General features: G+C 70.8%; 51 protein-coding genes. 24 read left to right on the forward strand and 27 right to left on the reverse strand.

Going from position 1 to position 56,649, the window contains the following annotated elements:
- Positions 1 to 1,437: IucA/IucC family siderophore biosynthesis protein (locus DEJ01_RS15870; protein ID WP_309147067.1), on the forward strand; the 1,437-nt coding region annotated here is incomplete at its 5' end.
- Positions 1,438 to 1,448: 11 nt separating this feature from the next.
- The gene (locus tag DEJ01_RS15875) at positions 1,449 to 2,045 is read left to right on the forward strand and encodes a hypothetical protein (RefSeq protein WP_146247647.1); all 597 of its coding nucleotides are present in this window, start codon (positions 1,449 to 1,451) and stop codon (positions 2,043 to 2,045) included.
- A gap of 16 nt (positions 2,046 to 2,061) precedes the next feature.
- On the opposite strand, the gene DEJ01_RS15880 is transcribed toward DEJ01_RS15875, so the two are convergent.
- The 14 genes from DEJ01_RS15880 to DEJ01_RS15945 form a co-directional block, all read right to left on the reverse strand.
- Positions 2,062 to 2,700 (reverse strand): pyridoxal 5'-phosphate synthase, encoded by a 639-nt coding sequence (locus DEJ01_RS15880; RefSeq protein WP_111024807.1) that lies wholly within the window; start codon positions 2,698 to 2,700, stop codon positions 2,062 to 2,064.
- A 68-nt stretch (positions 2,701 to 2,768) separates the two neighbouring features.
- Positions 2,769 to 3,179, reverse strand: coding sequence for a hypothetical protein (locus DEJ01_RS15885; protein ID WP_111093544.1), 411 nt, complete (start codon positions 3,177 to 3,179; stop codon positions 2,769 to 2,771).
- 22 nt (positions 3,180 to 3,201) lie between these two features.
- On the reverse strand, positions 3,202 to 7,572 hold the full coding sequence (locus DEJ01_RS15890; RefSeq protein ID WP_111093545.1) for an FtsK/SpoIIIE domain-containing protein: 4,371 nt from the start codon (positions 7,570 to 7,572) through the stop codon (positions 3,202 to 3,204).
- 593 nt (positions 7,573 to 8,165) lie between these two features.
- Positions 8,166 to 8,750 (reverse strand): hypothetical protein, encoded by a 585-nt coding sequence (locus tag DEJ01_RS15900; protein WP_111093547.1) that lies wholly within the window; start codon positions 8,748 to 8,750, stop codon positions 8,166 to 8,168.
- 28 nt (positions 8,751 to 8,778) lie between these two features.
- Positions 8,779 to 9,234 carry a hypothetical protein gene (locus DEJ01_RS15905; RefSeq protein ID WP_111093548.1) on the reverse strand — a complete coding sequence of 152 codons (456 nt, stop codon included), beginning with the start codon at positions 9,232 to 9,234 and terminating at the stop codon, positions 8,779 to 8,781.
- Positions 9,231 to 9,821, reverse strand: a complete 591-nt coding sequence (locus tag DEJ01_RS15910; RefSeq protein WP_111093549.1) for a hypothetical protein — start codon at positions 9,819 to 9,821, stop codon at positions 9,231 to 9,233. Before DEJ01_RS15910 ends, DEJ01_RS15905 begins: the two co-directional genes overlap by 4 nt.
- Positions 9,818 to 11,290 (reverse strand): hypothetical protein, encoded by a 1,473-nt coding sequence (locus DEJ01_RS15915; RefSeq protein ID WP_111093550.1) that lies wholly within the window; start codon positions 11,288 to 11,290, stop codon positions 9,818 to 9,820. Before DEJ01_RS15915 ends, DEJ01_RS15910 begins: the two co-directional genes overlap by 4 nt.
- A complete protein-coding gene (locus tag DEJ01_RS17960) occupies positions 11,287 to 11,862 on the reverse strand; it encodes a hypothetical protein (protein WP_146247648.1) in 576 nt (191 codons plus the stop codon). The genes DEJ01_RS15915 and DEJ01_RS17960 overlap by 4 nt, the downstream gene beginning before the upstream one ends.
- Positions 11,859 to 13,328, reverse strand: a complete 1,470-nt coding sequence (locus DEJ01_RS15925; protein WP_111093552.1) for a hypothetical protein — start codon at positions 13,326 to 13,328, stop codon at positions 11,859 to 11,861. Before DEJ01_RS15925 ends, DEJ01_RS17960 begins: the two co-directional genes overlap by 4 nt.
- The gene (locus DEJ01_RS17965) at positions 13,321 to 13,794 is read right to left on the reverse strand and encodes a hypothetical protein (RefSeq protein WP_146247649.1); all 474 of its coding nucleotides are present in this window, start codon (positions 13,792 to 13,794) and stop codon (positions 13,321 to 13,323) included. The genes DEJ01_RS15925 and DEJ01_RS17965 overlap by 8 nt, the downstream gene beginning before the upstream one ends.
- Positions 13,791 to 14,399, reverse strand: a complete 609-nt coding sequence (locus DEJ01_RS15930) for a hypothetical protein (RefSeq protein ID WP_146247650.1) — start codon at positions 14,397 to 14,399, stop codon at positions 13,791 to 13,793. The genes DEJ01_RS17965 and DEJ01_RS15930 overlap by 4 nt, the downstream gene beginning before the upstream one ends.
- 17 nt (positions 14,400 to 14,416) lie before the next feature.
- Positions 14,417 to 15,700: a putative T7SS-secreted protein gene (locus DEJ01_RS15935; RefSeq protein WP_111093554.1), complete on the reverse strand. Its 1,284-nt coding sequence runs from the start codon at positions 15,698 to 15,700 to the stop codon at positions 14,417 to 14,419.
- Positions 15,700 to 15,993, reverse strand: a complete 294-nt coding sequence (locus DEJ01_RS15940) for a hypothetical protein (protein WP_111093555.1) — start codon at positions 15,991 to 15,993, stop codon at positions 15,700 to 15,702. Before DEJ01_RS15940 ends, DEJ01_RS15935 begins: the two co-directional genes overlap by 1 nt.
- 104 nt (positions 15,994 to 16,097) lie before the next feature.
- Entirely contained in the window at positions 16,098 to 16,391 is a 294-nt protein-coding gene (locus tag DEJ01_RS15945) for a WXG100 family type VII secretion target (RefSeq protein ID WP_111089241.1), read from the reverse strand.
- Positions 16,392 to 16,511: 120 nt separating this feature from the next.
- Here DEJ01_RS15945 and DEJ01_RS15950 point away from each other — a divergent pair, with 120 nt between their 5' ends.
- Entirely contained in the window at positions 16,512 to 17,021 is a 510-nt protein-coding gene (locus tag DEJ01_RS15950; protein ID WP_181438479.1) for an FHA domain-containing protein, read from the forward strand.
- On the opposite strand, the gene DEJ01_RS15955 is transcribed toward DEJ01_RS15950, so the two are convergent.
- The 4 genes from DEJ01_RS15955 to DEJ01_RS15970 form a co-directional block, all read right to left on the reverse strand.
- Positions 16,994 to 17,812, reverse strand: coding sequence for an oxygenase MpaB family protein (locus DEJ01_RS15955; RefSeq protein WP_181438480.1), 819 nt, complete (start codon positions 17,810 to 17,812; stop codon positions 16,994 to 16,996). The two genes, DEJ01_RS15950 and DEJ01_RS15955, sit on opposite strands and share 28 nt — an antisense overlap.
- Before the next feature lie 65 nt (positions 17,813 to 17,877).
- Positions 17,878 to 18,243, reverse strand: a complete 366-nt coding sequence (locus tag DEJ01_RS15960; RefSeq protein ID WP_146247651.1) for a hypothetical protein — start codon at positions 18,241 to 18,243, stop codon at positions 17,878 to 17,880.
- Between the two features lie 50 nt (positions 18,244 to 18,293).
- Positions 18,294 to 18,593 carry a hypothetical protein gene (locus DEJ01_RS15965; RefSeq protein ID WP_035809242.1) on the reverse strand — a complete coding sequence of 100 codons (300 nt, stop codon included), beginning with the start codon at positions 18,591 to 18,593 and terminating at the stop codon, positions 18,294 to 18,296.
- Positions 18,594 to 18,835: 242 nt separating this feature from the next.
- Positions 18,836 to 20,467: a RecQ family ATP-dependent DNA helicase gene (locus DEJ01_RS15970; protein WP_111093558.1), complete on the reverse strand. Its 1,632-nt coding sequence runs from the start codon at positions 20,465 to 20,467 to the stop codon at positions 18,836 to 18,838.
- Between the two features lie 223 nt (positions 20,468 to 20,690).
- Here DEJ01_RS15970 and sucC point away from each other — a divergent pair, with 223 nt between their 5' ends.
- The 8 genes from sucC (at position 20,691) to DEJ01_RS16010 (ending at position 31,979) form a co-directional block, all read left to right on the forward strand.
- Positions 20,691 to 21,860, forward strand: a complete 1,170-nt coding sequence (gene sucC, locus DEJ01_RS15975) for an ADP-forming succinate--CoA ligase subunit beta (protein WP_111024796.1) — start codon at positions 20,691 to 20,693, stop codon at positions 21,858 to 21,860.
- An 11-nt stretch (positions 21,861 to 21,871) separates the two neighbouring features.
- Complete coding sequence (gene sucD, locus DEJ01_RS15980; RefSeq protein WP_111093559.1) at positions 21,872 to 22,759, forward strand: succinate--CoA ligase subunit alpha; 888 nt, start codon at positions 21,872 to 21,874, stop codon at positions 22,757 to 22,759.
- 141 nt (positions 22,760 to 22,900) lie between these two features.
- Entirely contained in the window at positions 22,901 to 24,946 is a 2,046-nt protein-coding gene (locus DEJ01_RS15985) for a DUF6350 family protein (RefSeq protein WP_111093560.1), read from the forward strand.
- A gap of 41 nt (positions 24,947 to 24,987) precedes the next feature.
- A complete protein-coding gene (purN, locus tag DEJ01_RS15990) occupies positions 24,988 to 25,581 on the forward strand; it encodes a phosphoribosylglycinamide formyltransferase (protein WP_071404669.1) in 594 nt (197 codons plus the stop codon).
- A complete protein-coding gene (gene purH / locus DEJ01_RS15995) occupies positions 25,578 to 27,212 on the forward strand; it encodes a bifunctional phosphoribosylaminoimidazolecarboxamide formyltransferase/IMP cyclohydrolase (protein WP_111093561.1) in 1,635 nt (544 codons plus the stop codon). The genes purN and purH overlap by 4 nt, the downstream gene beginning before the upstream one ends.
- Positions 27,213 to 27,803: 591 nt before the next feature.
- Positions 27,804 to 29,612, forward strand: coding sequence for an ABC transporter ATP-binding protein (locus DEJ01_RS16000; RefSeq protein ID WP_027466673.1), 1,809 nt, complete (start codon positions 27,804 to 27,806; stop codon positions 29,610 to 29,612).
- 101 nt (positions 29,613 to 29,713) lie between these two features.
- Positions 29,714 to 31,513: an ABC transporter ATP-binding protein gene (locus DEJ01_RS16005; RefSeq protein ID WP_110863292.1), complete on the forward strand. Its 1,800-nt coding sequence runs from the start codon at positions 29,714 to 29,716 to the stop codon at positions 31,511 to 31,513.
- Between the two features lie 37 nt (positions 31,514 to 31,550).
- Positions 31,551 to 31,979 carry a DUF805 domain-containing protein gene (locus DEJ01_RS16010; RefSeq protein WP_110863162.1) on the forward strand — a complete coding sequence of 143 codons (429 nt, stop codon included), beginning with the start codon at positions 31,551 to 31,553 and terminating at the stop codon, positions 31,977 to 31,979.
- 50 nt (positions 31,980 to 32,029) lie between these two features.
- On the opposite strand, the gene DEJ01_RS16015 is transcribed toward DEJ01_RS16010, so the two are convergent.
- From DEJ01_RS16015 to DEJ01_RS16050, 8 genes are all read right to left on the reverse strand, one after another.
- Positions 32,030 to 32,383, reverse strand: a complete 354-nt coding sequence (locus tag DEJ01_RS16015) for an MGMT family protein (protein ID WP_111093562.1) — start codon at positions 32,381 to 32,383, stop codon at positions 32,030 to 32,032.
- 29 nt (positions 32,384 to 32,412) lie between these two features.
- Positions 32,413 to 32,868, reverse strand: a complete 456-nt coding sequence (locus tag DEJ01_RS16020) for a GNAT family N-acetyltransferase (protein ID WP_027466669.1) — start codon at positions 32,866 to 32,868, stop codon at positions 32,413 to 32,415.
- A gap of 104 nt (positions 32,869 to 32,972) precedes the next feature.
- Positions 32,973 to 33,722, reverse strand: a complete 750-nt coding sequence (locus tag DEJ01_RS16025; RefSeq protein ID WP_111093563.1) for an SDR family NAD(P)-dependent oxidoreductase — start codon at positions 33,720 to 33,722, stop codon at positions 32,973 to 32,975.
- Positions 33,722 to 34,519 carry an SDR family NAD(P)-dependent oxidoreductase gene (locus DEJ01_RS16030; protein ID WP_217499762.1) on the reverse strand — a complete coding sequence of 266 codons (798 nt, stop codon included), beginning with the start codon at positions 34,517 to 34,519 and terminating at the stop codon, positions 33,722 to 33,724. The genes DEJ01_RS16025 and DEJ01_RS16030 overlap by 1 nt, the downstream gene beginning before the upstream one ends.
- Positions 34,516 to 35,865 (reverse strand): MFS transporter, encoded by a 1,350-nt coding sequence (locus tag DEJ01_RS16035; RefSeq protein ID WP_175330793.1) that lies wholly within the window; start codon positions 35,863 to 35,865, stop codon positions 34,516 to 34,518. The genes DEJ01_RS16030 and DEJ01_RS16035 overlap by 4 nt, the downstream gene beginning before the upstream one ends.
- An 82-nt stretch (positions 35,866 to 35,947) precedes the next feature.
- The gene (locus DEJ01_RS16040) at positions 35,948 to 36,976 is read right to left on the reverse strand and encodes an asparaginase (protein WP_111093564.1); all 1,029 of its coding nucleotides are present in this window, start codon (positions 36,974 to 36,976) and stop codon (positions 35,948 to 35,950) included.
- Positions 36,973 to 37,347, reverse strand: coding sequence for a hypothetical protein (locus DEJ01_RS16045; RefSeq protein ID WP_071404676.1), 375 nt, complete (start codon positions 37,345 to 37,347; stop codon positions 36,973 to 36,975). The genes DEJ01_RS16040 and DEJ01_RS16045 overlap by 4 nt, the downstream gene beginning before the upstream one ends.
- Complete coding sequence (locus tag DEJ01_RS16050) at positions 37,347 to 38,249, reverse strand: polysaccharide deacetylase (RefSeq protein ID WP_111093565.1); 903 nt, start codon at positions 38,247 to 38,249, stop codon at positions 37,347 to 37,349. Before DEJ01_RS16050 ends, DEJ01_RS16045 begins: the two co-directional genes overlap by 1 nt.
- Before the next feature lie 195 nt (positions 38,250 to 38,444).
- Here DEJ01_RS16050 and DEJ01_RS16055 point away from each other — a divergent pair, with 195 nt between their 5' ends.
- From DEJ01_RS16055 to DEJ01_RS16070, 4 genes are all read left to right on the forward strand, one after another.
- Positions 38,445 to 39,497 carry a LacI family DNA-binding transcriptional regulator gene (locus DEJ01_RS16055; RefSeq protein WP_084740744.1) on the forward strand — a complete coding sequence of 351 codons (1,053 nt, stop codon included), beginning with the start codon at positions 38,445 to 38,447 and terminating at the stop codon, positions 39,495 to 39,497.
- 69 nt (positions 39,498 to 39,566) lie between these two features.
- Positions 39,567 to 40,889, forward strand: coding sequence for an ROK family transcriptional regulator (locus tag DEJ01_RS16060; RefSeq protein WP_111093566.1), 1,323 nt, complete (start codon positions 39,567 to 39,569; stop codon positions 40,887 to 40,889).
- A 109-nt stretch (positions 40,890 to 40,998) separates the two neighbouring features.
- Entirely contained in the window at positions 40,999 to 41,952 is a 954-nt protein-coding gene (locus tag DEJ01_RS16065) for a hypothetical protein (protein ID WP_146247652.1), read from the forward strand.
- A gap of 268 nt (positions 41,953 to 42,220) precedes the next feature.
- Positions 42,221 to 44,632 carry a lamin tail domain-containing protein gene (locus DEJ01_RS16070; RefSeq protein WP_111093568.1) on the forward strand — a complete coding sequence of 804 codons (2,412 nt, stop codon included), beginning with the start codon at positions 42,221 to 42,223 and terminating at the stop codon, positions 44,630 to 44,632.
- 163 nt (positions 44,633 to 44,795) lie between these two features.
- On the opposite strand, the gene DEJ01_RS16075 is transcribed toward DEJ01_RS16070, so the two are convergent.
- Complete coding sequence (locus DEJ01_RS16075; RefSeq protein ID WP_071245384.1) at positions 44,796 to 45,308, reverse strand: hypothetical protein; 513 nt, start codon at positions 45,306 to 45,308, stop codon at positions 44,796 to 44,798.
- Positions 45,309 to 45,455: 147 nt separating this feature from the next.
- Here DEJ01_RS16075 and DEJ01_RS16085 point away from each other — a divergent pair, with 147 nt between their 5' ends.
- The 9 genes from DEJ01_RS16085 (at position 45,456) to DEJ01_RS16125 (ending at position 56,507) form a co-directional block, all read left to right on the forward strand.
- On the forward strand, positions 45,456 to 46,010 hold the full coding sequence (locus DEJ01_RS16085) for a DUF805 domain-containing protein (RefSeq protein WP_111093569.1): 555 nt from the start codon (positions 45,456 to 45,458) through the stop codon (positions 46,008 to 46,010).
- A 9-nt stretch (positions 46,011 to 46,019) separates the two neighbouring features.
- Positions 46,020 to 46,862, forward strand: a complete 843-nt coding sequence (locus DEJ01_RS16090) for a PhzF family phenazine biosynthesis protein (RefSeq protein ID WP_111093570.1) — start codon at positions 46,020 to 46,022, stop codon at positions 46,860 to 46,862.
- A gap of 221 nt (positions 46,863 to 47,083) precedes the next feature.
- Entirely contained in the window at positions 47,084 to 48,442 is a 1,359-nt protein-coding gene (locus DEJ01_RS16095; RefSeq protein WP_071404684.1) for an extracellular solute-binding protein, read from the forward strand.
- 107 nt (positions 48,443 to 48,549) lie between these two features.
- Positions 48,550 to 49,500, forward strand: coding sequence for a carbohydrate ABC transporter permease (locus tag DEJ01_RS16100; protein WP_110894824.1), 951 nt, complete (start codon positions 48,550 to 48,552; stop codon positions 49,498 to 49,500).
- A gap of 5 nt (positions 49,501 to 49,505) precedes the next feature.
- Positions 49,506 to 50,399 carry a carbohydrate ABC transporter permease gene (locus tag DEJ01_RS16105; RefSeq protein WP_371830315.1) on the forward strand — a complete coding sequence of 298 codons (894 nt, stop codon included), beginning with the start codon at positions 49,506 to 49,508 and terminating at the stop codon, positions 50,397 to 50,399.
- A 105-nt stretch (positions 50,400 to 50,504) separates the two neighbouring features.
- Entirely contained in the window at positions 50,505 to 53,552 is a 3,048-nt protein-coding gene (locus DEJ01_RS16110) for a glycoside hydrolase family 38 C-terminal domain-containing protein (protein WP_111093571.1), read from the forward strand.
- Between the two features lie 305 nt (positions 53,553 to 53,857).
- A complete protein-coding gene (locus DEJ01_RS16115; protein WP_111093572.1) occupies positions 53,858 to 54,817 on the forward strand; it encodes a hypothetical protein in 960 nt (319 codons plus the stop codon).
- Between the two features lie 96 nt (positions 54,818 to 54,913).
- Positions 54,914 to 55,654, forward strand: coding sequence for a histidine phosphatase family protein (locus DEJ01_RS16120; RefSeq protein WP_111093573.1), 741 nt, complete (start codon positions 54,914 to 54,916; stop codon positions 55,652 to 55,654).
- Positions 55,644 to 56,507, forward strand: coding sequence for an NAD(P)H-hydrate dehydratase (locus DEJ01_RS16125; RefSeq protein WP_111029028.1), 864 nt, complete (start codon positions 55,644 to 55,646; stop codon positions 56,505 to 56,507). Before DEJ01_RS16120 ends, DEJ01_RS16125 begins: the two co-directional genes overlap by 11 nt.
- The last annotated feature ends 142 nt before the right edge of the window (positions 56,508 to 56,649 follow it).

Raw genomic sequence — 56,649 nt, forward strand, 5'->3', positions numbered from 1 at the left:
GGCGGGGCCGGGGCGTTCGGGTCCGCCGGGGCGTCCGGGTCGTCCGAGGCGGCCGGTTCGGCCGAGTCCGTGGAGGACGTCGTTGCGTCGTTCCAGGACGTCGAGGCGGCGATGACCGAGGGGCACCCGGCGTTCGTCGCCGCCAACGGCCGGATCGGGTTCGGGCTCGACGAGTACCGGGCGTTCGCGCCCGAGTCCGGCGGCCGGTTCCGGTACCGGTGGCTCGCCGCCCGACGCGAGCACACGCACCTGGCGCTCGCCGCGGACCGGACCGAGCAGGCGCACTGGGAGTCGGAGCTGTCGGCGGCGGTCGTGGCCGGGTTCCGTGCCACGTTGGAGCGTCGCGGGCTCGACCCCGACGACTACGTGTGGCTGCCCGTGCACCCGTGGCAGTGGCAGCACCGGATCGCCGTGACCTTCGCGCCCGATCTGGGCCGACAGGACCTGGTCGACCTGGGCGAGGGACCCGACGAGTACCAGCCGCAGCAGTCCATCCGGACCGCGTTCAACCGCACCGAGCCGGCACGCTCGTACGTGAAGACGGCGCTCGCCGTGCAGAACATGGGGTTCCTGCGAGGGATGTCGCCCGCCTACATGCGGAACACCCCGGCCGTGAACGACTGGGTCGAGTCGATCGTCTCCGCCGACCCCACGCTCGCCGCCGCCGGGTTCTCGGTGCTCCGGGAGCACGCCGCCATCGGCTACACGGGCGACGCCTACCACCGGGTCGACGTGTCCTCGCCGCAGCGCAAGATGCTCGCGGCCCTGTGGCGGGAGAGTCCTCTGCCGCGGGTGGCGGACGGCGAGCGATTTCTGACGATGGCGGCGCTGCTGCACCGGGACGCCGCGGGGAACGCTGTGGTCTCGGCGCTGATCGAGGTATCCGGTCTGCCCGCCGACGTCTGGGTCCGGCGCTGGCTCGACGCCTACCTGCTGCCCGTCGTGCACTGCCTGACCGTGCACGACCTGGTGTTCATGCCGCACGGCGAGAACCTGGTGCTCGTCGTGCGCGACGGCGTCGTGGTCCGCGCCGTGATGAAGGACATCGGCGAGGAGGCCGCGGTGCTCGGTCGGCACGACGACCGCCCCGTACCCGCCGACATCGACCGGATCGTGCACCCGGTGTCCGATGACGAGGCCGCGCTCGCGGTGTTCACCGACGTGTTCGACGGGGTGCTCCGGTTCGTCGCCGCGATCCTCGACGACGACGCGGTGCTGCCGGAGTCCCGCTTCTGGCAGGTCGTGGGGGAGTGCATCGACGCCCACGCCGCCGCGCACCCGGACCGCCGTCGTCCCCTGGACCTGCGGGTGCCGACGTTCGAGCACTCGTGCCTGAACCGGTTGCAGCTGCGGAACACCCTGTCGATGGTCGACCTGGCGGACCAGTCGGCGTCGCTGATCCGGGCGGGGGCGATGGCGAACCCGATCGGCCGGTAGGGGCACGCCGCGTGAGCGAGACTGGTCCGATGGAGACCGGTGCGGGCGCAGGTGTGGGTGTGGGGGCGATCTCGGTTGCGATCGAGGACGTCGCCGAGGCACGCTGCGTCCTCGCTCGAGCGTCGCAACGTGCCGAACGCGTCGCGGGCATCGGATGGGTGCTCGGCGTCCTGGGGTTCATCGTCGGGGTCTCCGGCATCGATCGCATCCCCACGGTCGATCCCGACGCTGGACCGTGGGTCGTGACCCTTGCGGCGATCGGCCTCGTGGTGATCGGGTACCTCGCTGCGTACTGGATCACCCGGAACCCACGGGCGGAACGGTCCGCCGCCGTCGATGCCGCAGCAGAGCGCATGATCGCGGCAGCGCGCGCCGGGGGATTTCCGGAGCTCGATCCGAAGAGCGTCCGGCGCGCGTTGCGCGAGGACGACAACGGGCCCGCGCCGTGGTTCGATCACAAACTCGGGCCGCACTCATGGCCGGTGTGGCGGATCGGTACCGTCGAACCAGCGGAGAGCCACTTCGTCATCGCGGAACGATCGAACGATGCTCGATCGTTCACGGTCCGAGTCGAACCCGCTCAGCCGGGGTGGTGGTCCAGGGACTGAACGCCGACCGTCGGCCTCAGGGCTGGAGGCGTGTGGCCGTCCAGGCGCCCTCGGCGAGTGCGTACTGCAGTCGTCGGTGCATCCGGTCACGGCTACCGTGCCAGAACTCCACGATGTCGGGCTCGAGACGCCAGGCAACCCATCGTGCAGGTCGGGGGACGTCGTCGCCGGAGTCGTCGAGCAGGTCGTTCGCGTCGTCGATCAGGTCCTGCAGGGTGCGGGGCTCGAGCACGGCGGACTGGTCGGCGATGGCCGTCGCGGCGCGTGACTTCGGGGAGCGGTCCGCGAACAGGGCGTCCGACTCGGCATCCGACAGCCGGACGACGTGACCCTCGAACCGGAGCTGCTGCATCGTCTCGCGCCAGTACGCCTGCAGGGCTGCGTGCGGGTTCTCGGCGAGCTGCCGGCCCTTCGGGCTGTCCTCCGACGTGCCGAAGACCAGTCCGTTCGTCGCAATCCGCTTCACGTCGACGGTGCGAGCAGACACGCGGCCGTCGGCACCGGCCGTGGCGAGGGTCATCGAGAGCGGCTCGGAGACCTGTCGGTCCTTCGCCGCGGACAGCCACTCGCGAGCGAGGTCGAGCGGAGACGCTGGCGGGTTGTCGAACTCGGGCAGGTGCAGGGAGTCGTCACCGGAGAGCGGGGCAGAGGACATGTACCCACCCAACCGTGCGCGGGGGCTCGGTGTTCAGGGAGTCACGGACGGTCGTCGCCGGCACCCGGTTAGGCGTCGGGGAACTTCGCTTCGACGAACGCGCGTTGCGCCTGCACGGTGCCGAGGTGTTCGTCGGCCGGGGCGAACACATCGACGAGGTCCTTGAACCGAGGCCGACGACCGCGGCGGAGTCGGTACGCCCGCATGCCACCGCCCTGCTGTCGCGCCATCCCACTCGGCCACACGTCGACGCGCGCCCCCTGCACGCCCAGGAGCCAGCCCTCGTCGTCGAGCGCCTCGCGCACCAGGCTCAGTGCCTCGAAGGCGTCGTACGCCGTGGCCGTGTGCTCTGCGCCCAGCAGCAACACGGTCACGGTGTAGCGCACCTGATGATCGGGGTTCGTCAGGTCCATCTCGACGATCACGGTCGCCGGCGCGCTCGTGCCGTTCCGGTACGCGATCCGGTCGTACGTCGTCATCGCCGTTTGCCGTGTCGACGTGTCACGGCGTCGGGACCTGCACCGACACGAGCTCACCGTTGCCGAGGTGCACGATCGCGGAACCGACCTGGACGCGCTCGACGATGCTGCTCCGCGGCAGACGCATGCCGAGCAGGTCGCCCTCGGTGATCGCCTGGGGGCTCAGCAGCGCTCCCGAGCGGTTGCGCTTCATGTCGACCTGCCAGCCGGTGAACCCGACACCGAACTCGGCGGTCAGTCCGGCTGCGACGATCGCCTGACCGTTGTCGGCCGCACGCTTGACGAACCCCTGCAGCCAGCTCTTCGCCGGGGCGTCCTTGACGAGCTCGGCGTCGTCGATCACCAGGACGCGTCGACCGGGCTGCCCGTCGAACAGGGGTGCGAGGTCGTCCTCGGTCAGATCGGCACCCTCGTGTGCCGCCAGGACACCCGGTTCCGCGGCCAGCGCACGGAGCGGGGACTGCCGCGGGGTCACGAGCACGACCTCGCCACCCTCGCGCAGGACCGAACGGGTCATCGAGAGCAGGACGGCGCTGCGTCCGGACTTCGCGGGTCCACCGACGACGAACGAACCGGCCGCGGCCAGGTCAGGCCCGATCGCGGTGAGGTCGTCTCCGCCGATGCCGACCAGACCGAACAGGCCGGCGTCGTCATCGCGCATCTCCCATGCCCGCTCGAACGGCACCGGGCCGGACAGCTGGTCGACGCGGAAGGGACGTCGGCTGCGTTCGACGGCCCGGTCGCGTTCCGTCGCGAAGGTGGCGAGGGCCGTGATGGCGGCGGCCTGCGACTGCCCGGTGCCGGCTGCGGCGAGCAGCGCGATCTGTGTCTCCGTCGCGGACTCGGAGGCGAACGCGCGTCCGTCGGGGACCTGCTCCGGCAGCTTCCGCGGGTTGAGCGACGCCAGCCCGTAGTCGCCCCGGTCCGACAGCCGGAGGACGAGCTTGTCCTCCACCAGGGTGGCCATCCGACTTGAGAGCAGCTGTCGGTCTCCGGTGACGACCAGGTGGATGCCGACGCTGGCGCCTTCGCGGAGCAACGTCATCACCTGGTCGGTCGGAGCGCCGTGGTCGAGCTCGCCGAGTGAGCCGACGAAGCCCTCCCAGCGGTCGAGCATGAAGACGATGTGCGGCAGACGTTCCGCCGGCACGACGGCCGCGGCACGCTGCTCGACGATGCTGGCGAAACCGCCGTCAGCCAGCACCTGCTGGCGCCGGGCGAGCTCCTGGGCCAGCTTGGTCAGCAGCCGCTGCGCTCGTTCGGTCTGGACACGCTGGACGACGGCGCCGGCGTGCGGGAGCGCCTGGATCGGCAGCAGCGCGCCGTTGCCGCAGTCGAGCGCGTACACGTGGACGTCGGCCGCCGAGGTGTTCCGGGCGATGGCTGCCGCGAGGGTCCGGAGCACCTGCGACCGGCCGCTCCGCGGGGCACCCACGACGTAGAGGTGCCCGTCGGAGTCGAGGTCGAGGCTGCGCACACGCTGCGCCTGCTCACCGGGGAAGTCCTGCAGCGCGAACGGCAGCGGACCCACCCGTGCATCCGTGGCGGTGCTGTCGTCGAGTTCCCACGCGCGGTCGTTGAGGTCAGTGAAGAGCAGCGTCTCCGGCAGGGCATCGAGCCAGGGACGGTACGGAGCCGGACCGCCGAGCTCCACCGCGGCCTCGGTCACGGCGCCGACGAGCTCCTGCAGGTCGGTTCGCTCGTCGGTGTGCTGCACCTCGGACTTCGGTGGTGCGGGCGGTGCGGTACCGAGCGCCGACCACGAGACCGCACCTGCCCAGACCTGCTTGCGCTGGGTCGACTGTCCGGGGCGACGGCCACCGACGCGACCCGACTGGAACGGCAGCAGCGCCCCGGCGCCCAGACGGATGTACCCGCGGCCGGGGGTGCTCTTCTGGATCTGGGCCGCGTCGCCGGCGTCGATCACGTCGGTGCTCTCGCTCGAGTCGGTGACCCGCAGTGCGATCCGCAGGTTCGTGTTCGCGCGGATGTCGTTCGAGACGACACCGGTCGGACGCTGCGTGGCGAGGATCAGGTGGATGCCGAGGGATCGACCGCGCTGGGCGATGTTCACCAGGCCGGTCACGAAGTCGGGCAGCTCCCGCACCAGGCTCGCGAACTCGTCGATGACGATGAGCAGCCGCGGCATCGGCGGCAGCGGTTCACCACGACCGAGGCGGTCGAGGTAGTCCTCGATGTCCTTCGCTGCCGCATCGGCCAACAGGTGCTCACGACGACGGAGTTCGGCACCCAGGGACTCGAGCGCTCGCTCCACCAGGTGCGTGTCGAGGTCGGTCACCATGCCGACGGTGTGCGGCAGCGGCGCGAAGTCGCGGAAGGCAGCCCCGCCCTTGTAGTCGATGAGAACGAAGTTCATGCCCTCTGGAGTGTTGGTCGCCGCGAGCGACGCGACGATCGTCTGCAGGAGCTCGGACTTGCCCGAACCCGTCGTGCCGGCGACGAGGCCGTGGGGGCCGTCCTTCCGCAGGTCGAACGCGAACGGTCCGTCGAGGCTCTCGCCCACGACGACCTCGGTGGTGCGTGGGCGCACGGACCACTTCCCGGTGATCGCCCGGGCCGTCGGCGGTTCGAGCAGCATGACGTCGAGCAACCGCGACGACGTGGGCAGTCCGCCGCCGTCGCTCTCGTCATCGGCGTCGACCATCGGCGCCACCGCTCGGGCGACCGTCTCGAACCAGCCGTCCGGGATCCGGTCGGGCCGCACGTCGGTGACCGTCGCCTGGCGCTGCGCGGCGACCCGGATGCGTTCCGGCCCGACGGTGACGACGACGGAGCACTCCTCGGGCAGCAGCCGTGCCTCTTCCTCGATGCAGATCGCTCGGACGCCGACAGCCGGCCCTTCCTTGAGGATGCGGATCAGACCGGGCAGCGCTCGGAGCCGCCGGGCGCCGTCGAGCACGACGACGATGTCCGGACCGGGGATCCCGCGCATGTTCGACTCACGCATCGCCCGCTGTCGCGCGTCGATCAGCTGACCGACTTCGGCAACCCGGGCGCCGAGCGTCTCGGCGTCGTTGCCGATCGCGATCACGGCGTCCTGTCCGAAGCCCGGCCGGGCCTGCGGGATCCACCGCAACCACGCCCACTCATCGGCCGATCGGGCGTCCGTCAGCACGACGAACTGCGTGTCACGCGGACTCTGGAGCACCGCGAGTTGCGCCACGAACCACGACGTCAGGTGCCGCGTGTGCTCGTCTCGGCCAGCGACGCCGACGACGCCCTGCACGCCGAGGTCGACGATCACCGGCACGTCCTCTGCCAGCTTGTCGACCGCGCGACGGTGCTCGAGCGCCGACGGGTCCTCGAGCACGACGCCGGACGGGACGTCAGCGGTCCCGACGCGGAGCGTCAGGTAGTCGGGATCGGTCCGGCGGCGCTCCCACAGGCGAGCGCGACGCCGCAACGCGACGTCGAGGACGGTCGCGGGGTCTGGTGCGCTCGTCCGCAGCTCGCGCTGGTACCGGACCACTGCCTCCAGGGCGTCGGCCTCGACCGCCTTCTTGGTCTCTTCGTACTCGGCAACGCGCTGCTTGTGGGTCTTCTTGCCGTTCCGACGGTCCCACCAGGCGTTGCCGAACATGATGATCGGCGACATCAGACCGAACGCGAGGTACGCGACGTTGTGGAAGATCGAGATCATCACGGCGGCCATGCCGAGCGGCGCGAGCGCCGCGATGATCGGAATGGACCGACGTGACTGCTGCGCCGGCACGGCTGGCAGCTTGAACACGGACGGGTGGTCCTCGGGCAGGAGCCGCGGCGGCCGGGTGTAGTCGAGCGAGCCGCCACCGGCGGTCAGGGTGATCGCCGCTCGGTCGGCGTCCGGCACCGCGACCGACAGCAGGGTGTCGCCGATCGTGACGATGCTGCCCGGCTCGACCGGGGTCTCGTCGTCGACCTCGGTGCGGTCCACCAGCACCGTGGATCCTTCGGTCGGCGTGATCGTGAACCGACGGTTGAGGTCGAGCCGCAGGATCGCGGCGTACTCCGGTGCGCTCCGGTCCGGCAGGGGCACCGTCGCGTCGGGCGCCGAACCGACGTGGGCGATGCCCGCATCGAGCACCACCACGGTGCCGGCACCCGGTCCGCCGACGATCCGCACGCTCGGCAGGTCACCGGGCAGGGGCAGGACCGGAGCCGGGGCCCCGAACGTCAGCCGAGCGCCCTCGAGCAGCACACCGTCACCGATGCGTGCGTGCGGGGTGGTCGGGACGGAGTCGACCGCGACGTCGACGATCGACGTGGCCCCTTGCCCGAGCCGCTTGGCGACGATCTCGACGATCTCGCCGAGCAGGGTGTCCTCGTCGCACTCCACCACGAAGTCGGCGGAGGCGCTCGACGGAAGGTGGCTCGCGGTGAACGTCAGGCGCACGTGTGGCGCCCCGCACCGGAGATCGTGGTCGTCGTGGTCGCAGCGCGGTGGTCGGACGAGGCCCCCCGCAGCGTCATGCTGCCGCTCATGGCCTGATTCTCGCAGGTTCCCCGGTCGGGCAGGTCGTGTTGCGTCCGGATTGTGGATGGGCGCTCGGCCTGGAGGCGCGGTGTGGGGGAGCGGGTCGGTTCACCTCGACGCGGGCTCAGTGCAGTCCCCATCGGTCACGTCGCGCCGTGGATGCGTCGGACACGAACGGCCAGGTCGTGCGCTGCACGTGCGCGGGGCGGTGCGCCGCCGCCAGCGGGCGTCGTCATCGTCCGCCCCTCGATGGACGGGATGCCTTCAGGTGACGACTTCCGATGACGACGCCGACGACCAACGCGAATGCCCACACGACGTACCGGATGAGCCACGCGGTCGGTCCGTCCCAGGGACCCGTGTCGTACTTGCCACCTGGGAGGAAGGAGACGCCGACACCGATGGCCAGCACGATCACCGTGTCGCGGGCGAATGCGGCCCAGCGGCGTCCGGGTGTGCGGGGGAGCCGTCGTGTCATCGCTTCCTTCGCGGGTCGGTGGTCGTGGTCGTTCTCACTCGGCATCTGGAGTGAGCACCAGCCCGAGGGCGAACTGGTCGACCAAGGGCGCAGCGAACGACTCGTCAGCCCGCTTCGGGATGAACGTGGTCAGGACGGCGGTCAGCGGATCGGGCAGCTGTCCGATGGGCTGCACCCATCGGATCGTCGTGGACGGAACCGCGCGGCGCAGGAGTGAGCGAGCCGGTGTCTCCGTCCGGTCGAGGATCCTCGTGGCGGGACCGAGTGCCGTCGTGACGGTGGACACATCGGCATCGGCTGTCCGTTCGGCGAGCGGGAGGAGTACGTCGTCGACCGCCTGGGCTGCAGCATCGAGTCCTGGGAAGTACTGGATGACCGTGTAGGCGAGTATCTCGATGGTCGGGGCGTCGGTCGTCAGGACGAAGAAGTCGTGGGCATCGACGTCGTTCCGCAGTCGTGCCAGTTCAGTCATCGCCGACTCGAGCGATCCTGCGACACGCTTCGGAACAGGCCGGTGGATGTGGCTGATCACGTTCGCTGTTGCGGCGCGCCCGGCGGTGGCCGGGTCGCCCTCGATGAACCTCGTCCAGGCGTTGACGTAATCGAATTCGAGTCCCATCAGGAGTTCTCCCTTCTCGGCTGTCCGGTCAATTCCTGCATCCCGTTGCGAGCCAGCGCCCGATGCTCGTCACTCCACGACGGGACTGGGCGGCCAGGTCTCCGCCGTCCCCTCCCACGCCGTGGCGGTGCCCGCCCGGAGGCTTTCGACCGGGGGGCCCTGGACCGACCAGCGTTCCGTCCGTCGTGGTGACGAAGACGGTCGTCGTGTTCATCGGGGAAGTGATCTGCGGGGGGAAGAACCCGAACCGAAGGCCGGGCGTACTCATCTCGCAGGAGTTCTGGAGCGTCCCCGCGGTCATGATCACGTCGACGGACTTGAACGGACGGACGTACCCGGGGAAGAGGCGGTAGGTGGTCGAGTTCGCCCAGCGCTTCGGCTTGCCGCGGACCTCCTCGGGCAGCGGGACGATGAGCCAGACTGCTCCAGCGAGGCCATCGAGGTCGAGCACCGCGCCCGGCATCGAGTCCGGGGCGCCCGTCACGACGCATCCCGGAGTCGGAGGCCCAACGCGAGGCGGTCGACGTGCGGAAGCGCGATATCGACGTTGGACTCGTGCGGGATGATCGAGGTGAGGATGGCCGAGCTGGACCGGACGTCGTCGGAGAACGGTTGGACCCAGCGAACCGAGGTCTTGCGTGTTCGACCCCGGAGGAACCCAGCCCGTTCGGGCGCATGACGGAGCGCGATCCGAGTCGCTGTGCCCAGGGGAGTCTCCGTCCGGCTGATGTCCGGGTCGGCGACGACACCTCCGTTCCGACGTTCCTCCCACGCGTCGTCGACGACGAACTGTTCCGCTCCGTCACCGTCGAAGTAGTGCACCGACGTGTAGGCGATGACCATCACACTGGGCGTGCTGGTGGTTAGGACTGCGAAGTCCGTCGTTGCGAACGTGTCACGGTACCGAGCAAGATCGCCGAACTCGCGCACGAGGCGAGCGTGATCCTTCGATGAGATCGGTCGTTCCGCGAAGCTCGCCGCACGAGTTGCCGCCGCTGCCCCGACCTCGTCCGGTACTCCGGGATCGATGAACGTCCAGGCGTCGATCGGCTGGAAGCACAGCGTCTTCACGGTTCGTCTCCTCTCGGCGCGCCGCTGGCCCACCACGCGGCCATCGGGAGCGCACCGTGCTCGCTGATCAAGGCTCTGCGCCGGTAGGCGACCCAGGACAGGGCAGGGAATGCCACAGCGACCAAGACGGCTGCGCCGACGAGGCCCCAGCTCCCGGCCGGGATGGTCCAGATCATGGTCAGCAGGCCGGCGATCGGGACGGTTGCCAGCGTCGCTGACCGTGCGCTCATCCGCTTCCGCAAGTCCGCTGCCTGCTTCGTCGGATCTCCGACGCGCACGGAGGTCTCGTGCCAGCCCAGCCAAAAGCTGAGCACGAGGTTCGTCGCGGCGGCGGTGAGACAGAGGGCGCCAGCCCAGGGCGCTCCCGCTGCGAACGGCATGACCGCGGCCGAGACCGGCAGGAACGTGCCGAAGAGCACCGGCGTCACCCGTGGCACTCCGAGCTGGTTGAACGACGACAGGGACTCCTTTGCGGTGTCCAGGTTCGAGTGTGTGTCGAGGCGCTGTCCCGGGGAGGACCGGATGTCGGCCTGATGGGACGTGACGATGCCGAGCGCGTTGCAGAACTTCTCGAGCTCGTCGGGTCCGGAGGGGTACCAGGTGGCGGCGTGGAGTTCTGCTCGCACCGTACCGGTGCCGTCAACGAGCAACGCAGCGTGATGGTCACCGACTGTGAACACCACACGGCTCACGGCCATCGGAAAGAGCGTGGACGACGGCGTCTCCAACCTGCGCCACAGCCCCTGACCGTCGGTGAGCAGCAATCGGTGTCCACTGTCGATCGCGAACGAGGCCGCCTCCGTGAACCAGGACGGACCGTGTGGACGGATCGCGTTCGACGGTTCCTGCCGGACGTGCCGTCTACCGGCCATGACCTGGACGGCAGCGACGAGGACGGCAAGCGATGCCGCGATCGGTGGGAGGCACCACAACTCGAAGGGGAGTCCATGCCCTGCCAAGGCCACGACGACCGCAGCGATCGCGGAGATCGGGATGAGTGAACCACCACCGAGGAGCGCAACACGAGCGATGATCTCCGCTCGGGTGAACAGGGACGGAAGCCGTGGCACGATCACTGTCGGTCGTATTGCATCACTGAGCACCGTCGAGGCCCCGTAGCGCCGGATGAGCAGCGCGAGACCGCTGGAGTCGAGTGCCGTGACCAACTGCGTCGGTGTCGGGGGACTCATCCACCAGTCATCGATCGGCAGGACGAACTCTCGCCCGTGTTCGTCACGGATCGCGACGGCTCCGTTCCCCGGTCTCGCGACGACCGAGCGCGGAACATCTGACCAATCGACCGCCCAAGCAGCGGTGATCCGCCCGGTGAGGGCGATGTCGTCCTTCGCCCGCACGCCGTGCAGACGGCCCGCTACGAGAGCGAGGGCTTCGAACTGTCCCTGTGCGGCAAGTCGGTCGCTCAGGATGGCCGCATGCGCGACCAGCTCTGCGGCCTCGATGACGGTCATCGCCAGTCGACGCGCATGTCGCGGAGGAGCTCGTCGAGCATGGGCCGCGCGAGGGTGCTGTCGTTCTCGTCGGGGACGAAGAAGGAGACGACGACAGTCATGTCGTTCGCATCTTCGACGATCGGGACGATGGCCCGAACGACGAGTTTCACCGACTGCGCTCGCCTACCGGAGGTCCGTTCCCGCATCTCCACGAGCGTTGCTCGGCCGACGGGCAGATCGAGCATCGTGACGCCGGCGTCGCCGATGCCGGACGGACGCGGTGCACGAGCGTCCTCGACGAAGGTGTCCGCTCGGTCGATGCCGGCGATGCTGTGCACCACTGCGTAGCCGATGACACGGACCTCCGGCGACGTCGTCGAGAGCACGAAGCAGCTCTCCGCTTTCGCCGCCGCTTGAAAGGCAACGACTTCGCGCATCACCGAGCGGAGCGTCGTGCGTTCCCGGCGTTTCGGCCGGTGCTTTGCCTGGGCGAGAGCCTGCTCCACCGCCGCATCGGTCACTTGGTCCGGGTCCCCGTCCTCATCGAGCAGCGTCCAGGCGCGGTTGTAATTCCACAGTAGGCGGGTCATTCGTCTCCTCTCGGGGCTCCGATCACGAACCAACGTCCGAGCCCTGCCGGGACTCTTCCTCGCTCGGCTCGACGCCGACGGAACGAGAGCCACGAAATGAACGGGACGGCGAGGACCAGGAACAGGATGCTGAATGCCGGGAACACATTGCCCTGCAAGAGGTACCAGATTGCGACCGCTGTCCCGATGAGCGGCACTCCCGCCGTGATGAGGTGACGCCGAGTGGCCATGGGGCGGTCGGGTCGCCCGTGCTGTTCTGGGCGGATGGGCGCAACGGGGAGCCGCGAACTCGACTCGACGACGAAGACCGCCGTGACCACGGTCACCGCGATGGCCGCGAACAGGGCGGTGACGAACGTTGCAGCCGCACCCGGATTCGCGGAGCGGGCTCCCGCGAGCACGACCGTCGTGAAGGCAGACGACGCGAGGAACGGGTAGGCGGGCACCGCACCGACAGCGTTGGGCAGCATCAGCGACGACGGCCCGATGCGGCTGTTGCGCATCTCGTCGAGGGCGATCGCGGGCTGATTGCGCAGATCCTCGGATGTGTCCGTGATCACGCCGAGTCCCTGCAGGAGTTCTGCGAGGACGAGGACGGCATCCGGTGATGGTGCCCACAGACGCAGCGGGAGCTGCGCGCGCACGGTGTTCGTCCCGTCGATCAGCAGGACTCGTGGACTTTCGTCGTGGACGAACACCGCCCGGACGACTGCGTCTTGACCGAGCTGACGATCCGCCGTCGCCAGTCGCTGGGTGACGCCCTGCCCATCGGTGAGGACCAACCCTTGATCGTCGGTTCCGATGAACGCCGAGTCGCGGAACCAAGAGGGGCCGTCAACGGGCCGCAGCTTCGGTCCGCTCGACAACGCCGGCCGATGCTTCCGAGCCACCGCGAGAGCGAACACCGCGATCGCGTTCGCAGCAGCCGCACCGGCTGCGATCCATCCGAAGACATCAGCGGGCACTGCGGTCACGATCGGGCCGAACACATCTGACAGGAAGGCGCTCAGGCCGATCAGGATGACGATGATGAGCAGGTTCTGCCCCCTCGTGCGGCGTCGTTCGTCCGTCGTGATCAGGACGTCGGCGGAGGCGAAGTTGCCCGGGGGCGGCGCAACGGTGCCGAAACGGTCGAGCAGCGTCTGGAAACCGCTCGAACGGAGCGCGACGTCCGCCGGTGCGACCGAGACCGGCGACATCCACCAAACGTCGATCGGGATGAGGAAGAGCCAGCCGCTCACGTCCTCGAGCAGCACAGCGCCGTTGTTGGCTGTCCGAGCAACACGAGGCGGGAGCACGGCCCCGTCCAGGAACCAGGCGCGTACGACGCGATCCGTCACGATCCGTTCACCACTGCGGTGCGTCAGCACGATCCGGTCGTGGTCGTCGAGTGTGACGCTGGTCGCGGCGGTCGAGGCGGCGATGCGGTCGCTCCAGGCGGCAGCACGAGCAAGGATCTCAGGCATCGATGACGATCTTCGCAGCGAGCGCGTCGATCCGCACGATCAAGCGCTCGGCGAGTGCGGGGTGGACGCTGCTCGATGAGAGCACCAGGAGTTCGTCGCGCACCACCCATGACCACGATGCTTGGACTGCCACGAGCGCTGGTCCTTCTGGTCGCTCCACGGCAAGACGTTGGACCAGCCGCAGAGCGCGGCCGCTGGTCGTGGTGATCATCGACTCGTCGATCGTGCCGATCGGATCGGGCACACGAAGCTCGGCTCGCACGACTCCGGCGGGACGACCGGCAAGCGGGGTCGTTCGTGCAGCGAGCCAGCCGAGGGGGCGCGCATCATCCACAACCGTCCAGGCGGCTGCTGCGTCCGTCTCGTTGAGCAGCCTGATGAGCGTCGGCGCGCTCGAGGGATCGTGACGGTGATCGTCCAAGCCGAGCGGAAGGAGGGCGTCGTTCGATGGCCAGGTGACCTTCACCGCGGCCGCTCCCACTCGAAGCCGGTCATGAGGATGTCGAAGTGCACGACGCGCTCGTCCGTGAAGGGGGCACCAGCGCACTGGAACGAGATCAATGCGAAGGAGCCGGGCTCGTGCGGGACCGGCAGGAGGTAATCGACACGGGTCGTCCTCGCAGGCCCGCTCGCTTCTGAACCGGCCAGGAACGCTGCTGCCACATTGGTGGGGATCCGCGGTGGCAGTCGTTCTGCGCCGATCTCTCCGTGCGACAGGGCACGAAGCGCCAGCCCCGTAGGCAACTCCGTGGTCGTCGTCGATGCTCCGAGCACCGGAGCGACATCGCCGAGATCGAGTTCGGCGATGGCGGGTCCGAGGTACGCGACACCGACCGTGAACAGCATGTTCATCGGCACTCCGCCGAACTGGCCGTCGAAGAAGTAGAGGTCGGTTGTACCAGCGTCTGACATCGTCGTGAAAGCTGACCCGATGTCGTCGCGCGCGCGACGCCGAGCCTCGACTGCGGTCGGGTCATCACCACCAAGCAAGACGAGATGGCGGTCAGCGAAGGTGCGCGAAGCGCGCCGTGGGTCGCCGTCGATCGGGTACCGGTACCACCCGTCGGGCAAGAGGAGACGGTACTGCGTCACAGCGACCCGACGTGGATTTCGCTCTTCGTCTTCCAGTACCCGTTCCAGTCGGTGGCGGCGGTGATGACCGTCTCCACCGGCTTGGGCAGATCGGGCAGGCCGGGGAGACCGGAGCCAGCCACGACTCCGTTCGCCAGCGCTGCGCGGGTTGCGGCCTCTCGTGCGAGCGCGGAGTCGGGAGCGAGCTTCAAGACCTGTGTGGTCTCCATGAGCCCTCCGGCCACGTACGTGTCCAGCAGCGCCGTGAGGGGCTTCCGGCCGACGGCTTCAGCCTCACGGACGCCCTCGCCTGCTCCCCGGAGGAAGGCGCTCATCTCCCCGCCGACACCGGCGTTCGCGGTCCGCGCCGCTGCTGCGGCCGACGCGGCTCGCGTCTCACCGACTGCTCCGCGGAGCATGCCCATGGCAGAGCCCGCGTACTTGGCGGCTCCGAAACCGACTGCCGCCAGGGCGAACCCGATGGCATCGTCGCCGACGTCCTTTGCTGTCGCGTCGCCAGCCATCGACTGCGTCGCCGTGATCAACAGCTTCGCACCCGCCACGGCGAGCCCGATGAGAGCGATCACCGGGAGGGCGGCGGGGAAGAAGATCGCTGCGATGACCGTCACGACGAGGAGCACCGACCCGACGGCGTCGAGCGCGTCCTTGATGACGTTGAGCACCCCTCGCGCATCGTGGATCGCCTGCTTCACGTGGTCGAACCAGCCGTCCTTCAGCCCGTCGTCCGCGCCGGAACGGATGCGATCGGCGACCCGGCTAGCGAGGTCCCCGTACTCGCCTTCCTCGCCAAACCGCCCCGCGAGACGGAAGATGATCGCCTTCGCCGCGTCGATGTCGCTCTGCGCAGCGTCCACCGCCCGGTCCTGCGCGTCGACCTGGTCCTGGTGCTCCGGCGTGTCCGGCGCGGCGGTCAGGGTCTGGCCGGCGGCGGCTCGGTGCGCGTCCTGAGCCTCTTGCGCACGGGCGAGGGCAGCATCGGCTTCCTGCTGGATGCCCTCGAGCCCGTTCGCCCAGTCGTCGAGCGCCGCGGCGAGTTGGGTGTAGCGACCCTTCGCCTTCTCGATGGCGCCGGCGAGGTCACCGGCCGAGTCGCGGAACTTGGTACCCGACTCGCTCTCCCAACCCTCGCCGTCCTTGAGGGAATTGAGGCGGTTGACCTGCTCGGTGATGGCTCGTTCGATCGAACGAGCGCCCGATGCGGACTGGCGGATCTCCGTGGGATCGCCGGGCACCGGGTCGATCGGCAGGTCGACGGCGCTCCAGTCGGTGGGACGCGCCATCAGCTGTCCTTCCGGAGGATCTTGTTGGCGAGTTCGACCTCGGTCTGCGTGAAACCGTCGTGTGCGCTCTCAGCCATCTCGGCGACCGCCTTGATCGACTCCTGGAGCCGCCCCCGGCGGATGTCCCAGTTGCTGGCGAACTCGTCGATCGCACTGACGATGGTCGACGAGCCGACTCCGGACTTGTAGTCAGCAGCGGTCGAGGCGACGTGTTCGAAGTCGCCGTGTAGCCGCGAGAGATCAGCTGCCAGGCCGCCGATCATGTCGAGATCGAGTTTGAGCGTGCCGCCCACGGTCCCCCCGTTGGTCAAGTCGTCGTTCGAAGTGTGTGCTGCCGGAGCAGCGAGAGCGGTGGCCGACGCCCGAAGACGCCGGCCACCACCGTTCCGAGCCGGTCTCAGCCGATGCTGGACGCGAGCTGCTCGTCGGTCGACTCGAGGGTGTTCGCCGCGCTCTCGAGGAACCCGGCCATGCCGTCGATGGCCTGGATCGTCTGCGTCGCGCCGGAGTTGAACTCCGAGTACGTCGAGTCGAAGGCCTTCGAGGACTTGTCGGTGACGTAGCCCGACGAGACGAGGTTGTCGATCTGGCTCTTGAGCTGGCTCAGCTGGTCTTCGATGGCCTTCTGGCCGTTGCGAAGCTGCGAAGCCTGGTTGCGAAGATCGTCGTAGGTGACGTTGACATTGGCCATGGCGCATGCCCTCCCGATGCGGATGTGAAGTACCGGGCGACCCCCGGCGCGGTTCGACCATACTTGATCGCGTTGCATCTCGCACCACTTCTGAACAATCACCAGAACGAGGGGTACACGGTGGCTCGACGCCGGAAGGACGACGACACTCCGAAGCGCCCGGCGGTCACGCGTGCCGACGTCGAGCGCGACCGGCAGGCCGGGTACCTGTCTCGCGCCTGGGTGCTGCCCGCGGCTCCGGTGTCGGACGACGAGCCGGACGCCGTAGTCCGGACGGAGCAGCCGCTGCCGACGATCGGCATCGTGCCGCGACTCGTGCTCGAGGTCGCGCCGGGCACCGTCGTGCCGCTCGACCAGCCGGTCGTCGTGGGGCGACGCGTCCCGACCGCGCCGGGGCGACGAGCCGTGTTGCTCGACGACCCGGGGAAGTCGGTGTCGCGCGAGCACGCCGCGATGCGGCCGACCGGGGACGGCGGCCTGGTGGTCGAGGACCTCGGCTCCTCGAACGGCACGGTGGTCGTCCGTGCATCCGGCGCGCAGGAACCCAGCGTGGGCGGCGCACAGGTCATCGCCCGGCCCGGTGACGTCGTGATGGTGGGGGACTACGCCGTGCGGGTACTCGCAGGCTGACCAGCACCAGCACCAGCACCAGCACCAGCCGTCGCGTACCGCCCAGCGGTCCGCCGCATCGCCCGCAGCAGCAGCGGCCCCGGCAGCCGCAGCAGGGCCCCCGGCACGAGCGCCCGCACCCCGGCCACCACCCGGACGGTGCGCCGGAAGCGCCGTTCCTCCCGCGGCCCCCAGGCGAAGCCGTACGCCGTGCGCACCCGTTCCGGCAGCAGCCCCACGGTCACGATGCGGACGAGGGGCATCGCCGCCCGCACCCACAGCGGCGCGAACCGCGGGTGCAGCAGGTCGCGGACGACCCCGCGGGCGTCGTCGGTGACCTCGAGTCCGTCGAGCGTCTGCTGCCAGTACCGGTCGAACGCCGCCACCGAGGTTGGCCAACGCTCCGGCGGCACCCGTAGCGCCGTGGCGATCGGGGCGTAGGCGGCGAGGACCTGCTCGGCGCGGGCCGCGGAGACGCGTGTGCCGAACAGGTCGTGCGCCCGCCGGGCGGAGTCGAACAGGGTCGCGGCCACCCAGAGTTGCCGGTCGACGTCGTCGGCGCCGGCGACGGGCCGGTGCGCACGGTTGACGAAGCCCGCTGCGGTCGCCGAGTCGGTGTCGGTGCCGATGACGACGGCGTAGACGAACATCAGGGTGTGGGCGAGCCGCTGCTGGGGTCGCCTGGCGAAGTCCGAGTGCCGTCGGACACCGGCCGCGACGACCGGGTCGGCGATCTGCAGCAGGATGGCGCGGCCTCCCGCGGCCACGGGCGTGCTGTCGGCGAGGAACCGCCGCAGGTGACGGTCGTGCACGCGACCAGCAGTCGGACGGGAGGCACGGTGCGGGTCGTGTGTCGCGCCTCCAGGCCGTGGGGTGGTCACGCCGCACCCCGTCGGCGTCGCGCCCACAGGACGGGCCACAGGTCCGCGGCGATCGCCGCCAGGAGCGCGACCGCGCCCACGACCAGGGCGACCAGTGCGGACGAGGCACCGACGGGCGCGTCACCGGTCAGGGCGAGGAGCGTCGCGACGAGCCAGATCGCGGGGAGCGGCCAGAGGCGGGTCGGTGATCCGGTGACGACCGCACCGACGACGCCGACGACGAGGAGCGGGACCCAGCGGCCACCGGGCTCCGAGCGGGCGGCGAGGTGTGCCGCGGCGGCGACCAGCAGCATCGCCGCGACCGCCAGCAGCCGCGCTGCCGAGGGCATGCTGCGGACGCTGGCACGGACTCGTCGGAACACGGCCCGATGCTACCGAGCCGTGTTCCGGGGGAGCCTGATCAGGTCAGCGCTCAGAGCGGCTTCGTGCCGAGGTCGTTGCCGAGGTCGGCGCGGTCCTCGTCCTGCTCGTTCTCGTGCTCCCACAGGTCGGGCGAGCCCTCGCGCGGGGACCCGCCGGTCGGACCGTCGTCGGAGCCGTCACCGGGCTGCGGCTCCACCGTCTCACCGGCGACCGCGTCGTTCGTCACCGTCTCGAGGGACTCCTCGGCCTCGTCCACCTCGTACGGGCCGACGTGCTCACGGTCGATGTCGTCGTCGCGACGCTGCTGGGACTCGAAGTCGTCGACGGGGCTGATGCCGGGGTCGCTCATGGTGGTTCCTTTCCGTTGCGGGCTTCCTGCCTACCCGCCGGCGCTTGGCGGCCGTCCGGTTTCGTGTCGTGTTCACCCGGGCGTCACCTTCCGGTCACACCGCCACGGCAGCATCGCCGATGCTCGGGGGAGTGGAGCGCGGTCGCCGACGGGTGGTCGAGCGACCGCGCCTTCCCCGCCCGGGCCGGCCGGGCCGTCCGGGCCCGTGCGCCGGCCGCCGGTGCGCTTCGTCCGTGCCGCTGTCAGACGCGTTCGAGCAGGTCGCGTTCCTCGACGTCGGCGAGTGCGAGGGTGCGGTAGCCGGCGGACTCGAAGAACACCGTGATGCGGTCCTCTTCCGTGCTCATCACCACGCCCGTGCCCCACTCGGCGTGCTCGACGCGGGCATCCGGCGGCCAGGCGGCGTCGTTCGCACCGTCGGCGACGTGGGCGGAGGCCTCACGGGCGGTGCCGGACGAGCAGGTGTCGCAGTTGCCGCACGGCTCCGGTAGCTCGTCGCCGAAGTAGCCGAGCAGGAACTGCCGGCGGCACCCGGTCGTCTCGGCGAGCTGGCGCATCATCGCGATGCGGGACTCCTCGACCCGTTCCCGTTCGGCGGCACGGTCGGCTGTCGCACGTGCGGCACGGTCGGCGTCCTGCGGGCCGTCCGGCACCCGGGAGACACCGTCCACGTCGTCGCGCAGGGCGCCGGCGTCGAGCAGGGCGTTGAGTGCTCGACCGGCGGTGCGGGCCGACAGGCCGGAGGCTTCCACCAGCGCGGAGCGGGCGATCGAGCCGGTCGCCGGGACGGCGTCGAACACGGCCCGGACCGAGGCGGGCCGCGGCGAGCCGGACGCGAAGAACGTGCGCAGGCCGAAGTCCTCGGCGCGGTAGTGCAGGGTGGCGCCGGCCGGTTCCGCGTCCCGCCCGGCCCGCCCGATCTCCTGGTAGTAGGCGTCGATCGACTCGGGGACGTCGGCGTGCACGACGTACCGGACGTCGGGCTTGTCGATGCCCATGCCGAAGGCACTCGTCGCGACCACCACGTCGACGTCGCCGTCCAGGAACCCGGTGTGCACGGCCTCGCGCTCCGCCACCCGCATGCCGGCGTGGTACGGCTGCGCACGACGACCGCGGGCGGCGAGGGCGTCGGCGTACTCCGTCGTCGCCGCGCGGGTGGCGACGTAGACGACCGTGGGACCGTCGAGCTCGGCGACCTGGTCGACCACGGCCTGGCGCTTCTCGGCGTCCTCGGCGTGCCGAACCACCTCGAGCCGGATGCCGGGACGGTCGAACCCTGAGGCGAGCACGAACGGGTCGCGCATGCCGAGCCGCTCGACGATGTCGTCCCGGACCGGAGCGGACCCCGTCGCGGTCAGGGCGAGCACCGGCGGGCGGCCCAGGCGCTCCGCGACCTCGCCGAGCGCCAGGTAGTCGGGTCGGAAGTCATGGCCCCACGACGAGATGCAGTGCGCCTCGTCGACGGCGACCAGTGCGACCCCGGCGTCGCGGAGGCGCTCGAGCACGTCGTCCTTCACCAGCTGTTCGGGGGCCAGGAACACGTAGCCGACCTCGCCCGCGGTGACGGCGTCCCATGCATCGGCGACGTCCCGTGCCTTCTTCGTGGCGTTCAGGGCGACGGCTCGGGGGGCGTCGGGATGGTGCTCGAGCCCGACCACCTGGTCCTCCTGCAGCGCCACGAGCGGGGAGACGACCACGACGAGGCCGTCCAGTCCGAGGCCGGCGACCTGGTAGATCGCGGATTTCCCCGATCCGGTGGGCATGACCGCCAGGGCGTCGCGGTGTTCGAGCACCGCGTCGATGACGGACTCCTGGTCGGGGCGGAGCTTCCAGCCGAAGACCTCGGTGGCGCGGGTACGGAGTTCGGGTTGCACCGATCCACAGTGCCGAGCGCCAGCTCGGGCCGGTCCCAGCGGTGCGCGCAGCGGCTCATGCGCGTCGGGGCGGACCGGGGCCTGGCATCCGTGCACCGGCCGTCCACCGAGCAGCGCTAGGCTGCGTGGCGGCCGTTGTCTCGACATCGAGCGACCCTCGATGTGGAGTGCGCGACCGGGAAACCGATGCCGATCGCACGAACCGTGCGGGAAGAAGAACAGCGTGGATCTTTTCGAGTATCAGGCCAGGGACCTCTTCGAGTCCTACGGCGTCCCCGTGTTGCAGGGGATCATCGCCGACACCCCCGAGCAGGCGAAGGCGGCGGCCGAGAAGATCGGTGGCGTCGTGGTCGTCAAGGCGCAGGTGAAGGTCGGCGGTCGCGGCAAGGCCGGCGGCGTGAAGGTCGCGAAGACCCCGGACGAGGCGTTCGAGCACGCGCAGGCCATCCTCGGCCTCGACATCAAGGGCCACACCGTCCAGCGCGTCATGGTCGCCCAGGGTGCGGACATCGCCGAGGAGTTCTACTTCTCCGTGCTGCTCGACCGGGCCAACCGCTCCTACCTCTCGCTCACCAGCGTCGAGGGCGGCATGGAGATCGAGCAGCTCGCCGTCGAGAAGCCCGAGGCGCTCGCCCGGGTCGAGGTCGACCCGCTGACGGGCATCGACAAGGCCGCCGCGCTCGAGATCGCTCGGCAGGCGAACTTCCCATCGGAGCTGCAGGACGCCGTCGCCGACGTCTTCGTCAAGCTCTACGACGTCTACAAGGGCGAGGACGCGACCCTCGTCGAGGTGAACCCCCTCGTCCGCACCGGCGACGGCCAGATCCTGGCACTCGACGGCAAGGTCTCGCTCGACGAGAACGCCGACTTCCGCCACGAGGGCCACAAGGACCTCGAGGACACCGCCAGCGAGGACCCGCTCGAGGCCAAGGCGAAGGCCCACGGCCTGAACTACGTCAAGCTCGACGGCCAGGTCGGCGTCATCGGCAACGGCGCGGGGCTCGTCATGTCGACGCTCGACGTCGTCGCCTACGCCGGTGAGCGCCACGGCGGCGTGAAGCCCGCCAACTTCCTCGACATCGGCGGCGGCGCCTCGGCCGAGGTCATGGCCAACGGCCTCGACGTCATCCTCGGCGACCCGCAGGTGAAGAGCGTCTTCGTGAACGTCTTCGGCGGCATCACCGCGTGCGACGCCGTCGCGAACGGCATCGTCGCCGCGCTCGGCATCCTCGGCGACGCGGCCACCAAGCCGCTCGTCGTGCGCCTCGACGGCAACAACGTGGAAGAGGGTCGCCGGATCCTGGCGGAGGCAGCGCACCCGCTCGTCACCGTCGCCGCGACCATGGACGATGCGGCCGAGAAGGCCGCCGAACTCGCCGCCGCAGCGGCCTGAAGGGACTGACCATGTCGATCTTCCTCAACAAGGACTCCAAGGTCATCGTCCAGGGCATCACCGGTGGCGAGGGCACGAAGCACACCGCCCTGATGCTCAAGGCCGGCACGAACGTCGTCGGCGGCGTGAACGCCCGCAAGGCCGGCACCACCGTCACCCACGGCGACGTGTCGCTGCCGGTCTTCGGCTCGGTGCGCGAGGCCATCGACACCACCGGTGCCGACGTCTCGATCGTCTTCGTCCCGCCGGCGTTCGCGAAGGACGCGGTGATGGAGGCCATCGACGCCGAGATCCCGCTCGTCGTCGTCATCACCGAGGGCATCCCCGTGCAGGACTCGGCCGAGTTCTGGGCGCACGCCAAGGCGAAGGGCGGAACGACCCGGATCATCGGGCCGAACTGCCCGGGCATCATCACCCCGGGGGAGTCCCTCGTCGGCATCACCCCGGCGACGATCACCGGCAAGGGCCCGATCGGGCTCGTCTCGAAGTCCGGCACCCTGACCTACCAGATGATGTACGAGCTCCGAGACCTCGGCTTCTCGACCGCCATCGGCATCGGCGGCGACCCGGTCATCGGCACGACGCACATCGATGCGCTCGCCGCGTTCGAGGCCGACCCCGAGACCGACGCCATCGTGATGATCGGTGAGATCGGTGGCGACGCCGAAGAGCGTGCGGCCGAGTTCATCAAGGCGCACGTCACGAAGCCCGTCGTCGGCTACGTCGCGGGCTTCACGGCCCCCGAGGGCAAGACGATGGGGCACGCCGGCGCGATCGTGTCCGGTTCGGCCGGTACCGCCGAGGCGAAGAAGCAGGCGCTAGAGGCCGCCGGCGTCAAGGTCGGCAAGACGCCGTCCGAGACCGCCGCGCTGCTGCGCGAGGTCGTCGCCGCTCGCTAGCGACCAGCCCGTTCCGCAAAACACCGGTGTTCGTCGGTTGAACCGCGTCCTGCGCGTGTTCGTCCTGCGAACACCGGTGTTTTGCGTCGGCAGCCGCGCGGCTCCGGGGCGGCCGCGCGAGGGGCACGTATCCTCGCTGCGATGAACCGCCTGGGAACCGCTCTGCTCGCCGCGATCGAGGCGGTCGTGACGGTCGGCGTCGGCATCGGGATCGCCCTCGTGCCCCTGACGCTCCTCTGGGGGTTCGAGTACGGCCTGCAGGTCGACTGGGACGTGTTCTGGAAGGCCACCGGCAGCGTCTGGCTGGTCGGGCACGGCGTCGACGTCTCGTTCCTGCTCGGCTCCGCACTCGCCAAGAGCACCGGGGTCAGCGGCGCGGCCGACCCCATCCACGTGACCCTGGCAGCCCTCGGGTTCGCGGTCGTGACGGCCTGGCTCGGCGCCCGTGCCGGACGTCGGTTCGCGGAGACCGAGCACCGCACCACCGGGCTGCTGGTCGGGACCGCCGCCGTCGCGCTCCTCGGTCTGGCCGTCGCACTGTCGTCGACCTCGGCTGCCACCCGCCCCACGCTCTGGCAGGCCGTGGTGCTGCCGGCGCTCTGGTTCGGGATCCCCGCACTCGCCGCCTCCGAGGTCTGCCGTCGCCGCCGTGACCTGCCCGCCGACGCCGGCACCCAGCGGGTCATCGACCTGGTCGACCGCATCCCCGCCGTCTGGCGGTCCGTCGCCGGGTTCGGCCTGCGCGCCGGGACCGCCGCGACCGCCGTGGTCGTCGGCGTGGCCGCGGTGCTGGTCGGCCTGCTCCTCTTCACGTCCTTCGCCGAGGTCATCACCCTGTACGAGCAGTCGCACGCCGGGGTCATCGGCGGCGTCGCGCTCACCGTCGGGCAGCTCGCGTTCCTGCCGGACTTCGTCGGGTGGGCCACCTCGTGGTTGATCGGCCCCGGGTTCGCCATCGGCACCGGGTCGAGCGTGTCCCCGATCGCCACGACCCTGGGCCCGATCCCCGGGCTGCCGGTCTTCGGCGCGCTGCCGACCTCTGGTCACACCTTCGGGCTCGTCTGGATCCTCGTGCCGGTCATCGCCGGGTTCGCGATCGGCGGCTCGATGCGGCCGCGGTTGGTGCGGGCCCTGGGCGCCGCCGACTCCGCGCTGCACCGTGCGCTCGGCGGTGTCGTCGCGGGACTCGTGGCCGGGGTGCTCACGGGGCTCATCGCCTGGGTGTCCTCCGGTTCGTTCGGCCCCGGCCGCCTGGCCGACGTCGGTCCGCACGCCCTCGCGGTCGGCGGGTTCGCCGCACTCGAGGTCGGCCTGCCGGCGATCATCGCGCTCGCCGCGGGCAGTGACCTGGTCCGGCTGCCGGACCGCGGTTGGACGCGAGAGCGCTGGACCGAGGCCGACGAAGCCGACGATGCCCACGACACGGCGCGCGCCGGGGTCGACGTCGGCGAGGGGTCCCTGCTCGCCGCGCTCGACCAGGCCGGTGCCGGGCGCACCACCGATGTACACCGCTTCGTGGTCGAGGAGTCCCACGACGGGTCGACCGCTGCACGGCCCCGTGCGACGACCGAACACCTGACCGAGCCGGTCAGCAGCGAGCCGATCGGCAGCGAGCCCGCCGACGCGGCACCCGCACGGCCCACCTCCGCACCCACACGGCCCGCCTCTGCACCCGTCGCACCGCGCGCGGGCGACACGGACCACGACGTCGAGCTCCCCGACTGGGCGAAGACCGACGCGGTGGCCGCCGACCGTCTGGCCGCCGAGCCCGACCCGGAGCGCCGCAGTGCCGGACGAGCAGCGCTGGGTGGCCTCCGCGACCGCCTGGCCGACGCGGCCGAGGGCGTCCGGGGTCGAGCCGGTGCACTCCGCGACCGTGTGACCGGTTCCGACCCCGAGCCGGATCGACCCAGCCCCGAGCGGCCCGCAGCACCCGCGTCCACACCCGCACCCACCCCGGTGCCCACCGACGCCCAGCCCGCGTTCCCGTGGAGCACCGAGGAGTTCGTGGCCGGCCGCGACGACGTCGACGAGACGGCCGAGGCGGACCGCGTGGACGTCGCGCCCGACACCCGAGCGCCCGCGTCGAAGCCGACGGAGCCGTCCCGCCCGGCGAAGTGGGACGTCACCGACCAGATCCCCGAGGACGAGCTGCCCTGGTGGCGGCAGCCGAAGGACGACCGGTAACAGCGCCCCTCGCGTGCGTGCCTGCCGGTAGGGTTGGTGCCGTGCTCGAACTGGTCGTCCTGATCTCCGGTACCGGGTCGAACCTCCGAGCCCTGCTCGAAGCGACCTTCGACGCCGAGTACCCCGCCCGTGTCGTCGCCATCGGTGCCGACCGTGACGCCGAGGGTCTCGGCCTGGGCGAGGAGTTCTCGATCCCGACCTTCACGGTGCCGTTCACCCGCTACGACTCCCGCGCCGAGTGGGGCCAGGCCCTGGCGGAGCAGATCCGCCCGTGGTCGCCCGACCTGCTCGTGCTCTCCGGCCTGATGCGCCTGCTGCCCCCGGCCGTGGTGTCCGAGTTCGCCCCGGGGATCATCAACACCCACCCGGCGTACCTGCCCGAGTTCCCCGGCGCCCACGGCGTGCGGGACGCCCTGGCCGCCGGGGTCACCGAGACCGGTGCGAGCGTCATCGCGGTCGACGACGGCGTCGACACGGGGCCGATCCTCGCGCAGGAGCGCATCCCGGTGCTGCCGGGCGACACCGAGTCGACGCTGCACGACCGCATCAAGCCGGTCGAGCGCCGCCTGCTCATCCAGACCATCCTCGACATCGCCAACGGCACCACCGACCTGAAGGGCACCCCGAGCGCATGAGCGTGCACGCAGCCGACCCCAGCCTCTACCGCGACCGTGACGTGGTCCCGGTCCGCCGTGCACTCATCTCGGTGAGCGACAAGTCCGGCCTGCTCGAGCTCGCCGGAGCACTGGCCGACTCCGGGGTCGAGATCGTGTCGACCGGCTCCACCGCCCAGACCATCCGCGACGCGGGCTACGCCGTCACCGACGTCGCGAGCGTCACCGGGTTCCCGGAGTCCCTCGACGGTCGCGTGAAGACGCTGCACCCGTCGGTGCACGCCGGCCTGCTCGCCGACCTCCGGCTCGAGTCGCACGAGCAGCAGCTCGCCGACCTCGACATCGCGCCGTTCGAGCTCGTCGTCGTGAACCTCTACCCGTTCGTCGAGACCGTGGCGTCGGGTGCCGACACCGCGACCGTGGTCGAGAACGTCGACATCGGCGGCCCCGCGATGGTCCGTGCCTCGGCGAAGAACCACCCGAACGTGGCGATCGTCGTCTCCCCGGCGTCCTACCCCGAGGTCGTCGAGGCCGTCCGTGCCGGCGGCACCACGCTCGAGCTCCGGAAGCGCCTCGCCGCCCAGGCCTTCGCGCACACCGCCGCCTACGACACCGCGGTGGCGTCCTACTTCGCGAGCGACGTCGTCACCGCCGCCGCGGCCCCGACGACCGCCGGCGACATCCGGACCCCCGGTGCGTTCGACGAGCACCTGGCGGTCGAGGCCGAGCTGTCCGCGACCCTGCGCTACGGCGAGAACGCGCACCAGGCCGCGGCGCTCTACACGACGTCGGACGGCACCGGCATCGCGCAGGCGACGCAGCTGCACGGCAAGGAGATGTCGTACAACAACTACGTCGACGCCGACGCAGCGGTCCGTGCGGCCTTCGACTTCGACGAGCCCGCCGTCGCGATCATCAAGCACGCGAACCCGTGCGGCATCGCGATCGCCCCGGCCGAGTCCGCCGACCCGATCGCCTCGGCCCACGCCGCTGCGCACGCCTGCGACCCGCTCTCGGCGTTCGGCGGGGTCATCGCCGCGAACCGCCCGGTCACCGTGGCCATGGCCGAGACCGTGAAGGACATCTTCACCGAGGTCGTCGTCGCCCCCGGGTTCGACCCCGAGGCGCTCGAGATCCTGTCGCGCAAGAAGAACATCCGCCTGCTCACGCTGCCGGCCGACTTCGCGCTCGCCGACCGCGAGGTCAAGCAGATCTCCGGCGGCTTCCTGGTGCAGGACGCCGACCGCTTCACGGGCTTCGACCAGGCCACCTGGACCCTCGTCGCCGGCGAGCCCGCCGACGAGCAGACCCTCGCCGACCTGGCCTTCGCGTGGCGTGCGAGCCGTTCGGTGAAGTCGAACGCCATCCTGCTGGCGAACCAGGGCGCGAGCGTCGGTGTCGGCATGGGCCAGGTCAACCGGGTCGACTCCTGCCACCTCGCGGTGAACCGTGCGGGTGACCGTGCCACCGGCAGCGTCGCAGCGTCGGACGCGTTCTTCCCGTTCGCCGACGGCCTGCAGGTGCTGCTCGACGCCGGTGTCCGTGCGGTGGCGCAGCCCGGTGGCAGCGTCCGCGACGACGAGGTCATCGCCGCGGCGAAGGCCGCCGGCGTCACGATGTACTTCACGAGCGAGCGCCACTTCTTCCACTGATGTGAACAATCGGTGACGAACCATTGCGCGCCGTGAGTCACTGTGAATAGTCTGTAAGGCTCCGCGGCAGGCAGCCGACGATCCCTCGGGACCGGCGGCACCGCGGACACAACGGTGACGAAGACGACGACTGGAGTGACGATGGACAACATGACCGGAACCGTGGCGACGGCCGCCCGTGCAGGTCTCGTGTCCGTCGTGGGGACCACTCCCGCACGGCGATCCCTGATCGCACCGCGGCCCCGCGCCGCGGCCGCCGTCTAGTCGGGCCGTTCCCACGGCCCCGCGACGCAGCACCACCGGCGTCCGCGAACCACCCGCCTGAACCCGGGGGACGACTGTCCCTCGGTGCCTCCGGCCCGACCGACGTCACGCGAGTGACGGCGGAGACGCGACCACGCGCCCGGCCGATGATCACCACGCAACGCCACACCGAGCCTCCAGGCCGAAGCCGCGCGACGCGAGCAAGCAAGCAGCAAGCAAGCAAGCAAGCAAGCAAGCAAGCAAGCAGCAAGCAAGCAGCAAGCAAGCAGCGAGCAAGCACCGCGCAGCGCGACCCGGGGACCCGGCAGACGCATGAGGACGCAACGCATGTCCAAGTCGCCCACCACGGCGCGCCCGTCCACCTTCCGCGCGATCGCGCGGATCTACCCCTACGTGAAGCCCTACCAGGGGCGCCTCATCGGCGGCATGGCCGCAGCGATGGGAGCCTCCCTGGTGGCGCTCGCAATCCCCTACGTGCTCCAGTGGCTCGTCGACGGTCCGCTGTCGTCGCGCGACTCGGCACAGATCTGGCCCGCCGGGCTCGGGGTGCTCGCCCTCGGTGTGCTCGAGGCGTTCTTCATCGCCTCGCGCCGCCGGCTGGTGATGCGCCCCTCGACCCGCATCGAGACCAGCATGCGCAACTCGCTCTACGCGAAGCTGCAGGACCTGCCGGTCGCGTTCCACGACCGCTGGGAGTCCGGGCAGCTGCTGTCCCGTTCCGTGTCGGACCTGTCGCTGATCCGGCGCTGGCTGGCCTTCGGCGTCGTCCTGCTCGTCGTGAACATCGTGACGATCGTCGTCGGCTTCGTCGTGCTGTTCACCTTCGGGTGGATCCTCGGGCTGATCTTCCTGATCGCGTCGATCCCGCTGTGGATCAACGGTCTGCTGTTCGAGCGCCGGTACTCCGCCGTCGCACGCCGCAGCCAGGACCAGGTCGGTGACCTCGCCACGAGCGTCGAGCAGTCGGTGCACGGTATCCGCGTGCTCAAGGCGTTCGGTCGCGGCGGCGCGAAGCTCGAGGAGTTCAGCGAGCAGGCCGAGGCCCTGCGCGGCACCGAGATCAAGAAGGCGAAGGCCATCGCGGGCATCTGGCTGTGGCTGCTGCTCGTGCCGGACGTCGCGTTCGCGCTGTGCCTGCTCGCCGGTATCTGGCTGGCGTCGCAGGGGCAGCTCAGCGTCGGGCAGCTGTTCGCGTTCTTCGCGACGGCGACGGTGCTGCGGTTCCCGATCGAGTCGATCGGCTTCCTGCTCTCGATGACGTTCGACACCCGCACGGCGGTCGACCGCTTCTTCGAGGTCATGGACTCCGAGAACACCATCACGGACCCGGAGCACCCGAAGACGATCGCGGAGCCGCACGGTGCCCTGTCGTTCAACGGCGTGCACTTCCGGTACCAGGACTCCGCACCGCAGTACCCGGACCTGATCAACGGCGTCGAACTGCAGCTGCAGCCGGGCGAGACCATGGCGCTCGTCGGGCTCACCGGCTGCGGCAAGACGACGCTGCTCTCGCTCGTGCCGCGTCTGTACGACGTGACCGGCGGTTCGGTGACGATCGACGGGGTCGACATCCGCGACCTCACCCGCGAAGAGCTGCGCCGGCACGTCGGCGTCGCGTTCGAGGACGCCACCCTGTTCTCGTCGACCGTGCGTGAGAACGTGCTGCTCGGTCGACCGGACGTGCAGGGTGCCGAGGCCGAGGCGCTCATGCGCGAGGCGCTCGACATCGCGCAGGCGTCCTTCGTGGACGACCTGCCCGACGGCGTCGACACCCGGGTCGGTGAAGAGGGGCTGTCGCTGTCCGGTGGGCAGCGCCAGCGCCTGGCGCTCGCCCGCGCGATCGCCGCACGGCCGTCGGTGCTCGTGCTCGACGACCCGCTGTCGGCGCTCGACGTCGACACCGAGGCGCGGGTCGAGGCGGGCCTGCGACGCGTGCTCGCCGACACCACGTCGCTCATCGTGGCGCACCGTCCGTCGACGGTGACGCTGGCCGACCGGGTCGCCCTGATGGAGAACGGCGTCGTCACGGCCGTCGGGACCCACCACGACCTGATGGCCACCAACGAGCACTACCGCTACGTCATCTCGTCGCTCGACGACGACGACGCGACCGCACGACAGGAGGCGATGGCATGAGCCAGCAGACCGACCAGAACCTGCCGGGAGGAACGGCGTCCGTCCCGCAGGAAGCTCCGGACGAGCAGGCTGCCGCCCCCGTCACCGCCTCGATCACCACCATGGGCGTGCGCGGCGAGGAGCGTGAGGACTTCACGAAGGCCGAGAGCAAGCGCCTGCGGCGCCGGTCCCTCGCCCTGCTCGGGTCCCTCGCCGCACCGCTGAAGCTCCGGCTGGTGCTGCTCGGGATCGTGGTCGTGGTCTCGACCGCCGGCACCGTCGCGGGTCCGGCGCTCATCGCGTGGGGCATCGACAACGCCCTGCCCGCGGTGATGGACCAGAACGACTGGGTGCCGGCGTTCGGGGTCGTCGCGACGTACATCGTCGTGGCCGTCCTCGGCGCGGTGCTCACCGCCTGGTACACGGTGCTCGCGGCACGGATCAGCCAGGCGATCCTGTTCGACCTCCGCAAGCGGGTGTTCCTGCACACGCAGCGGCTCTCGCTCGAGTTCCACGAGACCTACACGTCGGGCCGGATCATCTCGCGCCAGACGAGTGACCTCGACTCGATCCGCGAGCTGCTCGACTCCGGGCTCAACCAGCTCATCCAGGGCGTGCTGTACATGGCGTTCACCGCCGTGGCCCTGGTGCTGCTCGACCCGACGTCCGGGCTCGTGCTCGCGGTGTCGCTCGTGCCGCTCTGGTTCCTGATCCGCTGGTTCCAGACGAACTCGCAGACGCTGTTCCGCTCCACCCGTGTCACCTCGGCGCGCGTCATCGTGCACTTCGTCGAGACGATGACGGGCATCCGGGCGGTGCAGGCGTTCCGCAAGGAGTCCCGCAACCGTGACGAGTACGGCGGCTACGTCGAGGACTACCGGGTGGCGAACACGAAGGTGTTCAACCTGTTCGGGACCTTCGACCCGGTGCTCGTGCTCATCGGCAACGCCACGCTCGCCGCGGTCGTCATCGTCGGTGGCTTCCGGATCGTCGGCGGGACGCTCGAGGTCGGTGCGCTGCTCGCGGTCGCGCTGTACGCCAAGCGCTTCTTCGACCCGGCGCAGGAACTGGCGATGTTCTACAACGGGTACCAGTCGGCGTCGGCGGCGATGGAGAAGATCTCGGGTGTCCTCGAGGAACGGCCGAGCGTGCCGGACCCCGTGAAGCCCACCCGCCTGGCGGACGCCACCGGGAAGATGGACTTCGACGACGTCGTTTTCGCCTACAACAAGGGCAAGGTCGTGCTGCCGGAGTTCGACCTGCACATCCCGTCGGGGCAGACCATCGCCCTCGTCGGGTCCACCGGTGCCGGCAAGTCGACGCTCGCCAAGCTCATGGCGCGCTTCTACGACCCGACCCAGGGCTCGGTGAAGCTCGACGGCGTGGACCTGCGCGACCTCGACACGAAGGACATGCGCCGCGCGATCGTCATGGTCACGCAGGAGGCCTACCTGTTCTCCGGCACCGTCGCGGACAACATCGCGCTCGGCAAGCCCGGTGCGTCGCGTGAGGAGATCGAGGCATCGGCCAAGGCCGTCGGCGCGCACGAGTTCATCATGGCGCTGCCCGACGGGTACGACACCGACGTGAACAAGCGCGGTGGCCGTGTCTCGGCAGGCCAGCGGCAGCTGCTCTCGTTCGCGCGGGCCTTCATCGCGGACCCGAAGGTGCTCATCCTCGACGAGGCCACGGCGTCGCTCGACATCCCCTCGGAGCGACTCGTGCAGGAGGGCCTGGAGACCCTGCTCGCCGACCGCACCGCGGTGATCATCGCGCACCGGCTGTCCACCGTCGCGATCGCCCACCGGGTGCTCGTGATGGAGCACGGCCGGATCGTCGAGGACGGCACCCCCGCCGACCTCATCGCCGGCACCGGGCGGTTCGCCCAGCTGCACGCGGCCTGGCGCGACTCGCTCGTCTAGGCCCCGGTCGGGCTGCACCACGTGGTTGGCTTGCTCCATGAGCAACGACAGCGTGGTGCAGCCCGGCGGCGTCGCCCTGCACGACCCCTTCTACGGTGCCCCCTTCACCGAGGCCGTCCGACGGTTCTGGCGGAAGTACACCGTGTTCACCGGACGGGCATCGCGCGCCGAGTTCTGGTGGTGGTGGCTGACGTCGTTCGCGATCGGGCTCGTGCTGCAGCTCGTGCCGCAGGTGTTCACGCCGGACACCCCGGTGCTCGAGAACCCCGTCGGCTCGTACCTGTTCATGCTGTGGGTGCTCGCGACGCTCATCGGCTCGCTCGCCCTCGGCGCCCGACGGCTGCACGACGCCAACCTGTCCGGCTTCTGGCAGTTCCTGCACGTGCTGCCGGGCCTCGGCTCACTGATCGTGTACGTACTGTGCCTGCTGCCCGCGAACCCGAAGGGTGCGCGTTTCGACCGCTGACGGTGGACCCCGGCGGAGCACCCTGGCGGGCCGGCCTGCGCGGCCGGGGATCAGAACGGGTCGTCCGCGTCCGTGGTGGGTGACCAGCGGGCACGACGCATGTCGAGCCTCCAGGCCGTCGTCCCCTGCACGAGCGGCGTCCCCTCGACGCGGTAGTGCTCGAGCGCCCGGGCCTCGTGGTGCAGCGGCGGGTGCCCACCCGCGCGCACCACGCGCCACCACGGCAGGTCGGCGCCCTCGTGCGCCATCACCTTGCCGACGGCACGCGACGCCCGCGACCCGAGGGCTGCGGCGACGTCGCCGTACGTCATGACGTGACCCGGCGGGATCATCCGCACCACCTCGGCGACGGCGGCGCCGAAGTCGACGGCGGCGTCGTCGGACGGTGCGGCGTCGGAGGGCACGTCGTCGGAGCGTACGTCGTCGGGGAGCGCTAGAGCGTCAGGACCGCGAAGTGGTCGCCGTACTGGGTCTCGCGCACGACCTCGAAGCCCACGGCGCGGAAGAACGCCTCGGGGCTGTCGTCGCCGCCCGGCTCGTACACGACCGTCAGTCGCTCGAACCCACGGCTGCGTGCCTCGTCCGCCAGACCGTGCACGGCGAAGCGACCGACGCCCCGGCCCTGCGCGCTCGCCGCCACGTTGACGCGCCAGATGCAGCTGCGCAGCTCTTCCTGCGCGTTGTCGGCGTCGAACGAACCGATGATGAGGCCGAGGACCTCGTCGTCGTCGAGGACGACACGGGTCCACGCGGAGCTCGGCTTGACGTCGGACTCGGCGACCCCGTAGGTGGTCGGCTGCACGAACTGTTCCTGGCCCGGCTTGAGCGTCAGGGAGTTGGCCGCGGCAGCGGTCTTCGCGGAGAGTTCTTCCAGGCGCAGGTCGGACATGCGGCCAGGCTAACGGTGCAGACCCTGCGGAAGCCAGTGACGACGGCAGACCGAGACCGCACCGTTGCCGCGGCGGAACCGGGCGGCCGACCGGCGTGTGGTGCTCACGGCATGACGTCACCCGAGTTCGGGCCGAGCGTCTGCCCGGTGTACAGGTCACCCGCTGGCGACGACGCGAGCAGCAGCGCGGTCGGAGCGACCTCGGCGGGGACCCCGAAACGTCCGATCGGGAGCTCGGCGGCCTTGTCCGTCCGCCACTGCGCCGTCATCCGGTCCGTCATCGGCGACACGATCGGGCCGGGTGCGATCGCGTTGACGAGCACGCCCCGTCCGCTCCACTCGATCGCGGCGCTCTTCGTCAGCGCGATGACGCCGGCCTTCGCGGCCGCGTAGTGCGCGACCTCGGAGCCGCCCTTGATCGCCAGCTGGGAGGCGAGGTTGATGATGCGCCCGTGTCCGTCACGGAGCATCCGCCGACCGACTGCTCGCATCACCAGGAAGACCCCGGTCAGGTCGATCGCCATGACGCGCGCCCAGTCCGCCGTGGTGAGCTCCTCGAGCGGGGCCTGCGTGAGCACGCCGGCGGCGTTCACCAGGACCTGGATCCCGCCGGACTCCTCGTCGACCGACGCCACGGCGGCCTCGACCCGGTCCTCGTCGGTGACGTCGAGCACGATGGTCCGGACGCCCAGCCGCTCGGCGAGGTCCGCCAGGCCGTCGGCGTCGAGGTCCGCGGCGACGACCCGCGCTCCGGCGGCGACGAAGGTCTCCACGATCGCGAGACCGATGCCGCTCGCGCCACCCGTCACCAGGGCGGTCGTCCCGGTGAGGTCGAACACCGTCCCGTCGGTCATCAGTCGGCCATCAGGATGGTCAGGCCGCCGTCGACCACGAGTTCCTGCCCGGTGACGTAGCGCGCCTCATGGCTGAGCAGGAACCGGATGGCCGCGGCGGCTTCGTCGGCGTGGCCGACACGACCCCACGGGATCCGCGCACCCGCGGCGGCGAGGCCCGCCGGGCCGAGCGAGTTCTGGGCGTCCGAGGACTGCGGCGTCTCGATGAGCCCCGGGACGATGGTGTTCACCCGGATCCCGCGCGGCGCCAGCTCGGCTGCCGCACTCCGGGCGAGGCCGATCACTGCAGCCTTGCACGCGGCGTAGTGGCTGTGTGCGACCCAGCCGTACACGCCGCCGGCGATCGAGGAGACGGCCACCATCGACCCGCCCCGGTCGAGGTGCCGGGCACCGGCCCGGAGCGTGCGCATCACACCGTGCAGGTCCACCTGCAGGATGTCGTCCCACGCCGCGTCGGTCATGGTGTCGAGCGGCTGCCGACGGAGGACCCCCGCTCCCGCCACCACGTGGTCGACGCGACCCCAGCGGTCGACGGCCGCCTGGAACACGGCGTCGACGTCCTCGGTGCTGCGGACGTCCGCGGTGACCGTCAGCGCACTGCCCCCGGCGGCCTCGACGGCGTCGACGACGGGTGCGGGATCGTGCGGGTCACCCGCGAACACGGGGATGACGATGTTCGCGCCGTACTCGGCGAGCTGCACGGCGAGGGCCGCGCCGATCCCGCTCGCGGCGCCGGTGATGACGACCACGCTCCCCGAGAACTCGGAGTACACGCCGGTCGGTGTCGTGGCGCTCAATGGTCGATCACCGCCACGCGCTTCGTCCCGAGCATGATCAGACCGGAGAGGACCATGCCGCCCGCACCGACGATGAGGGCGGCCGGGCCGAGCCCGATGCTCCCGGCGACGAGGGCCGTCAGCACAGCCGAGCCGATGATGGTGCCGGGCTGTCCCATCGCGGTGACGAACGCGGACCCGGTGGCGCGGCAGCTCGAGTCGAAGCACTCCGCCTGCAGGAAGAGCAGCGACGCGTACGGTCCGAGCAGGAAGAACAGCGTCAGCATGTACGTGACCAGGACGTAGCCGAAGTCGTCCGGACCGAGCACGAAGAGGGTCCAGCAGACACCCGCGAGCACCCAGCCCACGACGATCGTGGTCTTGCGGCCGATGATGTCGCCGAGCCAGCCGTGGAACAGGTAGCCGGCGGCGCCGACCACGTTCGACAGCACGATGATGAGCAGCGACATGCTCGCGTCGACACCCTTGACGCCCTCGAGCATCGTCGTCCCGAGCACGCTCGTGGTGGTGATGCCGAAGTAGTTCACGATCCACGCGATCGAGAGCACGACGGTGTTGCGTGCGTACCGTCGGCCGAAGATCGCCCGCAGCGGGTTCGGCCCCTCGTCGACGATGCCGAAGCGGGCGGCGACCTCGGTGGCTTCCTCGGTGCGACCGGACTTCCGCAGCTGCCGCAGGTACGTGTTCAGACGGTGCTGCGGCGTCTCCTTGATGCCCTTGCGCAGGAACAGCACGAACAGTGCCGGAACGGTGGCGATGAGGAACGCGAGCCGCCAGGACTCCTGTCCGAAGAGCCCGTTGATGCCGGCGATGAACGCGGCGGCGAGGAGCGCACCGATCGGCCACCCGGTCTGGACGAGGCTGTAGAAGAAGCCGCGACGCTTCTTGACGCCCTCGAGCTCGGTGAGCGCGAAGACCTCGTTGAGGTAGGTGGAGTTGACCGACTGCTCGGCCATCCCGAAGCCGCTCAGGGCCCGGAAGCCGACGAGCGAGGCGACCCCCGTCGACGCCGCCGTCAGCAGCGACGACAGGGCCGCGCCACCGATCGTGATCATCATGCCGCGGCGCCGGCCGAGTCGGTCCACGAACAGACCGACGAGGACGACGACGACGAAGACACCGACGCTCACGAGGGTGTTCGCGAGCAGGGCGGTCTGTTCGTTCCACCCGAAGTCCTCGGCGATGCGGGGGAGGAGCGTTCCGAACATGATGAAGTCGTAGACGGCGAGGGTCCAGGCGAAGAACGCCAGGGTCGCGCCGCGCTTGGTCTCCTTCGGCCCGATCGTCGGGAACGTCCCGGTGGCGAGCTCGAGGTCCTCGGGCTCGTGGATGGTCGTGGTGGACATGGTCTTCCTCTCGGTACGGCGGTGCGGCGCTGCGACGGTGTCGCGGCGCGGGCTGACGGGCGGAGGCGGAGCGTGGGTGCGGTCAGGGGTGGCCGGTCGGGGGAGAGCCCCGGCCGTGGGCGGCGAACGCCGCGTGGATGCGGTCGTCCGGGGCGTCGAGGGCGAGCAGGGCAGCCAGCAGGAGACGCGCCTTGAGGCCGTCGAGGTTGCCGGCGGGGACGAGTCCGGCGCCGAGCAGGTCGATCTCGCCGCCCGCGAAGCCGTACGTCGTCGTGAGCGTCGCACCGGCGCCGGTCCGCGACGCCAGCACGACCGGCATCTGCGCGGCGAGTGCGCGGACGGCGTCGACCGTGCGCTCGGCGACGTGCCCGCCGCCGAAGCCCTCGATGACCGCGCCGCGGTACCCGAGTCCGTCCAGGGTCGACAGGACCCGGCCGTCGTCGGCGAGGGTGACCCGGTGCAGGGCCACCGGAGGCAGCGGTGCGACGCGTGTGGTGAGCGCGGGCGCTCGGGACGCCGGAGCGTGGAAGACGGGCGAGCCCTCGGTGACCCGTCCGAGCGGACCGGAACCCGGTGAGGCGAAGGCACCGGTCGACGAGGTGTGCGTCTTGCGGACCGTCCCGGCGGCGTGCACCTCGTCGTCGAGCACGACGAGGACGCCACGTCCCACTGCTGCCGGTGCCGCGGCCACGCACACGGCCGCCAACAGGTTCGCCGGGCCGTCCGCACCGGGCGAGGAGGCGTGGCGCATCGCTCCGGTCACCACGAGGGGCTCGGGGCGGTCCCAGGCGAGGTCGAGCAGGTACGCGGTCTCCTCGATGGTGTCCGTGCCCTGCGACAGCACGACGCCCGAGGCTCCGGAGGCGACGGCGTCCCGAGCGGCGTCGAGCGCTCGCTGCACGTCGTCGAAGTCGAGCGAGGGAGAGGGCACCATGCCGAGCTGGCGGGCCTCGACCCGTGCGACCTGCGCGATGGCCGGCACACCGGCGAGGAGGTCGCGGGCTGCGATCCGCGGGACGGCGCCGCAGTCGCGCGGATCGCCCGAGGTGACGCTCGCGATGGTCCCGCCGAGGGCGAGGTACACGATCCGGGGGAGCGTGGGGTCCGTCACGGCAGGGTGTCCCTTCGTCGATCGACCGCGCGGGCGAGGCTGCGGTGTTCCCAGTCGGTGTCGTCACGCGGGTCGGCCCTGCGGACGCGGGTGGCGACGGCCGACCAGTCCGTGCGCCCGGCGCCGACCTGTTCGACCGCGTCCAGGACCCCGTCGACGCCCTGGGCCACGACGCGCTTGCCGGTCGGCCCGACGATCACGAGCCGCACGGTGCCCGGGACCTCGTGGACGCGGATCCGATCGTCCGCGAAGAGCCGGGTCGCCCAGGCGGCCAGCCGGAGCTGCGCCCGCTTGCGCGCCGCGGGGGTGTCCTCGACACCGGCGGCGTACCAGTCACGGTGCCCGCCGTTGCCGCCACATCCGCCGCACATCAGTACTCGCGTGGGCGCTCGGGCTGCGCGAACGGGAAGCGGACGCGGAAGTCGTCGGCGATCTCGTTCATCGTGACGAACCGGACGCCCTCGTGGCTCCCGATGTACTCGATGAGCCGCTCGATCATGAGCAGGACCTGCGGCCGCCCGGAGACGTCGGGGTGGATCGTGATCGGGAAGACGGCGTAGTCGAGTTCGCGGTACACCCAGTCGAACTGGTCCTTCCACATCTGCTCGACGTCGCGCGGGTTGACGAAGCCGTGGCTGTTCGGGCTCGACTTGATGAACATCATCGGGGGCAGGTCGTCGACGTACCAGTTCGCCGCGATCTCGACGAGGTCGATCTCGCTCCCGTGGACGAGCGGCGTCATCCACGTGTGCGGGTCCTGCGAGTAGTCGATCGGTGTCCACTGGTCGCCGACGATCGAGTAGTAGGGGACGAAGTCCTTGTGCTGCTGACTGTGGTCGTAGCTGAACCCGAACTTCTCGAGGAGCGTCGGCGTGTAGCTGCTCAGTTCCCACCACGGCGCGACGTAGCCCGTCGGCTGCTGACCCGTGAGTCGCGTGATCAGCTCGACCGAGCGCTCCATCACCGCGTCCTCCTGCGCCTCGGTCATCGCCACGGGGTTCTCGTGGCTGTACCCGTGCGCACCGATCTCGTGGCCGGCGTCGAACAGGGCCTTGCACTGGTCCGGGAAGGTCTCGAGCGAGTGGCCGGGGATGAACCAGGTCGCCGCGATGTCGGCGCGGTCGAACACCTTCTGCAGACGGGGGACGCCGGTCCGTCCGGCGAAGATCCCGCGCTGGATGTCCGAGGGGGAATCCGCCCCTCCGTAGGAGCCGAGCCAGCCTGCGACCGCGTCGATGTCGACGCCGAAGGACACGAAGATCTCTTTCACCATGGGACACCGTCTCTCGTCGTTGCTGCAATTCGTGCAATCGTTTGCATTGACCGGAATCCTGACAGTCGACTGTTTCGGTCGACGTCCAACCGTGTAACCAGTGTGTTTCGGCTCGTCCGGGCTGTCGTCGGGCGCGGCACCTGCAAACGTTCGCGCCGCACGGTGTGACGACGATCTGTCACCTAGACTCGACGGATGGGCAGTACGAGCGACGACCCGGCCGGACACGGTCAGCAGGATCGTCGTGGTGACGTGAACCTGCAGGCCATCGCTGCGCTCGCCGGCGTGCACATCTCGACGGCGTCGCGCGTGCTCCGACAGGCGGAGCCGACCAAGGGGTGGAGCGCCTCGGCACAGCGGGTGATCGCGGCGGCGGCCGAGCTCGGGTACCGCCCCAACCGACTCGCAGCATCGCTCCGGACCCGGCGGTCGAACACCATCGGCGTCGTGATGCCACGGCTCGCCGACACGGTCATCGCGACGATCTGCCAGTCCGTCGAGTCGGCCGCCCGCTCTGCCGGGTACCAGCTGTTGCTCACGACGCCCCCGGACGACATGGGCGCGCAGCTCGATGCGGTCGACTTCCTGCTCTCCCGACAGGTCGACGGCCTCATCGTCAGCTCGCTCCACCTGTCGTCCCCGAACCCTCGGCTGATGGACCTCCCCGTGCCGGTCATCGCGACGAACCGCCACCCCGGGGACTGGATGCCCGCCGTGGTCGGTGACGACGTCGAGGGCGGCCGGATGGCCACGGAACACCTGCTCGCGCTGGGGCACCGCCGCATCGGCGTCATCGCGGGTCCGCGCCACGCCAGCACCGCCGTGGAGCGGGTGGCCGGGTTCCGCCTGGCGCACGAGCAGCGGGACCTCGCCGTGGACGACGCGCTCGTCGTCCACAGCGACTTCGAGGTCGAGGGAGGCGTGGTCGGCGCGCACACGCTGCTCTCGCTGTCGGACCCGCCGACCGCGATCTTCGCCGTCAACGACACCGCGGCGATCGGCGTGATGGGCGCCGCACGGCAACGCGGCCTCCGCGTGCCCGACGACCTGTCGATCGTCGGCTACAACGACATCTCGGTCGTGGCGCAGCTGCCCACGCCCATGACGACCGTGCACTCACCGACCGCGCTGATGGGCACCGTGGCCGTGGAGCGGCTGCTCGCGGCGATCGGCGACGGGGCACTGCAGGGAGCGACGCTCCCGGTCTCGCTCGTGGTGCGGTCGTCGACCGGACGTCCGGCGGGCTGATCCAGGACAGGGCGCTCTGACCGGACCACGCGAGCGGGTGCCCGAGCGGCGTCGCGGTATGGTCGCGGCATGGCAGAGCATCGACGCGGAGCGAACCTCCCGTCGATCGGCGGGTTCAACCGCACCGTGGTCCTGGACGCCGTCCGCCGCTCGCCCGACGGCCTGAGCCGCGTCGAACTCGCCGCCCGCACCGGCCTGAGCGCGCAGACCGTGTCGAACGTCACCCGGTTCCTGATCGAGGCCGGCATGATCGTCGAGTCCGGCACCGTCGTGTCCGGCCGCGGGAAGCCCCGCACCATCCTGCGGCTCGAACCGGGCAGCCGGTACGCGGTCGGCGTGCACGTCGACCCGGCCGTCGTCACCTACGTGCTGCTCGACCTCGCCGGCACCGTCGTCGCCGCGTCCACCACCTCGACCCCCACCGCCGACGACCCGTCCGAGGTGGTGCGCACCATCGCCTCGGCCGTCGACGGGCTCGTCGCCGACGCCGGGGTGGCCGTCGACAGCGTGCTCGGCGTCGGGATCGCGAGCCCCGGACCCATCGACGTCGAGGCGGGCATCGTGGTCGACCCGCCGTTCCTGCCCCGGTGGCGGGACGTGCCGCTGCGCGATGCGCTCGCCGAGGCCACCGGCTACCCGGTCCTGCTCGAGAAGGACGTCACGGCCGCCGCGGTCGGCGAGATGTTCCTGGCGGGGGAGTCCTCGGCCCGGAACTTCGCGTTCGTGTACTTCGGTACCGGGTTCGGCGTCGGGCTCGTCGTCGACCACGAACCCGTGCGCGGGGTGGGGTCGAACGCGGGTGACGCCGGGCACATCATGGTCGACCAGGGGTCGCTCGCGGGCACCCCGGACGGCTCGGGCACGCGCGGCGAGGTCGGTGCAGCCGTCGCGCCGGACCGGCTGGTGCGGGTCGCGCGGTCGCGGGGGCTGGCGTTGTCGGGCGGCGGCGCGGTCGCCGAGGCGGATGCTGGTGCAGATGCCACCGATGCCACCGATGCCACCGATGCCACCGATGCCACCGACGCCGCCGATGTCGACGCCGTGAACGCCGCGTGGGACGAGCTCGCCGCGGCCATCGCGGACGGGGCCGACACCGCCGTCACGCTCGCGGCCGATGCCGGCACCGTCATGGGCAACGCCGTCGTCCTCATCGTGAACCTGCTCGACATCGACCGCGTGGTGTTCGGCGGCCCGTTCTGGTCACGCATCGCGAGCGCTGCCCTGCCGGCCGCGCGGACCGCCATCGTCGGGTCGCCGCTGCTCGTGCCGAAGCACGCCGTGCAGGTGGTGGAGAGCGACCGCGGTGCAGACGTCGCCGCCGTGGGTGCCGCCTGCCTGGTGCTCGACGCCGCGCTCTCGCCGCGGGCCAGCACCCTGCTCATCCGGCGCTGACGGCACGGGCGCCGTCGCCCGGCGCCCTGCCCGGCCGGAGCACTCCGCCCCGGCCCGCTACGCTGCGATCCGACGCAGCCGCCAGGTGTGCGGGATCGACGGGGGACACATGACGGACAGCACGGCCAGCACGGACAGCGCGAACGACACGGACGGCACGATGGACCCGCGGTGGGCGAGGGTGCGTCCGCTCGTGTTCCGGACGATCATCGGCGCGGTCGTCGCCGCGGGCCTGGTCGGCATCGCCGCGGTGCTCCTCGGCGACTTCGGACGGGTCGCGGTGCAGCTGCTCCTGACGATCGTCGTGGTCGTCGTCTTCGCGCTGCTGTCCTGGTACGACGCCGACGTCTCGTCCAGGCGGTCCGGGATCTTCGCGTTCGCGAGCATCGCCACGTCGATGTACCTGCTCGTCGCCGGCCTGTACAAGGTGTGGATCGTGCCGACGGGCGTCTCCGGTGACGGCATCTGGTTCGTCCTGGAGCACTTCTCGCACTGGATCTGGCTCGCCGGCGTCGCCCGGGTGGCGCTCCTGCACGTCCACCTGCTCCTCGTGATCCACCGGCGCTACCCGACGCCCGTCCTGCAGGTCGTCGCGAAGGCCACCGTCGGCGTCATCGCCCTGCTCGCGCTGCTGCTCTCCATCCCGCTGCTCGCGCCGGACGTCGACTACGCCCGCGGCTACTGGCGGCTCGTCTGGGTGGTGGTGATCCTCGACCTGCTCGGGACCGTCGTGGTGCCCCTCAGCAACGCCCTGTTCCGTCCGCGAGCCACGCTGCCGTCGGCGACGTGGCCGGCGCCCGAGCAGCAGCCGGCGTGGAGCGCAACGCCGACGCCCGCCGCTCCCGCACCGGCACCCGATGTGCCGCTGCCGCCTGCTCCCGCACCTGCTCCCGCTCCTGCCTCCGCCCCCGCCCCCGGAACGGTCGTCGCGTCCGACGGGCGTCGCTACGCGTCCCGTCCGTCGGCCTCCCGCGCCCTGGCCTGGCCCCGCTACGTCGACGGCACGCCCCTGCCCGCGCTGCCCGACGGGACGCCGGACTTCTCGGAGGTCACCGAGCGCTGACACCTCGAGCAACGAGTGTGCAGAAGACGTCGGGTTCGCAGTGCGGACCCGACGTCTTCTGCACACCGGATGCGGTGAGCGCGACCGCAGGGCGGACGGGAGGCGCGGTGCGGGCCCGCCCCGCGCCTCCCGTCCGCACGCCGCGCGTCCAGGGCGCCGGGCGCGATCCGGGACACCGTGCGTTCACCCCGCGGCCACCGGCCGGTCGCGTGGATGCTGAACAGTCGTGCAGGTCTCCGCTCGCTCGCTCCCCCGAGAAGGACCCTGCATGCGCGCTCCCGCCCTGCGCCCGCCCACCCTGCGCCCGCCAACACTCCGCATCGGCGCCGCCGTCGCGACTGCCCTGGTCGTCGCCGCCGGTGTCGTCACCGCCAGCCCCGCCCTCGCCGTCGTCGGTGACGACGACCCGGCCGTCGGCGCCGTCGCGGCGAACGGCCTCGTCGTCAACGAGGTCGAGTCGAACGCCGACGACACCGACTGGGTCGAGCTCAAGAACACCTCGGGCACCGCGATCGACCTGACCGGGTACGCGTTCCTCGACTCCGACAACTCGCACGACGCGTACGTGCTGCCCAGCGGCTCGACGATCGCCGCCGGCGGGTACTTCGTCGTCGACCAGCTGTCCGCGACCGCCCCCGGCTTCGACTTCGGGCTCGGCGGTGCGGACACCGCGCGCCTGTACGACCCCGCCGGCGACCCGGTGCTCCGGTACGCCTGGACGACCCACGCGGGTGTCACCTACGGTCGCTGCGCCGACGGCGTCGGACCGCTCGTGGACACCACGGCCTCGACCAAGGGGGCTGCGAACGACTGCTCCTCACCCGTGCGGATCAACGAGGTCGAGTCGCAGGACGGCACCCCCGGCGACTGGGTGGAGCTGACCAACACCGGCAGCACCACCGTCGACCTGGGCGGGTACGTGCTGCGCGACAGCGAGGACGACCACGCGTACACGATCCCCGCGGGCACGACCGTCGCGGCCGGGGGCTTCACCGTCCTCGACGAGGCGGCGTTCGGCTTCGGACTCGGCAAGGCGGACTCCGTGCGGCTCTTCGACGCCCGCGGTGCGGTCGTCGACTCGACCTCGTGGACGGCGCACGCCGCCACCACGTACGGCCGCAACCCCGACGGCACCGGCGACTTCGCCGAGACGGCAGCACCCACGAAGGGTGCGGCGAACCGGTTCGCCGGCGTCGTCACCGCCGAGGCCTGGCCCGGCGGCCCGGACGAGACCGTGCTCGACGACGAGGACACCTTCACCGGTGACCTGAGCGGCCTCGACTGGACGACCTCGGGGAGCTCGCGGGACGGGCAGCTCTGGGCCGTGCAGAACGGCGACGGCCTGCTCTACCACCTGACCTCGGACAGCGCGGGCGGCTGGGCGCCGTCGAACGCCGCGGGCACCGACCTGCGCTACGCCGACGGCACGGGCACCCCGGACGCCGAGGGCGTGACCGTCACGAGCGACGACCCCGGAGCCGTCTACGTGTCGACCGAGCGCAACAACGACGTGTCGAGCACGAGCCGCCCGTCGGTCCTGCGCTACGCCACGACCGACGGCTCCGAGGCAACCCTGCGGGCCACGGACGAGTGGAACCTCGCCGCGGACTTCCCCGGGCTCGGCGCGAACGCCGGGCTCGAGGGCGTCACCTGGATCCCGGACACCTGGCTCACCGCGCACGGCTTCGCCGACGAGCGCACCGGCGCCGCCTACGCACCGTCGAGCTACGCCGGACACGGCGAGGGGCTGTTCTTCGTCGGGGTCGAGGGCACCGCGAGCGTGTACGCCTACGCCCTGATGGACGACGGGTCCTCGGCGCGGGTCGCCACGATCGCGACCTCGCTCGCCGTCGTCGCGGACGTGCAGTTCGACCCGACGCTCGACGCGCTCTGGGTGGTCTGCGACGAGGTGTGTTCCGGCCGCACCGCGCTGTACGAGGTGACCGACGGGGCCTTCGCCGCCTCGACGCTGTACGAGGCGCCGTCGGCCGCCGACCGCACGCTCGCCAACGAGGGCTTCGCGATCTCAGGCGTCTGCACCGACGGGGAGCGGGCGACCTTCTACGCGGACGACAACGACACGGACGGGTTCTCGCTCCGCACGGGGACGTACCCGTGCGAGGGCGGCGACACCGACCCGGGCACGGAGCCCACGCCGGCGCCGACCCCGACCCCGGGCGACGGCGGCACGACGCCGACCCCGGGTGGGACGCCCACAGCGGTCCCGACCCCGGGTCCCTCGGCTGCCCCGGTCGTTCCGGTGGCGCCGTCGGAGTCGCTGTTGACGGAGGCGAACCGTGGCGGGGTGTCGGCTCCGGCGACCGCTCGTGCGGGGGAGACGATCACGGTGACGGTCGGCACCGCGTCTGCTGGTGACGTCGTGAACGTGTGGTTGTTCTCGGAGCCGACGCTGATCGGGACCGCTGTGGTGGCTGCTGACGGGACGGTGCGGGTGACGATCCCGGCGGCCACGATGGCCGGCGTGCACCGCCTCGCGGTGACCGCTGCGGACGGGAGCCTGATCGGGTGGACCCCGATCACGATCACCACGGATGGGCAGCTCGCGTTCACGGGCGCCGCCGGGATGGGTGCCGGTGCGCTGGTGGCGTTCCTGCTGCTCGCGGCGGGCGCGGGTGTGCTGATCGTGCGTCGCCGACGTCGGGCTGCGGCTGCGGAGTAGTCCCCACGCCCCCCGTCGGGGCGATGAGTGTGCAGAAGACGTCGGGTTCGCGGTGCGGACCCGACGTCTTCTGCACACCCATGCGCGGTAAGCGCGACCGCGTGACGGACGGGAGGCGCGGTGCGGGGCCGCCCCGCGCCTCCAGGCCGGTGGATGGCTGCGGTCAGTGCTCGGTGCCGTGCATGGTCTGGGTGTCGTCCTGACCGGGGATGGCGTCCTTCGTGGTCCAGCCGTACCAGCGGCCGTCGATCTCGGTGACCGCGCGGCCGTCGCCGCAGGTGACGAGGCCCTTGGTCGGGAGCTCCTCGGGCAGGAAGTCGGCGGTCATCGCCGTGCCCCCGTACGACTCGTCGAGCGGGGTGCAGTCGTCCACGTCGACGCCGTCCTTCGACGCGAACCCGATGACGTACCCGGGCTGCGAGACGTGGAGGCGGACGTCGATGTCCTTCGCGTCCTCCGGCACCCACTTCGGCATGAAGAAGGCCAGGTCCTCGGACTCCCCGGAGCGCGGGGCGTCGGAGTACGCGTCGAAGTGCTTCTGCGGGGTCTTGTTCGGCACGATGTCCTGGATCGCGCTGCAGCCGGCGGTCAGCAGCAGGGCGGACACCGCGGCGGTGGAGGCGAGGGCGATCCGGAGGGTGCGGCGGGCGGTGGTGGGGCGCGTGTCGGTGCTCATGGATCCAGTCTCACGACGGAGGCGACGCTGAAACATCACGTGCGCACCCGGAAGTGGTCGGGGGTTACCCCCACCCGGGGACCGCAGTACGCCGGGCCTGCCGAGGAGTGCTCAGGAGTGCCCAGGTCGCCCCGGTAAGCAGGTTCGGTGCACCAGACGCAGCAGCCACCGGTCGGGGTCCCCTGGCACCAGGCCACCTTCCCCGCCTCGTTCTCGCGGTTCTGGCGGGGGTACGTCGTGTTCCGCGGTCGTGCCGCTCGTGCCGAGTTCTGGTGGTGGGCGCTGTGGTGGGCGATCATCTCCGCTGCGATCAACATCGTGTACGGCGTCGGACTCGTCACGACGCCGCCGCCGATGACGAGCCCGGAGGAAGCGCGCGTCCTCGACGAGGCGCTGCGGTCCTTCAACCCGTTCCCGGTCTGGTGGTTCCTGCTCACGTCGATGCCCGTCTTCGCCCAGATCGCACTGGGGGTCTTCGTGGTCGTCGGCCTCGCTGCGCTGCTGCCTTGGATCGCGATCGCGGTGCGGCGGCTCCACGACACGAACCGCTCCGGGTGGTGGGTCCTCCTGTACTTCGTGCCCGCCGGCAGCATCGCGCTGGCCGTGTTCCTCGCGCTGCCCTCGGAGCCACCCGCCGCGCCGCAGCAGTCCGGGCCACCCGTCGGTGATCGGCCCGCGCACCCGGTCGTGACGCCGCAGTAGCGTCGGGGGATGCAGCAGGAGATCCTTCGGTACACCGCCTTCGCCGCCGAGCCGGGCGGTGGCAACCCCGCCGGGCTCGTGCTCGACGCAGCCGGGCTGTCCGACGACCAGATGCTCGCGATCGCCCGGCAGGTCGGGTACCCCGAGACCGCCTTCGTCGTGGGTGCGACGTCGACCGGGCCGCGGGTCCGCTACTTCTCGCCGAGCGCCGAGGTGCCGTTCTGCGGGCACGCCACCGTCGCCCTGGCCGTCGCGCTGGCCGAGCGCGAGGGGCCGGGCCGTCGGGTGTTCACGACCCTGGCCGGCGAGGTCGCGCTCGACGCCACCCTGGGTGCGGACGGCTCGGTGCAGGTCGCGATGACGAGCGTCGAGCCGGCGACACGGGACATCGACGCGGCTCTGCTGGTGCGGCTGTTCGACCTGCTCGGGCTCTCGGCCGCGGACATCGCTCCGGAGTTCCCGGTGCTGGAGTCCTTCGCCGGCAACTGGCACCCGGTGCTCGTGCTGCACGACGGCGAGCTGTTCCACCAGTTCCGGTTCGCGCCGAGGCCCCTCGCCGAGCTCAAGCGCGAGGCCGGCTGGGCGGGGACGGTCACGGTGCTGCACCGCACCGGCGACCGGGAGTACGAGGCGCGCAACCTGTTCCCCGCCGGGCGCATCACCGAGGACCCGGCGACGGGATCGGCAGCGGCGTCGACCGGGGCGTACCTGCGGCAGATCGGTGCAGTGCAGCCGGGCGACCGCATCACGATCCGGCAGGGGCGGCACGTCGGGCGTCCGAGTCTGTTGCTCGTGGACGTGCCCGAGGCCGGCGGGATCACGGTGACGGGGAGCGCGACCCCGATGTCCTGACGGACGTTCCTTCCCAGAACGCACGCGATGGGAAGCGGAATCGGGCGTACCTGGTCGAAACTTCCGACCCGGTACGCCCGATTCCGCTCGGTACGCCCGATTCCGCCCGGTACGCCCGAATCGGCCCGAGAAACTCCTTGACACGGTTAAGTCAATACGGTGGACTAATCCTGCGCGCGGGCGATGGTGCCCGCGGACATCACCCGTGCAAAGGAGCACCGATGAAACGCACCCGCATCATCGCCGGACTCGCAGCTGTGGCCGTGGCCGCAGTCGGTCTGGCTGGCTGCTCGAGCTCGGGGTCCGCCTCGAGCGACACGATCAAGATCGCGTACCAGAAGTTCGGCGCCTTCCAGCAGCTCGACGCCCAGATGAAGGTCGTCAAGAAGCAGTACGAGAAGGACAACCCCGGCAAGAAGGTCACCCTCGTGCCCATCCAGGCGCAGGGCAACGACTACTACACCAAGCTCGCGCTCATGAACAAGGCGCCGGCCACCGCCCCGGACGTCATGTACGAGGACACGTTCCTCGTCAAGGCCGATGCCGAGGCGGGCTACCTGCTGCCACTCGACAAGTACACGGACAAGTGGGACGAGTGGGACCAGTTCTTCGACAACGCCAAGCAGGCCGGGCAGGGTGACGACGGCAAGATCTACGGCGTCCCGATGGGCACCGACACCCGAGCCCTCTGGTACAACAAGGACATCTTCAAGAAGGCCGGGCTCGACGTCCCGTGGAAGCCGAAGACGTGGGACGACGTGCTCGCGGCGGCGAAGACCATCAAGGAGAAGCAGCCCGACGTCATCCCGTTCAACATCTACTCGGGCAAGGCGCAGGGCGAAGCCTCGACCATGCAGGGCTTCGAGATGCTCCTGTACGGCGCCGACGGCTCCGGCAACACCCTGTACAAGGACAAGAAGTGGGTCACCGGCTCGAAGCAGTTCGAGGACTCGCTCAAGTTCGTGAAGGACGTCTACCAGGGCGGCCTCGGCCCGACACCGCAGCAGGCGCTCGACACGAACGTCGGCACGACCATCGCCCAGACGTGGCTGCCGAAGGGCAAGCTCGCGATCGACCTGGACGGTTCGTGGCAGTCCGGCACGTGGCTCAAGTCCGGCACCGCGCCGTGGCCCGAGTGGAACGACGTGATGGGCCAGGCACCCATGCCGACCCAGAACGGGCAGGCTCCCGGCTACAACTCGATGTCCGGCGGCTGGACCCTGGCGGTCGGCGCGAAGTCGAAGAACCCGCAGGCGGCGTTCGACTTCATCACGAGCTTCCTCGACAAGGACGGTTCGCTGAAGTACGACACCGAGAACAGCCAGATCGCCGTCCGGAAGGACGTCGCGGACGACCCGGCCTACACGGCGGCGAACCCGACGTTCAAGTTCTTCTCGGGGCTGGTGGAGAACACCAACTTCCGCCCGGCGACGAGTGACTACTCGCAGGTGTCCAACGCGATCCAGGTCGCGATGGAAGCGGTCATGACCGGTCAGCAGTCGCCGAAGGACGCGGCTGCCGCCTACGACAAGGCCGTCACGCAGGTGGTCGGCAAGGAGAACACCGTCTCCGCTGGTTGACGGACGTCACCCACTGACGGACTGGAGGCGCGGGGCGGTCCCGCACCGCGCCTCCCGTCCGCTCTTCCCCACCTTCGGAACCCCTCCGCACCCGGAAGGCACCCATCGTGTCCAGCACCCCCCTCGCGCCGACGCTGTCGGCGCCCGGTGCGCCGAAGCGCACCGATCCACCCGTGCCGCGCAAGCGGCGACCACTGCGGAACGTCGGACGAGCGGTCCCGCTCCTGCCCGCCCTGGTCCTCCTCGTCATCTTCCTGCTCGGCCCCGTCATCTCGTCGTTCTACGGGTCGTTCACCAACTCGGCCCTGACCGGCGCCAGCGCGGCCGACCAGCAGTTCGTCGGGTTCCAGAACTACGTCGAGCTGTTCCAGGACCCGGACTTCCCGAAGTCCGTCATCCTGACCGTCGTCTTCCTGCTGGCCTCGGCCGTGGTGGGACAGAACGTGCTCGGCCTCGGACTGGCCCTGCTGATGCGCTCGGCCAACAAGGCCGTCCGGGCGATCGTCGGCACCTTCGTGGTGGCCGCGTGGGTCCTGCCCGAGATCGTGGCGTCGTTCGCGGCGTACGCGTTCTTCAACGACGAGGGGACGCTCAACACGTTCCTCGCGTCGATCGGGATCACCGGCGCGAACTGGCTCTACACGTACCCGATGCTCGCCGTGATCCTGGCGAACATCTGGCGCGGCACCGCGTTCTCGATGCTCGTCTACTCGGCCGCCGTGCAGGAGGTCCCCGAGGAGATCACCGAGTCCGCCGAGGTCGACGGAGCCACCGGCTGGCAGCGGCTCGTCTACATCACGCTCCCGGTGATCCGCCGGAGCATCTCGACGAACCTCATGCTCACGACGCTGCAGACCCTGTCGGTCTTCACGCTGATCTTCGTGATGACCGGCGGCGGCCCGGGCACGAACTCGTCGACCCTGCCGATCCTGGCGTACCAGGAGGCGTTCAAGTTCTCGCAGCTCGGCTTCGGGACGGCGATCGCGACCATCCTGCTCGTGGTGGGGGCGGTCTTCTCGATCATCTACATCCGGGCCCTCAAGCCGGAGGTGGACTGATGGCCATGACAGCCCCGTCCCTCGACCAGACCACGACCCGCTCGGTGACCGCACCGGGGTCGATGCACATGACGTCACCGCGCGGCCGCACCATGCGGTGGGTGTCGAACGTCGTGCTGCTCGTCATCGCGGTGTGCTTCGCGGTGCCGCTGCTCTGGCTCGTGCTCGCCTCGTTCGACACCCAGGCCTCGCTGTCGGTGAAGCTGCCCTCGCAGTTCACGCTCGACAACTTCGCGAAGGTGCTCACCCCCGAGCTGTCGTTCATCCCGCTCGCGAACAGCCTGCTGCTCTCCGGCGGCACCGCGGTCGTCACCGTGGTGTTCGCGCTGCTGGCCGCGTACCCGCTGTCCCGGTACAAGATGCGGGTCAACAAGCCGTTCCTGTACAGCATCCTGTTCGGCACCGGTCTGCCGATCACCGCGATGATGGTGCCCGTCTACGCACTGTTCGTGTCGCTCAACCTGATCGACAACGTGTGGGGCTGCATCTTCTTCCTCGCCGCCACGTCGCTGCCGATGGCGATCTGGATGGCGAAGAACTTCATGGACTCGGTGCCGATCTCGCTGGAAGAGGCGGCGTGGACCGACGGTGCCTCGATGCTCACCACCCTGACCCGCATCGTGATCCCGCTCATGCGTCCGGGCATCGCGGTCGTGTTCATCTTCGTGTTCATCCAGGCGTGGGGGAACTTCTTCGTCCCCTTCGTCCTGCTGCTCTCGCCCGAGAAGGTGCCCGCCGCGGTGAGCATCTTCAACTTCTTCGGGCAGAACGGGGCGGTGGCGTACGGCCAGCTCGCCGCGTTCTCGATCGTCTACTCCGTGCCCGTCATCGCCCTCTACGTGATCGTGTCCCGAGGCCTCGGCGGCGGCAACGCCCTCGCCGGCGGCATCAAGGGCTGATCCGCCGGTCCACGCCCCGCAAAACACCGGTGTTCGCGCGTCGAACACCCGCGAACCGCGGTTCCGTTCGCGAACGCCGGTGTCTTGCAACCAGAAAGGAAGCACATGCACCAGGACGAACCGCTCGTCGAGGCCCGGATCGCCCGCCTCGTGCGCGACCGCGTCGATCCCGCCGTCCTCCGTCGCTCGGCGCCGGTGACGATCGAGGCGTGGGAGGTGCCGGGCGAACCGGTGCCGTTCGACGCCGCCGTGGGTGAGACGTACACACCGTTCACGGTGGGGTCGCACTGGGGCGGACGCCCGTGGGGCACGACGTGGTTCCGGGTGACCGGGACCGTGCCGGCGGACTTCGGCACCGCGCCGGGGACCACCGCCGAGCTCCACGTCGACCTGGGGTTCACCAAGCGGCAGCCCGGGTTCCAGGCCGAGGGACTCGCGTTCCGCGCCGACGGCTCCACGATCAAGGCGATCGAGCCGCGGAACGACACCGTGCCGCTCGAGGTCGGCCCGGGGGAGTCCTTCGAGCTCTGGATCGAGGCCGGGGCGAACCCGGACATCGGCGGCGACTCGTTCCAGGGTGCGACGCCGCTCGGCTCGCGCTCCACCGCCGGTGACGACCCGATCTACCGCCTGAAGGCCCTTGAGGTCGTCGAGCGCGACGACACCGTGTGGGAACTGCAGCAGGACCTCTGGGTGCTGCGCGGGCTGATGGCCGAGCTCCCCACCGACGGCACCCGCGGCGCCGACATCCTGCGGGCACTCGAACGCGCCGCCGACGCCCTGGACCCGGACGACGTCGCCGGCACCGCCGCGGACGCCCGGCAGGTCCTGGCGCCCGTGCTCGCCGTCCCCGCCAGCCCCGCCGCCCACCGTGCGATCGCCGTCGGGCACGCCCACATCGACTCCGCCTGGCTGTGGCCCGTGCGCGAGACGAAGCGCAAGTGCGCCCGGACGTTCTCGAACGTGCTCGACCTGATGGACCGCGACCCCGACTTCACCTTCGCCTGCTCGTCCGCGCAGCAGTACGCGTGGATCCGCGACGAGTACCCGTCCATCTGGACCCGCATCAAGCAGCGGGTCGCCGAAGGGCGGTGGATCCCGGTCGGCGGCATGTGGGTCGAGTCGGACACCAACCTGCCCGGCGGCGAGGCCCTGGCCCGCCAGTTCGTCGCCGGCAAGCGCTTCTTCCTCGAGGAGTTCGGCATCGACACCCCCGAGGCCTGGCTCCCCGACTCGTTCGGCTACTCGGGCGCCCTGCCGCAGATCGTCCGCGCTGCCGGGTCGAAGTGGTTCGTCACCCAGAAGCCGTCGTGGAACGAGACGAACGTCATCCCGCACACCTCGTTCCACTGGGAGGGCATCGACGGCTCGCGCGTCCTGACGCACCTGCCCCCGGCCGACACCTACAACTCCGACGTCTCGCCCGCCGACCTGCGCCGCGGCGAACGGAACAACAAGGAACGCGGCACCGCGAACACCTCGATGCTGCTGTACGGCTTCGGCGACGGCGGTGGCGGTCCCACCCGCGAGATGGTCGGCGCCGCACACCGCCAGCACGACCTCGACGGGTCGCCCCACGTCACACTCGGCACGCCGGCGCAGGTGTTCGAGCAGCTTGAGGCCGAGCTGCCGACGCCGGGGGTCTGGTCGGGGGAGATGTACCTCGAGTTCCACCGCGGCACCTACACGTCGCAGATCCGCACGAAGCAGGGCAACCGCCGCTCCGAGCACCTGCTCCGCGAGGCCGAGCTCTGGGCGGCGACGGCGGCCGTCCGGCTCGGCAGCGAGTACCCGTACGCCGAACTCGAGGACGCCTGGCACACCGTCCTGCTGCAGCAGTTCCACGACATCCTGCCCGGGTCCTCGATCGCGTGGGTGTACGAGAACGCCGAGGAGCAGTACGCCCGGGTCGCCGAGGTGCTCGAGGGGCTGATCGGGAGCGCGACGACGGCGCTCGCCGCAGGCGGGAGCGCAGCCGTCAGCGGTGCCGCTGCCGGCGCAGCCGACGACACCGCGTCGGTCGTGCGCTTCAACGCCTCGCCGGTCGCGGCAGGGGACGTGACCGCCCTGGCAGGTTCGGTCGTCCACGCGCCGCGACCCGTGCCTCCCGTCCGGAGCGGCGACCGCTTCGTCTTCGACACCGGCGTCGTCACCGCGACCATCGACGCTGCAGGCCACGTCGTCTCGTTCGTCGACCACGCCACCGGACGCGACGCGATCGCACCAGGCGCTGCGGCGGCGGAGTACACGGTCTTCCGGGACACCCCGAACCAGTGGGAGGCGTGGGACATCGACCGCGCGTACCAGCGCAACGGCACGGTGCTGTCGGCGTCGTCGGTCTCGGTCGACGGCTCCTCGCTTGTGGTGGAGCGGTCCTTCGGCTCGTCGACGCTCACCACGCGCTACTCGGCCGTGCAGGGCGAACCGGAGCTGAGCGTCGAGACCGAGGTCGACTGGCACGAGCACCAGAAGCTGCTGAAGCTCGCGTTCCCGATCGACGTGCTCGCGTCGTCGGCCTCGAGCGAGATCCAGTTCGGGCACATCGACCGGCCGACGCACCAGAACACCTCGTGGGACCACGCCCGCTTCGAGACCTCGGCACACCGCTGGGTGCACGTCGCGGAGCCCGGGTTCGGCGTCGCGGTGGCGAACGACTCGACCTACGGCCACGACATCACGCGCGAGACCCGGCCGGACGGCGGGATCACCACGCTCGTGCGGGAGTCGCTGTTGCGCGGACCGACTTTCCCGGACCCGAACGCCGACCAGGGGCACCACGTGTTCCGGACGGTGCTGCGGATCGGGGCCTCGGTGCTCGACGCCGCCGACTCCGGGTACCGGCTGAACCTGCCCGTGCGGAGCGTGCCCGGGTCGGCCGAGGTCGCGCCGCTCGTCACGGTGTCGTCGCCGCAGGTGTTCGTCGAGGCCGTCAAGCTCGCCGAGGACCGCTCCGGAGACGTCGTCGTGCGCCTGTACGAGGGGCTCGGCGGCCGGGCGACGGACGTCGGGGTCGCCTTCGGGTTCGACGCTGCGTCGGTGTCGCAGGTCGACCTGCTCGAGCGGCCGCTGGAGCGCTCGTGGTCGGCCGGGGAGCCGGTCGTGCTGACCCTGCGTCCGTTCGAGATCGTGACGCTGCGCGTGCGTCGGGCCTGAGGCAGCGGGCCCGGCGTTCGGTCGGGGAGAGACCGCGGCGCCGGACGGGACACGGGTGCGTTCCGTCCGGCGCCGTGTTGCGTGTGGGTGTGGGGTGCGGGTGCGGCCGGGAGGAATCGGGCGTAGCTGGTCGAATCGGGCGTACCTGGTCGGAACTTCTGGCCAGGTATGCCCGATTCCGCTTGGCATCGCGGCCGTTCTGGGAAGGAACGTCTCCCCTCCACAACCGCCCAGGCCTGGAGGCCCGTCCACAGTTCCCGACATCGGCCTCCGGAACGGATGGCCGGTCCGGCATCGTCACGTGCATGAACGAGTCGCTGCCCATCCTCCGAGCCTCCGCCATGCACGAGGCCGGCCTCGACGCCACCACCCTGCGCCGCCGAACCCGGACCCAGGGTGTCGGCCGCCTGGTCCGGGTCGGACCGAACGCCTTCGTCGACGGTGCCGCGTGGGACGCCGCCGGGCCTCGTCAGCGGTACGTCACCCGGGTGTTCGCGCGGCTCGGCCGGCTCGGCACGCGGGCGACGGCCTCGCACCTGTCCGCGGCGGCCCTGCACGGCCTCCCAGCGCTCGGCGGGTGGGACGTCCCGGTGCACGCGACGGTGCCGGAGTCGATGTACCGGGGCCGGAGCGCCGAGCTGGTCCTGCACACGAGACCCGTCGGCCGGGGCGAACGGGCCACGGTCGGTGCGATCGCGGTCACCTCCGTCCCCCGGACCGTCGTCGACGTGGCGATGACCGGCGACCTGCGGGCGGGCGTCGTCATCGCCGACGCCGCACTGCGACGTGGGTTCGACGACGCCGATCTCCGACGAGCGGTTCCTCCGAAGGCCCGCGCCCGAGCCCTGGCGCAGCAGGTGCTCGACCTGGCCGATGCTCGGTCCGGGTCACCGGCCGAGTCGCTCGCTCGGGTCGTGTTCCGGGAGCTCGGGCTTCCGGACCCGGTGCTGCAGCAGGAGTTCGTCGTCGACGGACGTCGGTCCGCAGTCGACTTCTGGTTCCCGGACCACGGGGTCATCGTCGAGATCGACGGACGGGCCAAGTACTCGCAGGAGCGCTACCTGGGCGGCCGGAGTCCGACCGAGGTGTTCCTCGACGAGAAGCGGCGGCACGGTCGGTTGCTCACCGTGCCGGGTGTCCGGACGATCATCCGGCTCGAATGGCGAGACCTGTTCGACCTCGATGCGCTGGCACTGCGACTCCGGGCGGCGGGGCTCCCGTGCGCGGTCCGACCGGTCCGGAGCGCTCGGCTCCGTACGGGGTGACCGTCCGGCGCCGTACGGGGTGACCGTCCGGCGCCGCAGGGGGTGACCGTTCGGCACCGGTGAACCGGCACAGCACGCGCTGGCTAGCGTGGCGTCATGGCAGTGCAGGAGATCTGGCTCGTCCGTCACGGCGAATCGGTCGCGAACGTCGCGGCGGCTCGGGCCGAAGCCGCGGGCGACGACGTGATCGACGTCGAGTTCCGGGACGCCGACGTCCCGCTCAGCCGGCTCGGCACCGATCAGTCCCGTGCCCTCGGCCAGGAGCTCGCCGACCGCGGGATCGACGACGTCCCCGTCGCGCTGTGGGTGTCGCCGTACCTCCGTGCGCAGCAGACGATCGCGATCGCGCTCGAGGCAGCCGGCATCACCGAACCCGAGAAGCGGGTGGACGAGCGCCTCCGCGACCGCGAGCTCGGCGTCCTCGACCTGCTGACCCTGCAGGGCGTCCGCAACCGGTACCCGGACGAGGAACGCCGCCGGCAGTGGCTCGGCAAGTACTACCACCGGCCGGCAGGCGGGGAGTCGTGGGCGGACGTGATGCTCCGACTCCGGTCGCTCCTGGGCGACCTCGAGCGGGTCGACGGTGTCGAGCGCCTGGTGATCGCCGCGCACGACGCCGTGGTGATGCTCGCCGTCGCGGTCTGCCTCGACCTCGACGAGCCGGCACTCATGGAGTTCGCCCGGACCCACGCGGTCGCGAACGCCTCCCTCACCCGACTCCGTCGTGACGATGCCGGATCGCCGTGGGTGCTCGAGGAGTTCTCCTCCGTCGGACACCTGGACGACGACGAGGTCACCCAGCACACCGGCCGGAAGGACGACGAACATGTCCACTGAACCCGTCACCCCGAACTTCCTGCGGGACTGGCCACTGCCCGAACCCGGTGCCGGCAAGTACGGCCGCGGGCAGGTGCTCATCGTCGGCGGCGCCGCTCGGACCCCCGGTGCGGCGATGCTCTCCGCGCTCGCCGCACTCCGGGTCGGCGCCGGTCGTCTCACGCTGGCGGTCGGCCGGAGCGTGGCGAACGAGGTCGCGGTCGCGGTGCCCGAGTCCGGGGTCGAACCCCTCGACGAGGACCAGGACGGTCACATCGCCGTCGGTGCGATCGAGGGCATCGCGGACAGCGCCTCGAGCGCCGACGCGGTGCTGGTCGGGCCGGGGCTCGACGAGCCGGACGGTTCGCGTGACCTCGTGGCCGGACTCGCCGACGTCGTCGGTCCGCAGACCACCGTCGTGCTCGACGCCTTCGCCCTCGGTGTGGCTGCCGACGTGCGGGACCGCCTCGAACCGCTGCGTGGACGGCTCGTGATGACGCCGAACTCCGGCGAGGCCGAACGCCTGCTCGGGCGGGAGTGCAGCGACGACGACGTGGCCGACGCCGTGGCGATCGCGAACCGCTTCGGAGCGGTCGTGGCCCTCGGCGACGCCATCGCCACACCGCAGGGTCGGGCGTGGCTCAAGGGCACCGGCTCCGGCGGTCTCGGCACGAGCGGCAGTGGGGACGTGCTGTCCGGTGCGGTCACCGGCCTGCTCGCCCGCGGCGCCGATCCGGCGCAGGCCGTGGCGTGGGCGTCCTACGTGCACGCTGCCGCAGGTGACCGGCTCGCGGTGCAGGTCGGGCCGCTCGGGTACCTGGCGAGCGAACTCGTCACCGAGATCCCGCGGGTCCTGGTCGAACTCGGGGCCTGAGCCCGCCCGTTCTTTCCCAGAACGCCCGCGATACCCGGTGCTTTCGGGCATACCTGCCGAGAACTTCCGACCAGGTACGCCCGAATCGACCAGGTACGCCCGGAACGACCAGGCCGCCCGACCCCGCCCCTGCCTCTTATAC

The organism is Curtobacterium sp. MCLR17_040 (genome assembly GCF_003234735.1).
Taxonomy (GTDB): domain Bacteria; phylum Actinomycetota; class Actinomycetes; order Actinomycetales; family Microbacteriaceae; genus Curtobacterium; species Curtobacterium flaccumfaciens.

Bases quoted from the DNA above. Each gene is read 5' to 3' on its own strand.
- DEJ01_RS15900 (WP_111093547.1), bottom strand. From the start codon at position 8,750: ATGGGACTCGAATTCGATTACGTCAACGCCTGGACGAGGTTCATCGAG.
- DEJ01_RS16000 (WP_027466673.1), top strand. From the start codon at position 27,804: ATGTCCAAGTCGCCCACCACGGCGCGCCCGTCCACCTTCCGCGCGATC.
- DEJ01_RS16075 (WP_071245384.1), bottom strand. From the start codon at position 45,308: ATGAGCACCGACACGCGCCCCACCACCGCCCGCCGCACCCTCCGGATC.
- DEJ01_RS16050 (WP_111093565.1), bottom strand. From the start codon at position 38,249: ATGGTGAAAGAGATCTTCGTGTCCTTCGGCGTCGACATCGACGCGGTC.
- DEJ01_RS16090 (WP_111093570.1), top strand. From the start codon at position 46,020: ATGCAGCAGGAGATCCTTCGGTACACCGCCTTCGCCGCCGAGCCGGGC.
- DEJ01_RS16095 (WP_071404684.1), top strand. From the start codon at position 47,084: ATGAAACGCACCCGCATCATCGCCGGACTCGCAGCTGTGGCCGTGGCC.
- DEJ01_RS16115 (WP_111093572.1), top strand. From the start codon at position 53,858: ATGAACGAGTCGCTGCCCATCCTCCGAGCCTCCGCCATGCACGAGGCC.
- DEJ01_RS15915 (WP_111093550.1), bottom strand. From the start codon at position 11,290: ATGACCGTCATCGAGGCCGCAGAGCTGGTCGCGCATGCGGCCATCCTG.
- DEJ01_RS16010 (WP_110863162.1), top strand. From the start codon at position 31,551: ATGAGCAACGACAGCGTGGTGCAGCCCGGCGGCGTCGCCCTGCACGAC.
- DEJ01_RS16055 (WP_084740744.1), top strand. From the start codon at position 38,445: ATGGGCAGTACGAGCGACGACCCGGCCGGACACGGTCAGCAGGATCGT.
- DEJ01_RS17960 (WP_146247648.1), bottom strand. From the start codon at position 11,862: ATGACCCGCCTACTGTGGAATTACAACCGCGCCTGGACGCTGCTCGAT.
- DEJ01_RS16105 (WP_371830315.1), top strand. From the start codon at position 49,506: ATGACAGCCCCGTCCCTCGACCAGACCACGACCCGCTCGGTGACCGCA.
- DEJ01_RS15885 (WP_111093544.1), bottom strand. From the start codon at position 3,179: ATGACGACGTACGACCGGATCGCGTACCGGAACGGCACGAGCGCGCCG.
- DEJ01_RS15925 (WP_111093552.1), bottom strand. From the start codon at position 13,328: ATGCCTGAGATCCTTGCTCGTGCTGCCGCCTGGAGCGACCGCATCGCC.
- DEJ01_RS16005 (WP_110863292.1), top strand. From the start codon at position 29,714: ATGGGCGTGCGCGGCGAGGAGCGTGAGGACTTCACGAAGGCCGAGAGC.
- DEJ01_RS16125 (WP_111029028.1), top strand. From the start codon at position 55,644: ATGTCCACTGAACCCGTCACCCCGAACTTCCTGCGGGACTGGCCACTG.
- DEJ01_RS16020 (WP_027466669.1), bottom strand. From the start codon at position 32,868: ATGTCCGACCTGCGCCTGGAAGAACTCTCCGCGAAGACCGCTGCCGCG.
- DEJ01_RS16035 (WP_175330793.1), bottom strand. From the start codon at position 35,865: ATGTCCACCACGACCATCCACGAGCCCGAGGACCTCGAGCTCGCCACC.
- DEJ01_RS16070 (WP_111093568.1), top strand. From the start codon at position 42,221: ATGCGCGCTCCCGCCCTGCGCCCGCCCACCCTGCGCCCGCCAACACTC.
- DEJ01_RS15935 (WP_111093554.1), bottom strand. From the start codon at position 15,700: ATGGCGCGTCCCACCGACTGGAGCGCCGTCGACCTGCCGATCGACCCG.
- DEJ01_RS16110 (WP_111093571.1), top strand. From the start codon at position 50,505: ATGCACCAGGACGAACCGCTCGTCGAGGCCCGGATCGCCCGCCTCGTG.
- DEJ01_RS15880 (WP_111024807.1), bottom strand. From the start codon at position 2,700: ATGTCCTCTGCCCCGCTCTCCGGTGACGACTCCCTGCACCTGCCCGAG.
- DEJ01_RS16045 (WP_071404676.1), bottom strand. From the start codon at position 37,347: ATGTGCGGCGGATGTGGCGGCAACGGCGGGCACCGTGACTGGTACGCC.
- sucD (WP_111093559.1), top strand. From the start codon at position 21,872: ATGTCGATCTTCCTCAACAAGGACTCCAAGGTCATCGTCCAGGGCATC.
- DEJ01_RS16060 (WP_111093566.1), top strand. From the start codon at position 39,567: ATGGCAGAGCATCGACGCGGAGCGAACCTCCCGTCGATCGGCGGGTTC.
- DEJ01_RS15945 (WP_111089241.1), bottom strand. From the start codon at position 16,391: ATGGCCAATGTCAACGTCACCTACGACGATCTTCGCAACCAGGCTTCG.
- purH (WP_111093561.1), top strand. From the start codon at position 25,578: ATGAGCGTGCACGCAGCCGACCCCAGCCTCTACCGCGACCGTGACGTG.
- DEJ01_RS15965 (WP_035809242.1), bottom strand. From the start codon at position 18,593: ATGAGCGACCCCGGCATCAGCCCCGTCGACGACTTCGAGTCCCAGCAG.
- DEJ01_RS15985 (WP_111093560.1), top strand. From the start codon at position 22,901: ATGAACCGCCTGGGAACCGCTCTGCTCGCCGCGATCGAGGCGGTCGTG.
- DEJ01_RS16120 (WP_111093573.1), top strand. From the start codon at position 54,914: ATGGCAGTGCAGGAGATCTGGCTCGTCCGTCACGGCGAATCGGTCGCG.
- DEJ01_RS16025 (WP_111093563.1), bottom strand. From the start codon at position 33,722: ATGACCGACGGGACGGTGTTCGACCTCACCGGGACGACCGCCCTGGTG.
- DEJ01_RS16065 (WP_146247652.1), top strand. From the start codon at position 40,999: ATGACGGACAGCACGGCCAGCACGGACAGCGCGAACGACACGGACGGC.